Raw genomic sequence first — 57,671 nt, forward strand, 5'->3', positions numbered from 1 at the left:
CCACGGCGCCTACCGAACGACAGGAGGCGCCGCAAGGGGAGCGGGAAACGCTGCTGGCAGAGCTCTGGCAAGCGGTGCTCGGCATTGAGGGCGTCAGCCGGGGCGACAGTTTCTTCGAACTGGGTGGCGATTCCATCCAGTCGCTCGGGCTGATCACCCGGCTGCGCCAGGCTGGTTGGAAGCTGACGCCCAAGACGGTGTTCCTCAAGCCGCAACTGGCGGCGATGGCCGGAGCTCTGGAGGCCGCAGTCAAAGAAGTGGATGCTCCCGAGACGGTGGAAGGCACGCTCCCGTTAACGCCGATCCAGCATCATTTCTTTGAGCAGCCCCTGTGCGATGCGGCGCACTGGAATCAGTCGCTGTTGCTCAAGGTCACACAGCCCCTTGATGCAGGCCACCTAAAGAAGGCGGTGCAGGCGCTGATTAACCATCACGATAGTCTGCGCCTGGGTTTCCGTCGGGAAGCCGGATATTGGCAGGCGTTCTATCGGTCGTCCGAAAGTGCCGAGCGTCTATTAAGCGTTCTGGATCTGCCCGATGCCGAGGCAGTTACGGAGGCCTGTGACGCGGTCCAGCAGAGTTTTAATCTTGAGCAGGGGCCGCTCGCCGGCATCCTGCTGGCCCACTTGCCGGGTGGCGACCAGCGCCTGTTACTCAGCGTGCATCACCTTGTCATGGATGGCGTGTCCTGGCGCATCCTGCTGGAAGACCTGACGCGCGCCTACCAGCAGACAGAAGCCGGCCAGCCTGCGGATCCCGGACCGCACAGCGCCAGCTACCAGCATTGGGCGAACCATCTGGTGGACAATGTTGCCTCGGGCGCTTGGTTGGCGGAAGTCGACTACTGGGCCGCCCTGGGACGTGAAGACGACGCCTGGCCGGTGGATAACCCGGGTGGGAGGCGCGCCCAGACGGATGCCCGTCATGTGGCATGGCAGTTGTCGACGGAGCAGACCCGGCTTTTGCTACGGGAAACCCTGGCCGCCCGGCGCTCGGACATGGACGACCTGTTGCTGGCGGCGCTGGCGGAGGGGCTTCGTGCCTGGGGCGATCTGGACAACCCTCTGGTGGCAGTGGAAGGCCACGGCCGGGAACCGCTGGATGATCGCCTCGATCTCAGTCGCACCTTGGGCTGGTTCACCAGCCTGTATCCGCTGCGACTGCCGGCCACCGGTGACCCCGAAGACACCCTGGCGCGCGTCCGGGAGGCCCGGGCAGCCGTTCCCGGCAAGGGGCTGGGCTTTGGTGCCCTGCGCTACCTGGCGGAGCCGGAAATCCGCTCCCGTCTGGCACAGGTGCCGGAACCCCGACTGGCATTCAACTATCTGGGACAGGTGGACGGCCACCTCACGGATGCCCGCTTCCAGCCTGCCGACGAGTCGCCGGGCGATCTGGTCCACCCCTGGTCGCCCCTTAGCCGAGAACTGGAGATCAGCGGCCAGATCCATCGGGGGCAGTTGGTGCTCAATGCCCGATACAGCGGCCAGCGTTATCGGGCCCGCACGGTGGAACGGCTGCTGGCTGCTGTAGGCAAGGCGCTGGAAACGCTGATCGGTGCCACCTCAGCGACAACGGACGCCGAGGCGAGTGCCGGTAGGAACGGGGCGTCTCTCGATCCCCGGGTGCGTCTGGGGGGATCGGCGGAAACCACCGGCACTCTGTTTTGCCCCCATCCGGTGAGCGGCACGGTGGTTGGCTATTATCCGCTGGCACGATATCTGTCGGACGACTGGACGGTCTGGGGCCTGCAGAACCGGCAGGTCCTGGATGCTGGCTGGCGCGATACCTCGCTGGCTGACATGGCACGGGACTATGTGCGAATCCTGCTGGAACAGCAGCCGGCCGGGCCGTATCACCTGCTTGGCTGGTCCATGGGGGGCGCGTTGGCGCTGGAGATGGCCAGTCTGCTGGAACGCCTTGGTAAGCGTGTGACTTTCGTCGGTTTGATCGACGGCTATGTGCCCGGTGCGGGTGAGGCAAGAGAGGTAGAGGACGCCGCGCCGGTGCCGGACGGTGTCGGCGACGGCCAGTGGCAGCAGTTGCTGTCGGTGGAGCGCCATATGCGCACGCTGACACGGGCCCACGACACAGTGAGAGCGGTTCGGGCGCCGGTCCATGCCTGGTGGGCGTCGCAGTCGCCGGAAAACAACGCCAATGCTGAGAGCCTTCTGCAACATGCTCTTGGTCAGTCGCTGGCAACCTCAGTCTGGTTGGAAACGGACCATCTGGGGATCGTTCGTGAAACGGCCTTTATGCGTTCGTTGGTCGAGCTGTTGGGACGTGTTGGCATGGCAACGCAGACACCTATCTGAGGCGCTGAATCAGGTTGTCTCTATTCAATCGGATCATTAGGGGATGTGGCCCTATTGGAGCGAATAAAAATGCTTATCATTAACTTTATTTTTAATATTCATTAAGATAAATTCGTTCATGAGAGCTAGCGTGTACAAGCGCTTTACGTTAACAGGGCGCCTGACCCGGCCCATCGCACACCGCGTCGGGCAGGGTGATAAAACCAGGCTTCCAGGCGCCTCGGGATCAACACGGGAATCAGTTATGAACAAGATGCATAAACGCCATGGGACGTTCCGCGTAAGTCTGCTGGCAGCCATGGTAGCGGCAACCCCGTCAGTTGGCTGGGCTCAGGATAGCGACGATGCGCAAGAGTTGGACACCATTACGATCACCGGTCAACATGAAGACCCGAAGGGGCCGGCTGTCGGTTACAAGGCAGAACGCAGCCTCACCGCGACCAAGACGGACACGCCACTGTCCGAGACGCCACGCTCGATATCTGTCGTCACCCGGCAACAGATCGAGGATCAGGGCGCGCAGACCCTGAGTGACCTCCTGGAGTACGTCCCGGGGGTTTCCTCTGCCAACTATCCGGCCGGCGATGCCCTTGCGGGAGATATTTTCTACATACGTGGCATGAACCAGCGCGACTACGGTTACGGTACCTATCGCGATGGCCTGCGGCTGCAACCCAACGCCTATGCTACATCGGCGGAGCCTTATGGCCTGGCGCGGGTTGAAGTGCTCAAGGGACCGACATCGATTCTATATGGTGAGAACGTGCCCGGCGGAATGGTCAACTTGGTCAGCAAGCGCCCTACTTATGAACGCCAGGGAGAGATCAATCTTAGCTACGGCACCTACGATCGCAAACAGTTTTCCTTGGATGTATCGGGCGCTCTTAATGAACAAGGCAGTGTTCGGGGGCGTCTGGTGTTCCTGGCGCGTGATGCCGATACCCAGACCGACAGTGTGCCGGACAATCGCATCTATTTTGCGCCGTCACTGTCCATCGATCTGACGGACAAGGACACGCTGACGCTGCTGACCCAATACCAGAAGGACGAGACCGAAATCCAGCTGGGTCTGCCGGCGGCGGGCACCCTGCTGGATCATCCGGGGGGTCAACTGGATACCGATACCAACTTGGGGCATCCGGACTGGGACTCATTTGATCGGGAATTCTGGACGCTGGGCTATGAATACGAGCACCGTTTCAACGACGACTGGACCTTCCGCCAGAACGGCCGATATACCCGCTCCCTGGTGGATCGCCAGGAAACCTGGTGGTCGTTTCCACCGGCATTGCCGGTCTTCCCGCCCCATTTCCCTAACGGTGCCAACGGCGATGGCTTTGATGATGAGGTGCTGGCCTATGGTCGCGACCGAACTAATGAGTCCCGCGTCTATTCCATCGATAACCAATTAGTGGGCCACCTGAATGCCGGGGCCTTCGAAAACACGGTGCTGGCGGGTGTAAGCTATAATCGGACGTCATTCAGCCAGGTCCAGTACGTGGGTGAACGCCCGGATGTCGCATCGGGGCAACTCAACGATTTTCAGGCCATCGATATCTTTGATCCTCAGTACACCCGTGCGCCGGCTACCTCCGTACTGTCCTCCAATGATGAAATCCAGCAGGATCTTGTCGGCGGTTACGCGCAACTGCAGACCAAGGTCGGCGGTCTGATAGCGCTGGTGGGCGGCCGCTATGACTGGGCCGAAAGCCAATACGACGATCGCACGTCGGCCAACAATGACACCACTCGCACGGACAATGAGTTCACCTGGCAGACCGGGTTGATGTACCAGTTCGCGAATGGTCTGTCGCCGTACGTCAATTACGCCACAACGTTTGTCCCGGTGCAGCAGACCTCTACCACGTCGGGTGACACCTTCAAGCCGATCACCGGTGATCAGGTGGAAGTGGGTGTGAAATACGAGCCGAAGGGCTGGAACACTGTGGTGACGGTGGCGGCCTATGACATCACCAAGGAAGACGATGTAACCTACGACAGCAACCTGGGCGACTACCGTCAGATTGGTGAGACCCAGTCAGAGGGTGTGGAAGTCGAAGTCAAGAGCGACATCACGGATAACCTCAGCATGACCGCGGCCTACAGCTACACGGATGCCGAGATCACCGAGGATGCCGGTTCGCGTTATGAAGACAACCAGGTTACCGGTGTGCCGCGCCACCAGGCGTCCGTCTGGGCCAACTATTCGTTCCACGATGGAACATTGGCCGGGCTGGAGACGGGTCTGGGCGTTCGTTACCTGGGAAGTTCCTATGCTTACCCGCCTGAGACGCTGAACTACGGTACGCTGGAGACTGAGGGCGAGACTCTGGTCGATGCGGCACTGGGGTATGACCTGACGGAAAACTGGCGTGCACAAGTCAATGTAAAAAACCTGTTCGACCGCAAGTACGTCGCGCAGTGTAACAACGCTGGCCGTTGTTACTCGGGGGCCGAACGTAGCGTGTTGGGCACCGTGTCCTACAACTGGTAAAGCGCGAACGCCCCCATGCTTCTGAACTGACCCCAATCGTTGGACGGTTAGTGCTCTTAACCGGCGGCCATGGCCTGAGTCCTGTATTGCACGGGGCTCAGGCCTTTTAGTGTCAAGGTATATTCACTGGCCGCCATTGCAAGTCGTAGCGATAATTAATTTTCGCGAAGAGATCGTGAAGCCATCGAGGAATGGGGCGCCTTGATGTTCCCAGTAGCCACGGGCGAATCTGGTGGCAGGCTCGCCCGTGTCGGAAGGGGGGTGATCAATGACTTACCATTTGTAGCTTAACGTGGCCGTCACCTTGCGCTCTGCGCCAAAGTGGCAGATCGTCGTGCTGGAGCAAGAGGAAACATACTCTTTGTCGAGCAGATTGTTGGCGTTGACCCTCAAGTTCATGCCATGGAGATCGCTTGATAGCATGCCAAGATCATATTCCAGCATGGCATCTACCAGGGTATAATTATCTACCTCGAACGTATGGGTATCGTTTCCCCAGGTAGAGTCGTTGTAGCGGACGCCTGCTCCAATTCCCAATCCGTTTAAAGCACCTCCTGCGAATTCATATTTACCCCACGCTGAGGCCATATGGCGGGGGATGCCATAGGGAGTGCTTCCCTCGGTCTCGTCATTGGTCTCGACATATTCCATGTCCGTGTACGTATAACTGGCGATCAAGGACAGTTGTTCGGTGGGGTGTAATTTGGCGGATAGCTCCAGTCCACGTGAACGGACCTTGCCTATGGCCTCGTAGAACGTAGTTCCGGAAATGGCTTCGGAGACATTCTCCTGTTCAAGATTATAAATGGCTGCGGTGTATTGATCGTTGCTGCCTGGCGGCTGATACTTGATTCCCATCTCGTATTGAGACGCTTCACTCGGATCCAATGTATTTCCTGAGGTATCGGTTCGAGTGGCTGATGCTGGTTCAAAGGATTCCGAGTAACTCACGTAAGGGGAAATACCATTATCGAAGGCATATAGTAAGCTGGCACGGCTAGTGAACTTTTTACTGTCGCTCTCGGAAGCCTGTCCAAGATTGGTGTATACGGTACTGGTGTCGGCCCAGTCCTGACGCCCCGACAGGTTGAAACGCCACTGTCCTAGATTGATCTGGTCTTGTAAATAGACCCCGGTTTGTTCCACCTTGTTGATGAAATTGGTGGGTGTCCCGTAGACGACTTGGGTGTTGCCATATTGTGGATTGAAGGCATCCAGCGGCGTCGCCGCACCGAACTGCCATGATCCCGAATTACGCTGGTACTGGTAGTCCAAACCGGCCAGTAATGTATGTTCCAGAGTCCCCGTAGTAAACTCCCCCTGAAGCTGGTTATCCACTTTATAGGAGTGCAGTGACTCATCGGCGCTTGCGACGCGGCGGTTGAGCTGATTGCTGCCTCCCACGTAACCGCTGGAATAGATTTGGTCATAATCGATATCGGAAGAGGTGAAGCGAAAGTTCTGCTGCGCCTGCCACGTATCGTTGATCTGATGCTTCAACTGGTAGCCGATCAAGCGCTGATAACGCTCGAATCCATTGAATCCTGGTTCGCCATCGAAGAAGTCATTATCGATCCTCTGGCCATTATGATCCCGCACCGTGCCCTCGGCCGGTGTCCAGCCATAGTAACCGCTGTTCGGCTCATGTTGCAGATAGGCCATGACGGTCAATGATGTCTTGTCGGTGGGCAGGAACGTCAGTGAAGGTGCGATGGTATAGCGTTCGTTCTCGACATGGTCGAACTGACTGTCCGAACCACTCGCTAACCCGACCAGGCGGTACGCAACTTGTCGGCTTTCCCCTACAGGACCGCTGAAGTCAAAGCGCGCCGTACGTTCACTATGATTGCCCGTCTCCAATTGGATCTCATGCCTGGGGGTGAATAGAGGCCGCTTGCTGGTTAGCCCGACTAGCCCGCCAGGATAACTTTGACCGTAAAGAACGGACGTAGGCCCCTTGAAGACGTCAACCCGTTCAAGAAAGTAGGGGTCAATTTGCAACGAATTATAGCCTCCAACGTCACTGGCCATTTTGAGGCCGTCAAGATAGACATTGTCGAGACTACCGACACCACCGAAGCCACGCATGGAAATAAAATCATAGCGGTTGCCAAAGCCGTTGCGGAGACCGGTATTCACGCCTGGCGTATAACGTAGGGCTTGCTGCACCGACTGGGCGCCCTGATCCTCGATCTGCTCGCGGGTGACGACAGATACGGATTGTGCCGTCTCCATCAGAGGGGTGTCGGTCTTGGTGGCACTGAGGCTGTTACTGGCGGTGTATCCTTCGGTGGGCATCAGTGCATTCGACATTCGCTCGCCCGTCACCTGCAATGTGGGCAGTGCGTTGGGCGATTGGGTATCTGATTGCGTGTTCTGCTCAGTGCTTTGAGCATATGCGGTTGCCGAAGCGTTGCAAGTGGCAACCGCAATGGCAGCCGTTAGCCACCGCTTTCGGAAAGTCGGGTGTTTCATGAATGTTCTCCTTGCATGGGGTTCGTTTTAATTCTTGTCAATAATAATTATTATCAAATTGCCTCATTGTCTCTCCTATCAATCTCGGTCATAAGTCAATTCTCATTGCAATGAGGAGTTATTTAGGCATTCAGCAAGGCTTTCTGCGAAACGTCGGGCGGACGGGAAGCCTCCCCATGACCAATAGTCGAGGGAGAGAATGGCATAGTCGTTCTGCTTGATGCTCGGCCAGTGTTTCCATAACCCCTTCTGGAGTATCTTTTTCTGCCCGCCGGGTGGGTCGTAAGGGCTGTCGAGGAATATTACCTTGGCATCGATGTCCATAACGTCTTTCGCACTGATTGTCGCCATGCCCCACTGGCCAAGTTTGTCCTTCCATGCATTCTTGAGCCCCAGGCGTTTTAGCACCATGCCTTCCACACTGCCATGTCCGTAGACCCGCGCATGGCGCTCGTCCATCAGGCGGATGACCAACAAGGGAGAGTCGACATCCCCGATGAGTTTCTTCAATTCATCGAAGTGCTGGTTGGTTTTTGAAATATATTTCTCTGCTGCTTTCGGATCTCCGGTCAATTTTCCAAGATCTCGAGTCAGTTCTTCTAGGATTTTCCAGTGACTCTTTTTGTCATGCTTGTCGTAATTATTGTAGAGTGGGTATTTCCTGATTTCAGCAATTTTTCTGAGTTTAGGAATAAGATTCACATGTGCGGGAGGAGAAATCAGGATGTACTTGGGCGGCTCGCTTGCCAATAGTTCAAGGTTAGGAAGATGGCGGTAACCGAGGTTGGTAGACAAGGGGATGATGCCAGGCTGACGTGAATACGTCTCGTACCCCTGGAGACCTGAGATAAAGGCAGGAGGGTGACCAAGCGCATTGAGCGTTTCGGCGATGGCAAAATCGAAAGTCGCCAATGAGGCCTCCTCGTCTCCATCGCTTGCCATTGAAACGTTGCCGATGAGTATCCAGGAAAGCAGGATGATCGACAAAAAAGTGCGTTTTTGTGCGATAAAACGATAAATTATACCATGCTGATGTTTCACTATTACGCCTGTCTTCTCGAATGACTTGGAAGCATGTGTCTTGACTAATTTCCCCAACGGATGGGCTGGCCAACCAGTAAGAATTGGGTTCGCTCCTGGAAAACGGGAGGAGCTTCAGTCTCGAATCTCTTGAGGGAAACCGTGTGGCTTCGGAGGATGCGAACAGGACACTGTCGCCAATGGCCGATCATTTGGAACAGCAGGTGACGATAAAGGCACTCATGTTGTTTATACGTCATTATATCATTCCGTAATGATAATCGTTATTATCAATGACGGCATCCCTGGTGTCAATATCGAGTTGGTCAGCGGTGGCATGTGGTAAGAGGGCCCGGGGTGAGGGCCGCTCCGTCAGGAGCGGCCGGGGGGCTGTCAGTTCGTGCTCGCCAGCGAGGGAGCAGGCGTGGCCGCACGTTTCGAGTGCTCTGTCGGTAAGGTCTCGTCGAGTGCCTCGCAGATTTCCTGGGTCCGGGCGGCCAGAATCGATAGCAACGTATCGCTCAGCCCGTGGGTCGGTTCGCAGCAGCCCTGCAGGAAGATCGCCGGCTTGAAGTGGGGCGGCGTGAACACCCGGTAGTGACGATCGACCGCAAAATCGCCTAGATAGGGGGTCAGTGGGTCGAGCAGGGTCTTGTGCATGTCACGCCGGTACCCCGTGGCCAGCACTACGGCGTCGTAGGTCGCGGTATCGATGGCGCCGCTGTCCAGTTCGGTGATTTCCAGCCGAATGCCGTCGTCCGTCGAGATCGCGTGGGTGACTTCATGACGACGGCGGAAGCGATGGCGGTGATCGCCGGTGACCTTCTGCTGGTAGAAAACGTCGTAGATCTGCTGTATCAGGTCGAGATCGGGTGCCGAGTAGTTGGTGCTCTTGTATTCCTCCATCAGCGCTTCGCGCTGGCCGGTGGGGTTGTTGAACACGTAGTCGGTGTATTCGGGGTTGAATATCTCGTTGACGAAGGGGCTGTCATCGGAGGGCTTGAATGCCCAGGCGCGGGTGATGAGATCCGCCTGGATGCCTTCACGGCCATGCAGGTCGAGGAAGATTTCGGCGGCGCTCTGGCCCGCGCCGATGACGGCAATACGCCGTGGGTCGTTCTGGCGCTTCAGATCCCGCAGGTAATGACTTGAGTGGAAGACGCGCGGGTCGGAGGCGAGATCGGCGAAGCAGTCAGGCACATTCGGGGCGCCGCCGACGCTGACGACCAGTGAGCGAGTAAGACGCTCATGACGCTTGCCGTTGGCATCCAGTGAGCAGACACGTAACAGTTCGACGTCGCCATCCTGTAGTTGGGGCTGCACCTCGACGACCTCCTCGCCGTAGGCACAGCGCTCCTCGAAGTGGGAGGCTACCCAGGCCAGGTAGTCGTTGAACTCGTGGCGGCTGGGGAAGAAGGTCTGCAGGTTGATGAAATCCTGCAGGCGCCCCTTGCTGTGAAGGTAGTTCAGGAACGTATAGCGGCTGGCCGGGTTGCGCGGCGTTACCAGATCCTTGAGGAAGGAGATCTGCATATGGGCATTTTCCAGCAGCATATCAGGGTGCCAGGCGAAGCGGGGCTGACGCTCGATGAAGAATGCGCTGAGTTCGTCATTGCGCTGTTCCTCGAGGGCGATGGCCAGGGCGATGTTGGAGGGGCCGAAGCCGATACCGATCAGATCGTGGATAGGCATGAAAATCCTCGTGGCTGACGTGTTTATGGGGTGAAGCGTGGGTCGGGTCGTGGAGCTGACCCCGGGTGCGGGGGCAGCGGAATCCAACTGCGCTCATTAAAGAAGTGCTCGCGTAGCTGCATGCCGAGCATGGCTCGCTTGTGAGGGAAGTCGAACGCCTTGAGTAGCGCATAACCGCACTTGGCGAGATTGCCGATCATCCTGTCGTTATCCACGCGGGGTTCTATCACCAACCGCTGGGTACGGCAGTCGTCGAGAAACAGGTAGTGAGAGATGGAAGGTAGCCAGGCGGCAACATAAGGCCGTCCGCGAAACGCGGCTTCGCCGATCAGTACGTGCCAGCCGCGATCAAAGTCACCGGCATCGTAATAAGCACCTATGCGATCCTCCTTGGCCCAATAGGTCTCGAAATAACCGAAGGGCTCACCGTCGATACAGCCGATCAATGGTACGACGCTGGGGTTCTGTAGCGTGCTTTCGAGTCGCTCGCGATGCTGTTCCAGGTCGCCTTGCTCTTCCCAGAAATGGGCAACGACCGGGTCGTTCATCCAGCGGCTAAAGCGTTCAAGGTCCAGCTCCAGATCAAGGACGCGAAAACTCAGAGTGGCATTGAGCCAGGGGATATAACGTTGATAGACGCAGCCGCTGGGGCGAGGCGGGCGGCGTGGATGTCGCTTGCCGTTCTCCAAGATGGGTTGCTGCGGGTAGACGCGCATGGAGGGAGAGGTGAGCCAAAGGGTTGGTAACTGCCAAAATAGCTCCGCATAGACCCAGAGTTCTCCATGGCTATCTTTAACGGCGATGCCGGCGGCACACAGGTTGGCTTGCAAAACAGTGGATAGCTGAAGACGTAGTGCAACAGTGGCCGGGTAACAGGCAAAAGCCCCTTCGATTGCGGCAAGCAAAGCTGGGAGAGACGGCGCCGAACGCTGCGGCCATCGCAGTGTCAAGCCGTTTCTATCGTCCACCAATGACCACTCAAGGGGCTCTTGATCACCCTTCACGTAAAGTGACTGTGTGGTGATGTCGTGGGTGACTTGATAGGTGTGGCCCTCGGGGCGTGAAAGCAGCGGATCCCCCGTATGGGGTTCTAATGGTACCTGGGCTCGTAGTCGTGTTTGCGCCTGTTCAGAACTGGACACCGCTAAGCTCCTATCAACAAAGCAATCAAAAAGTCATTTCACAGGAAGGCCGGAGAGGAGAGCATTCGTGGGCTTCCTTGTCTTAAGGACGAATGCGAATGAGGCTTGTTTATATGGATGGGTAACTTTTTGCGCGAGTGGATCGTCTGTGTGGATAGGTATCGCTTTCCAACGAGGTGAATGTGCTTCTCCATCTGATGCGTCGAACTCGCTGGCTGATGACGGCCGCTTCCCTGGCGAGTATTCTCTCTGGGCTTTTCAGCGTGCTGCTGATTGCGCAAATCAATGCGGCACTCACCAGCGATGTTGCTAGCCGTGTCAGTGCGGCCTGGGCCTTCGCGGGAATTGCTGTGGCGTTAATGGTCTGTCGTATGATCTCGTCGGTGCTTTTTGAGTGGTTGGGGCAGCGTGCCTTGGCCGAGGTACGTAGCTTCATCGCCCAGTGTGTGGCGGTTACCCCCTTTGCTCAGTTCGAACGCGTTGGCAGTGCGCGGATTCAATCGGCACTCACCGAGCACAGTAACAACGTGGCAATCCTGTTCATCAGCCTGCCGGTTATCTTGACCAATGCGGTCATCGTGGTGGGGTGTTTGGGCTACTTGGCGATGCTCTCATGGCAGGTGTTCTTGTTTGCCTTGGGAGTGATCGGGTTGGGGGCTGTCGGTTACCACCTTGTTCATTTGCGCGCCATTCACTATCTCCATAGCGCCTCATCCGAGCAGGATCGTCTGTTTGGGCATTTCCGCGCGCTGACCGATGGTGCGAAAGAATTGCGGCTGCATCAGCGCAAGAGCCGGGTCTTTATGGATCAGATATTGGGAGAATCGGTTGATGGCGTGCGGAAGTTGCGCACCCATGGCATGTCGCTGTTTGTCATCTCGACGAGCTGGGGGCAATTCCTGATGTTCGCCTTTATCGGCCTAGTGCTGTTCGTGCTAGCAGGCGATGGTCCGGAGCAGACGCGGGTGATGACCGGTTTTGCCTTGGTATTTGTGTTTATGGTGACGCCCCTTGAGGGGCTGCTGATGCATATTCCACGAGTCAACATGGCGCGGGTCGCTGCAGGTCGCATTGATGACATTACCCAAGAGATGCCCCAGGGGCAGGGTCGGCAAGCGTCGACTCAGGAGCCTGTTTTGCAACATCTTGAGTTGCGCGATGTCACGCATCAGTACTACCACGAGCAGAGTGATGACTTCTTTGAACTGGGGCCGATCAATCTGAGCTTTACGCCGGGCGAAGTGGCGTTTCTGGTGGGGGGCAACGGTAGTGGTAAGACCACACTGGCCAAAGTGGTGGTGGGGCTTTATCCACCGGAGGGTGGCGAGGTGTTGCTCAATGGAGAGCGTGTCGAGGCGAATGGCTGGGATGCCTACCGCCAGCTCTTCTCGGTGGTGTTTTCGGACTTCTACCTTTTCGAGCACCTGTTGGAGACCCCGCGGGAAGGGCTCGACGAAGAGGGTAACCGCCTGTTGGCCAAGCTGCATTTACAGCATAAGGTAAAAGTTGAAAATGGCGCTTTTACCACCCGCGCGCTCTCCCAGGGCCAGCGCAAACGTCTGGCGTTGGTAGTGGCCTACCTGGAAGATCGTCCGTTCCTGGTGTTCGACGAGTGGGCAGCGGATCAGGATCCGTTATTCAAAGAAGTGTTCTACTGCGAGGTGTTGCCCGAGCTAAGACGCATGGGCAAGGCGGTGCTGGTGATCACCCACGACGATCGCTACTTCCACCTCGCGGATCGATTGGTACGGTTGGAGAATGGCAAGCTGTTGGCTAATAAATCAGATACTGCCGAAGCATCGCCTGTGGCCGAGCATTAATCCATCTAGCAGCCACGCGAGAGAGTTGACGCGTGGCTAGCTTGTGCAATCACTCCTTAACGCCGTGTCGTTTGCAGCATCGCTAGCCATTGGACTTGCCCAGGCGCCAGTACCCCATGCTGGTAACATACTCTTTGGGCAGCCCGCACTCATTGACCAAATAACGCCGCAGTTGCATGGCGACCTTGGTTTCAGCGGCGATCCAGGCGTAGAAGGGCGCGCTGTCGTCCAGGGTGGCGGGCTCCCATAGCCGGGCCTCTTCATCCTCGCTGCGTTCGTCCTTGCTGTCCTGGTTGGTAGCGGCCCCGGGATTGCCGCCGAGCGCGATAATCTCCTGCTGTAAATCGATATCGCGCAGCGCCCTCTGCAGCAGTTCTCCATGTTGGCAACTGGACTCGACATCACGCGCCAGCCAGTGCTGCTTCGCGGTGGGAGGTAATGCTTGCTTGTCATCGCTGCGCGGAACCTCGAACAATGCCTCGACCTTGGGTTTAAGAGGCAGGGCGTCGAGAGTTTCCAAAATGCCTGCCGCTGCGGGGAGGGCGGTTTCGTCGGCAAGGATGAGTATACGTCGTACACCCTGGGGCGGTTTCCACTCATAACCCACTTGGGGGCCTTCCGTATTGGCGGCCGGGGCCGTCATGGCTAGCCGGTCGCCGGGGCGGGCATGCATTGCCCACCGCGAGGCGGGGCCATTGTCGCCGTGAAGCACAAACTCGATATCCACTTCTGAGTGCTCGGGGCGAAGGGCGCGGATGGTATAGGTGCGCGCATAGGGACGCTGGGCATCCGGTAGGGAAGAATAGGCGCCATACCATTCATGCTCTGCCAATTTGGCTATCTCGAATAGGGGGTCGAGCGTGCCACTGCCCTTAGGGAAGAACAGTTTGATGCGCTGGTCCGGGGCATAGGTTTCCATGTGGCCGACGTCGGGGCCGGTAAAGGTAAATCTAACGAGCGATGCGCTGACTTGGGTACGCCGAGCGAGGGTGATATCAAAAAGTCGGTAGCGCTGCTTAGCCATGGCGATGACCTCCTTGTGGAAGGGCATGAAGTGTAACGTCAATCGTTATCACTCAGGATGTTTTTCAGTATTTCCCTGGCCGCCCAGCGTCCGCTTGCATGACTTGCTCAGGCATGGAGCCGCGCTGGGGTTGCCAAGTGCAATCAGGACTAGTTTGCCACGGCGATGCGATGCTCCCCGTTGGGATGCGGAATCACCTGCATGGGTAGGCCATAGATGGATTCCAGGGTGGCGTCGGTCATCATCTCTTGCGGAGGCCCCTCGGCCATTACCTGGCCGCTGTGAAGCGCCAACAAGTGGTCACAGTAACGCGACGCCATGTTGATATCGTGCAGCACAATGATGACGCCGAGCTGTAGTTCCTGACAGAGCCTGCGCACCAAGGCCAGCACTTCTACTTGATGGGCGATATCCAGCGCGGCCAAAGGCTCGTCGAGTAGCAGGAAGCGGCTCTCCTGTGCCAATAGCATGGCCAGCCACACCCGCTGGCGTTCACCGCCGGAGAGGGTGTCGACCAGCCGGTCCGCGAAGGCTTGAGTATGACTGAGTTGGATGGCCCGCTCGACGGCACTCTTGTCCTTTTGCGTATGACGTCCCAGCAGGCCGTGCCAGGGATAGCGGCCGAAACCGATCAGTTCGCGTCCGGTCAGGTTTTCGGCATTGGGCAGTTGCTGGGGAAGATAGGCGACCTGGCGGGCGAATTCTCGTTGGCCCCAGTCGCGCAAAGGGCGGCTATCGAGCAGGATATCGCCTTGGCTGGCTGGTTGTTGCTGTGCCAGCAGCTTGAGCAAGGTCGACTTGCCTGAGCCATTGTGTCCGATCAAGCCATAAATCCTGCCTTCCTGGAACCGATGATGCACTGGGTGGAGAAGGCGTCGCCCGTCGACCTCGAAGGTGGCGCCCTTAGCCTCGAACATGATGGGTTCCTTGTTAAACGATTCGTGCCTCATAGTGTAAACGAGAATCGTTTTCCTTATCTACCGAAATCCGGCCTCGAATGACCGCTTGCATGCGACATGTCTTGAAGTTGCGGGAGAGCGGCAAGCATAGCATAATTGCAAATGCTAAATTTACTGATAATCGTTATCACTTTTTTTATGGGCCGATATATTCATGTTCCACGGGGCGCATGAGAGGCAACCAGAGAGCCAAGAGGCAGGCGATAGATGAAAGGAGAAGTAGCCACGATACGTCACGTGAAACTTGGTATATCGCCGGCACGTGCATGCCTGGTGTTGAGCTTGCCGCTGGTGGCGCTTTTCTGGCTAGGTCTGGAGTCCCAGGGCGGGGTGGGGTTAGGTATCAAGGCCCTGTTATCACCGTCTTTCGCGGACGTCGACCAACTGCTATTGCATTATACATGGTGGCCGCGGCTCGCCATCGCGCTGTTGGCTGGCGGCGGTCTGGCGCTGGCAGGGGTGCTGATGCAGCAGGTGTTGCGTAATCCCTTGGCGTCACCCACAACCTTGGGAGTGGCCTCGGGCGCTAATCTGGCGTTGATGGTGATGACCCTGCTGGCTCCAGGCGTGTTGGCAATGGCGCGCGAGTGGGTGGCTCTCGTCGGGGGAGGATTGGCGGTAGGCCTGGTATTTGCGCTGACTTGGCGTCGCGGGCTGGCCCCTATCGTGGTAGTCCTGGCGGGACTGGTGGTCAATCTCTACCTGGGAGCCGTGTCTACGGCCCTGTTGCTATTCAATCATGAGGCGCTGTCGTCTCTGTTGATCTGGGGGGCCGGATCGCTGGCCCAGAATGGCTGGGACGGCGTGGCGATTCTCTGGCCACGGTTGGTCATCGCTGGCGTGGCGGCCTGGTTCCTGCTGCGGCCCCTGGCCGTATTGGAGCTGGATGACGCCAGTGCCAGGAGTCTGGGCGTGTCACTCAAGTATCTCCGCTTTGCCGGCCTGGGGCTGGCGGTGTTCATTACCGGCAGTATCGTCAGTGTGGTGGGCATCATCGGTTTCATAGGCCTGGCGGCACCCAATATCGTGCGTTTGGCGGGGGCGCGGCGCCTTGGAGAGCGGCTGCTTTGGGGGACGCTCCTCGGTGCGGTGATGCTGGCTACCACCGACCTGTTGTTACAATACTTCCTGGGGGCATTGCCGATCCTGATTCCCACGGGTGCCGTGACCGGAGCCCTGGGGGCGCCGCTGCTGATGTGGTTGATTCCACGCTTGAAGCTGCAAGACAATCGGGCACCTCAGCCGACCGTCGTGTCGGCTAATCGTCATTCGGCGCCGGGGCGCCTTGCCACTCGATTGGCGATCGCACTGCTGCTGGCGATGGGGCTCGGTCTTCTGCTGGGGCAGGGCGTGAGTGGATGGTTCTGGCTATCGCCGGATAACTGGAACGTGTTGCAGTGGCGGGTGCCTCGGGTGTTGGCTGCCGCCGCCAGCGGTCTGATGCTGGCCGTGGCCGGTACGTTGCTGCAACGCCTTTCCGCCAATCCCATGGCCAGCCCCGAGGTGTTGGGGATCAGCGGCGGCTGTGCCATTGCATTGATCCTGGGAATCTTCCTGCTGCCGTCTCCCTCCAGTGGGATGCTGGTGGGGGTAGGGACTCTTGGGGCACTTGTCACACTGTTGGTGCTGGTAATGCTCAACCGGCGCAGTGGTTTTGCCCCCGAGCATCTGCTGCTGACCGGGGTGGCGGTTGGTGCCCTGTTCGATGCGGTGCGCAGCGTGATCCTGGCGGCTGGTGATCCACGCGGCCAACAGGTGATCGCCTGGCTGGCGGGCTCCACCTACTACGTCGATCTCACCAGTGCCCTGGTGGTGGGCACGCTGGCGGCAGTGCTGACGCTATGCACGCTTCCGCTGACCCGCTGGCTGGACATCCTGCCGCTGGGAGCAGCCACATCGCAGGCGCTGGGTATCACCCTCAACCGGGCGCGTTTGTTGCTACTGCTGCTGGTAGCCCTGCTGACGGCCTGCGCCACCCTGGTGGTAGGGCCGCTCTCCTTCATTGGCTTGTTGGCACCGCACATGGCCAGGCTGCTGGGGCTGTCGCGGGCGCATCATCATCTGTTGGGCGCGGCATTGGTAGGCATGCTGCTGATGGTGCTGGCCGACTGGGTGGGGCGCCAGGTCGTCTTTCCCTATGACATGCCCGCGGGGCTGGTGGCGTCGTTGATCGGTGGAGCCTACTTCATGTGGGGGCTGCGGCGGCTGTAAGTATGCGGTAAAGGGCTGATCGCTAAGCGCCATCTGAAGACTGGCAACCCCTTATGTGGGGGTTGCCAACTGAAAGCCTGATCTCGTTCATTCAAGCGCTTTTGCCAGGTGGCCAACGCAATCGCCGAGCAACGTCTCGCCTCCTCAAGTGATGCGCTGACCGGGTTCGGCGCCGTTATCCGGCGATAGCAGGTAGATACCGCCTTCCTTGTCGCCGGCGGCGAGGACCATGCCTTCCGAGACACCGAAACGCATCTTGCGCGGCGCCAGATTGGCGACCATCACCGTCAGCCGACCTTCCAGCGCCTCGGGAGCGTAGGCGGCGCGTATACCGGAGAAGACCGTGCGTGTTTCGCCGCCCAGATCGAGCGTCAACTTGAGCAGTTTGTCGGCGCCTTCCACGTACTCGGCCTTGGCGATACGCACGATGCGCATATCGAGCTTGGCGAAATCGTCGAAGCCGATTTCAGCGGCGATGGGATCATCGGCCAGCGGCCCCGTGGCGCGTTCCTTGAGCTTTTGCTCCTCGGCAAGGACTTCCTTGGAGGCCTCGGTCATTTGCGCGATCCTGTCGGTGTCGACGCGGGTCATCAGCGGCTTGAACTTGGCGATGGCATGGTCTTCGAGCACGTCGTGGCGGCTTTCCCAGTCGAGGGAGTCGACCTGCAAAAAGACGCGCGCCTGCTCGGCCATGGCCGGCACTACGGGTTGCAGGTAGACCATCAGCACGTGGAACAGGTTGATCCCCACCGAGCAGATATCGAGCACTTCCTGCTCGCGACCTTCTTCCTTGGCCAGCACCCAGGGCGCCTTGTCGGCGATGTAGGCATTGGCCTCGTCAGCGAGCTCCATGATCTTGCGCATGGCGCGGCCGAATTCGCGTGCCTCGTAATCGGCGGCGATGGCCTCGCCGGCGTCCGCGAAGCGGGCCACCAGGGCGGGCTCGGCACAACGCGCGGCGAGCTGATTGCCATTGAGCTTCTTCACGAAGCCCGCGCAGCGGCTGGCGATGTTGACCACCTTGCCGACCAGGTCCGAGTTCACGCGCGAGGCGAAGTCCTCGAGGTTGAGATCGAGATCGTCGACCCCGGCGGTGAGCTTGGCGGCGAAGTAGTAGCGCAGATATTCCGGGTTGAGATACTCGGCGTAGGTCTGCGCCTTGATGAAGGTGCCGCGCGACTTGGACATCTTGGCGCCGTTGACGGTGACGAAGCCGTGGCAATTGACCCCGGTCGGCGTGCGCAGGCCTGCGCCTTCCAGCATTGCCGGCCAGAACAGGGCGTGAAAGTAGACGATGTCCTTGCCGATGAAATGATAGACCTCGGCCTCGGAATCTTTCTTCCAGTAGCTGTCGAAGTCGATGCCTTCGCGCTCGCAGAGATTCTGGAAGCTGGCCAGATACCCGATCGGTGCATCCAGCCAGACATAGAAGTACTTGCCCGGTGCATCCGGAATCTCGAAGCCGAAATAGGGCGCATCGCGGGAAATATCCCACTCGTTGAAGCCTGACTCGAACCATTCCAGCAGCTTGTTGCGGATCTGCGGTTGCACATGACCGCCATCGATCCAGCCCTGCATGAAGTCGGCGAAGTCGGGCAGCTTGAAGAAATAGTGAGTGGACGTGCGAACTTCCGGCGTGGCGCCACTGATCGCGGAGACCGGGTCGATCAGTTCGGCCGGCGTGTAGGTCGCACCGCACGCTTCGCAGTTGTCGCCGTATTGGTCGTCGCTATGGCACTTGGGGCATGTGCCCTTGATGAAACGGTCGGCGAGAAACAAGCCCTTGACCGGATCAAACATCTGCTCGATGTCGCGTGTCGAGATATGCCCGGCATCGCGCAGCGCTGTATAGATACGCTCGCTGTGCTGGCGGTTCTCTTGTGAATGCGTCGAATGATAGTTGTCGAACGCTACCCCGAAGCGGGCGAAATCGGCCTGATGCTCGGCGCTGACGTTGCTGATCAACTGCTCCGAGGTAATGCCTTCCTGCTCTGCACGCAACATGATGGCGGTGCCGTGAGCGTCGTCGGCACACACGTAGTGGCACTCGTGGCCGCGGCTTTTCTGAAAGCGTACCCAGATATCGGTCTGGATGTACTCGAGCAGATGGCCCAGATGAATCGAGCCGTTGGCATAAGGCAGGGCACTGGTGACCAGGATCTTGCGCTGGGCGTTGGCGGTAGTCGGCATGGCGGCTCTAGTGACTGAAATCGGAAACGAAAGAAGGCGTCGCGAATGACATCGACGAAAAGGCGATTGTAGCCCGCTTGGCGCTTGGCTGCATCCGTGATGCGGAAGACGATGTAGACGCGATCGATGCGCTCGCGACACATCGATCAGGGTAACGCTCAGGGCGTACTTGGCCAGCCGCCGGCGCGGATGGCCGGACATCCCGCGATATCGAGATTGTAGAGATAAAGCCAGGCTGGACCAAAGGCGGTGCGATGAATGATGCGGTCGTAAGTGCCGCTGCGCGGTGCGCGCACGCGATAATCCTCGAGCCGGTCGAGATCGCGTAGGCCCCGCGCATCGACCCGGTAGAGCTCGACGTCGATGCCGTGGGAGGGTTCCGCCTTGGCGCCGGGGCAATGCCCCAAGTCGTAGAGGGTGACATCATCGAGCGTATCCGCGCCGATGAATTCAGCACCTGCGAGCCAATGATGGTTGCGCAGGCCCCGCTTGAGCGTTCCGTACACGGCGACCAGCGGCGTGCGACGAATGGCGAGAACGGGTGAATGCATGGGGCGACTCTGCATTGACGACGAATGACGGTTCAGTGCTCGGCGTGGGGGTTGCCGCGATAGACGACGAAGTTCGTTAGTCCCTGGTCGGCAAGCCGCAGCGCCTGCATCTTGCTCATGATGCCCTGATCGCAATATAACGCGTAGCGCCGCTGCGATGACAACTGTGCGGCGCGTTCGCCGAGTTCGAAGAACGGAATCGCCAGGGGTTCGCCCTGCGGCAGTTTCAGCGGTGCTGCTTCGCGTTCATCGGGGTGGCGAATGTCGATCACCGTGACGTCATCGGCCTCGCGCAGCGCCTCGGCACTCTCGATCATGGGCACATCGAGCGTGCGTGGCGCGGGGGTGTCGAGCAGGCGATCCACCCGCGTCTGGCGGGTAGCCTCGAGGGCTGCGTCGAGCACGCCCATGTCGAAGTCGGCCTCGGCGGTGTCGATCTGCTCGGGCCTGGGGCGTGTGTTGGGGCGTTGCGAGATCGTGCCGCAGTACTCCGGCAAGCGCTCGGCATGGGCGGCAGTGCCGATGCGGCGCGCATCCTCGATGATGGTTTGCTTGTCGTCGGCGATGAGCGGGCGCAGGACGGGCCGCTCGCTGACCGCGTCGATCAGCCCCAGGTTGACCAGGCTCTGACTGGACACCTGCGCCAGGGCATCGCCGGTGACCAGTGCCGAAATGCGCGCGCGGGCCGCGACACGATTGGCAGCCCGCAGCATCATGCGCTTGAGCACGACGCCTGCCAGGCCGGGGGGCACACGGCGCTGAATTTCATCGAGGACGCCGTCGAAGGGCACACTGATGAAGTGGGCATGGTGCGAGGCACTGTAGCCTTGCCACACCTGGTGCACGACTTCGCGCACCGCCTGCTCGTGCTGCGGTCCGCCGAGATTGAAGAACAGGTAATGCGTCTTGAGCCCGCGTCGGATCAAGCGCCAGGCTGCTACCGGTGAATCGTAGCCACCCGAAATGAGCGCCAGCGCCTGGCCCTGCGTGCCCAGCGGATAGCCCCCCAGACCGGGCAAGCGTCGCGTTACCAGGCGCAGGTGCTGGTCCTGCAGCTCGAGCGTGACGTTCACCTCGGGGTGGGAGAGGTCCACCTTGGCGTCCGGACTGGCGTCGAGCAGCGCGCCGCCAAGGTAGCGTTCGAGATCCGCCGAGGTGAAGTCGTGCTGTCCGCGGCGCTTGGCACTGACGCGAAACCGGCGGCCGGACAGTGGGGCCCGCCACAGCGCCACCAGGCGTTCGGCAGTATCGGCGAAGGAGACAAAGGTGTGTCCCTCGATCACCAGCACCTCGTGGATGCCGGGCACGCGCGACAATGCCGCCTCCAGACGCTCGCGGATGGTGTCGTCGATGGCGTGGCGGACCCGCACTTCCAGCGCATCCCAGCAGTCGGCGATCCGCACATCGGGGACCAGCGGCGTCAGGATGTTGCGCAGGTTGGTGCGCAGACAACGCACCATTTGCTTGCGCACGGGGCGGGACTTGATGATGATCTCGGGGAAAAGCTTGACGCGATACCGCATATGTCTCGTGTCGAGTGCTGTTGAAGGCGCGCATGTTAGCAACCCGGAACTTGTGCGGCCAGTCATGCCGCCGATTCTCGAGATGCAGGAGTGGCTGGGCAAGTACCTGGGTTATTTCGAGGACGTTCGAGCGCGCAATTCGGCTGGCTGAGTATCGCCGCTTATCTGGAGTCAGCCCGGCGCCAAGCATTCCACGAAGACGGCATTTTTCGCCATTATCTTGAGTTGGATGCCGATTGAGCGCTCGATGTTATCGTCCGGTGGCGCTATGTTGAGAAATGTGTGCGGGGGCCGCGCCCGAGCGCCAATGAATTTGATACCATCTGGGCGTTCGTGATCTGCGCCGTGGTGGGCGCTTCTTGATGGGCAGGGATAAGCGCATGTTTCTCGACGACTTTCACACCGTGACCGATGATCGGCTATGTATTACGGCCGAGCAGGCCAGCCGTTTCGCCAAGTATATCGCTGGCGATTACAATCCCATCCATGATGCGGATGCACGCCGCTTCTGCGTGCCGGGCGATCTGCTGTTCGCTCTGGTGATGGCGCGTTTCGGTCTGGCGCAGCGCATGACCTTCCACTTCAAGGGCATGGTCGGCGACAGTGTGCCGCTGTACTTCGTGCAACACGACGACGACACCGTCCAGGTGGTCGATGCCAACGGCAAGGTGTATCTCGAGGTCGAGCGCGGCGGTGATATCACCCACGACGCCGGGGTTATCGAGGCCTTCACGCGCCGTTATGTAGCCTTTTCAGGTCGCAACTTCCCGCATTATCTCAAGCCGCTGATGGAAGAGCAGGGAGTGATGTTCAACCCCCAGCGGCCGTTGGTGATCTACGACAGCATGGGCTTCTCGTTGTCGCGGCTGGATGTCGCCGAGGCCGGCGTGGCCTTCGCCGGCGCGACGCTGGATGTCTGCGGCAAGCGGGGCGATGCCTTGCTGCAATTCAAGATGACCGACGGCGACACGGCCATCGGCCATGGTTCCAAGAAACTGGTGGTCAGCGGATTGCGAGAGTACGACCCACCGGTGATGGACGCTTTCGTCGAGAAGTTCATGAACCTCAAGGCACATTACGCCACGGCCGATTGAGCGGAGTGGAACTCATACCAGATGCAACCCCAGGGCGCGTGGCTTGTCACACGTTGCGTCACCAATTGTCACAGGAGAGCATCCCTTGAGTATCGAAGGCATTCAGCACTTCTTTCAAAACATGCTGGAATCCCCACAACCGGAGCGCCGGCAGGTAACGCTGGAATTGGCGGTGGCAGCTTTGTTGTGCGAGATCATGCGTGCCGATTACGAACACGATCCACGCGAGCGGGCCATGCTGCGGGAGCTGTTGACCACGCGTCTTACGATCGTCCCGGACGACGTCGATGAACTGATGTCGTTGGCCGAGGCCGAAGTCGAACAGGCCGTCGACCACTATGAATTCGTCAGATTGATTCGCGACCAGTACGGCTACGAGGATCGTGTGGCGCTGGTAGCTCAGATGTGGCAACTGGCCTTTGCCGATGGTGAGCTCGATGCCTTGGAAGAACACCGCGTCCGGCGTCTTGCCGATCTCCTTTATGTCAGTCACAGCGATTTCATTCGCACCAAGCTCGAGGTCATGCCTGAGCATTGAGATATCGCGCTCGGCCTGCGTCTCGAGTGCCCGTGTGCCGAGGCCAGAAAGGCGTCTGATGAAAAGTTGACTGAAACGCTTGGGTAAGTGCCATCGCGGGACGTTATACTGGTCGCATCGAGCTGTCAGCCTCGCTGACGCACCGCAGATGAGCATATCGTGGAAAGGAGAGTTACTGTGATCGAAGGCGTGAAGCATATCGTCGCCGTGGCGTCGGGCAAGGGGGGCGTGGGCAAGTCCACCGTGACCGTCAATATGGCCCTGGCGATGGCCGCCGAGGGGTATCGAGTGGGACTGCTCGATGCCGATATCTATGGTCCCAGTCAGGCGCAGATGCTGGGAATCGCTCCGGGCGTGCGGCCACAGCCGGCGGGCGAAAATGCCTTCAAGCCGCTGGAAGCTCATGGCCTGCAGGCCATGTCCATGGCGTTCATGGTGGATGCCAATGAGCCCATGGTCTGGCGTGGCCCGATGGTGGCCGGAGCTTTCCAGCAACTGCTCAACCAGACCGCGTGGCAGGATCTCGATTACCTGTTCGTCGACATGCCGCCGGGTACCGGCGATGTGCAGCTGACCCTGGCGCAGAAAGTGCCGGTGAGCGGGGCGGTAATCGTGACCACGCCTCAGGACATCGCACTGCTCGATGCCAAGAAGGGCATCGAGATGTTTCGCAAGGTCAATGTGCCGGTGCTGGGGGTCGTCGAAAACATGAGCCAGCATGTCTGCTCGCAGTGTGGCCACCAGGAGCCGATCTTCGGTAGCGGCGGCGGTGAGCGCATCGCTGAGCAGTACCAGACGCGGTTATTGGGCCAGTTGCCTCTCGATGGCACGATCCGCGAGCAGGTCGACGGCGGCAAGCCCAGTGTGATTGCCGACCCGGAAGGAAACGTCGCGCAGACGTTCCGTCAGGTGGCGCGTGCCGTGGCCGAGGGCATCGAGGCGCAGTCCGACGAGTCGCCGACCATCAGCTTCGGCGAGTGACGTTCTGCACGTAACGTTTGCGTGACGCGATGGGGCCGTTATCATAACGGCCCCTTCGTTTTTCACGAACCGAGTTTTCACGGACCGAGTGTTCGCGAATCGAGTGTTCGCGGAGACAGCCCGATTTCATCGCGACAGCGCACACTGAGCAGGAAACTTCAATGAGCATCAAATCCGACAATTGGATTCGGCGCATGGCCGAGGGCCAGGGCATGATCGAGCCGTTCGAGGCGGATCAGGTTCGCTACGTCAACGAGCGGCGGGTGATTTCCTATGGCACCTCCAGCTACGGCTATGACGTGCGCTGTGCCGATGAATTCAAGGTGTTCACCAATATTCATTCGGCGGTAGTCGATCCCAAGGGATTCGACGAGAAGAGCTTCGTCGACGTCAAGAGTGATGTCTGCGTGATTCCGCCCAACTCCTTCGCCTTGGCGCGCACCGTGGAATATTTCCGCATTCCGCGCAGCGTGTTGACCATCTGTCTGGGCAAGTCCACCTATGCGCGTTGCGGCATCATCGTCAATGTCACGCCGCTCGAGCCCGAGTGGGAAGGTCACGTCACGCTCGAATTTTCCAACACCACGACCTTGCCGGCACGTATCTATGCCAATGAAGGCGTAGCGCAGATGTTGTTTCTGGAATCCGATGAGGTCTGCGATTTCTCCTACAAGGACCGTGGCGGCAAGTACATGGGGCAGCGGGGAGTCACCCTACCGAGGACGTAAGCAGCGAGATACGGGCAACGGGCCACGAGCAGCGAGCCAAAATGCTGCCGAAGCCCGAAGCCCGAAGCCCGAAGCCCGAAGCCCGAAGCCACTCTTCATAGCGCTCCGAACCTGGCGCTCGAAGCCCGAAGCTGGGTTCTACCCTTCCTCGTCTAGCTCTTCTGCGGCGTCTTCATGCGACATCCGCAGTCCGGTAGGCGGTAGCGGCATGCCGTCGAACAGAGCGCCTTCCGCATCCAGGCTCAAGCGGCCTTCGAGAAACCAGCGTACGGCGATGGGATAGATCAGGTGCTCGCGGGCATGGACTTTTTCGATCATCTGCTCGATGGCGGCATCGGGGTCTACCCTTAGCGCGGCTTGCAAGGCCACCGGCCCGCCATCGAGTTCTTCGGTGACGAAATGCACGCTGGCGCCATGTTCCGACACGCCATCGGCCAGGGCACGGGCATGCGTGTCCAGTCCCGGGTAGTCCGGCAGCAGAGAGGGGTGGATATTGAGTATGCGCCCCGCATAGTGATGCACGAACGTCGGCGTGAGGATGCGCATGAACCCCGCGAGGACGATCAGATCCGGCGTGTGGCGGTCGATGACCTTGATCAACGCGCGGTCGTAAGCGTCACGATCGTCGTATTCACGATGTGGCAGCACCACGGAATCGACACCGGCTTCCTTGGCGCGGATCAGGCCGTAGGCATCACCCTTGTTGGAGACCACGGCAACGATCTCGCCACCCAATTCGTCGTGTTGCTGCGCGTCGAGTAGCGCCTGCAGGTTACTGCCATTGCCGGAGATAAGCACCACAACGCGACGCTTCTCGGCGGGTTCCGCTTCGAAATCGTTGCTGTCGGGGGTGTCGGCTTGAGTCGTGGCATTCATGTACGGACGTTCTCCAGACGAACTTGTTCTTCCTCATCCTGGCGGGCGACGATGTCGCCGAGTCGATACACCGTTTCGCCAGCGGCTTCGAGCGTGGTCTGGGCCTGTTCGGCCTGAGCCGCGGGCACGACCACGACCATGCCGATGCCGCAATTGAGCACGCGATGCATCTCGTGCTCGTCGACGTTGCCTTCACGTTGCAGCCAGTCGAAGACCGCGGGGCGCCTCCAGCTCGAAGCGTCGATACGCGCGGTGAGGGTCTCGGACAGTACGCGAGGCACGTTCTCGAGCAGGCCGCCGCCGGTGATGTGCGAGAGGGCGTGCACCGCCACGTCGCTGTCCTTGATCAACGACAGCAGCGACTTGACGTAAATGCGCGTCGGCGCCAGTAGAGCGTCACGCAAGGGCACGCCGTCGATCTCGGTGTCGAGCTTGGCTTGATTGACGTCGAGGATCTTGCGGATCAGCGAATAGCCATTGGAGTGCGGGCCTGAGGCGGCCAGACCCAGCAGCACATCGCCCTCGGCGACACGGCTGCCATCGAGGATCTCGGATTTCTCGACCACGCCGACGCAGAAGCCGGCCAGATCATAGTCGTTGCCCGCGTACATGCCGGGCATCTCGGCGGTCTCGCCGCCGATCAATGCGCAGCCCGCCTGGGCGCAGCCTTCACCGATGCCGGTGACGACGTCGGCGGCGATCTCGACATCCAGTTTGCCGGTGGCATAGTAGTCGAGAAAGAACAATGGCTCGGCGCCGGCGACGACCAGGTCGTTGACGCACATGGCGACCAGGTCGATGCCGATGGTGTCATGGCGCTCGAGGTCCATGGCCAGACGAAGCTTGGTGCCGACGCCGTCGGTACCGGAGACCAGTACCGGCTCGCGGTAGCCGCTGGGCAATTGGCACAGCGCGCCGAAGCCGCCCAGGCCGCCCATTACTTCGGGGCGGGAGGTACGCTTGGCGACTCCCTTGATGCGTTCGACGAGCGCGTTGCCGGCGTCGATGTCCACGCCGGCATCCTTGTAACTGAGGGATTCGCGGGTAGAGGTGGGCGTATCCGAACTGCGAGTCATGGGCATTCCTGTCAACAGTGTGCCGATCGCAGGGCGATCGGGCGAAGCCGATGGCGCCGCCTGGCGCCCGAGGCCAGGGCGGTATAAGGGAAGGCCGCATTATAGCATTGCCCCACGGGAGGCGCATTGCCCGCGCAGGCGTGTAGAATCGAAATCAAAAGAGCTGGGAGATATGTATCGCAATGACACGCATACAAGTGTGGGGCCTTCTGAGCGCGGCGGGATTGATCTGGTTGCTCGTCTTGCTGGAGCCCATCTTGATGCCGTTTTTCGTCGGCATGATATTGGCTTATCTAGGCGATCCGGTGACCGACTGGTTGGAAACGCGCGGTTTGTCGCGTCGGCTCTCGGTGAGCGTGGTATTCCTCGTGCTGGCGCTATCGATGGTCTTGGCGTGCCTGATTCTGATTCCCTTGCTGGGGCGCCAGTTGGCGCAGTTGGTCGAATCCTTCCCGGCGATCTTCAACTGGGTGCAGTCAGTAGTCCTACCGGAGGTTCAGGCCGTCACGGGCGTGGATCTCAGCGCCGATTTCGATCAGTTGCGCAGCACTTTGATGGACAACTGGCGCGAGACCGGCACGGTGGCGGCGGCGGTTTTGGCTCAGGCGTCCAAGTCTGGCATGGCATTCGCCGTGTGGATGGGCAACCTGGCGTTGATTCCCGTGACGACCTTTTACTTTCTTCTCGACTGGGATCGGCTCAAGGCACGCCTGCGCGATTTGCTACCGCGTCACGTCGAGCCGACGATCACGCGCCTCAGCCATGAATGCGACGAGGTGCTGTCAGCCTTTCTGCGCGGGCAGTTGTTGGTGATGCTCAGCCTGGCGGTGATCTATGCGACGGGGCTGAGCCTGCTGGGCTTGCGTTTTGGCCTTTTGATCGGCCTGGTGGCAGGGCTGGCGAGTATCGTCCCCTATCTGGGGGTGATCGTCGGCATCAGCGTGGCGGCATTGGTAGCGTTCTTTCAGTTTGGCGAATGGCTGCCGCTACTCGGCGTGGCTGTGGTCTTCGGCATCGGTCAACTGGTCGAAAGCACCGTGTTGCAACCGGTATTGCTCGGCGACAAGATCGGCCTTCATCCCATCGCGGTTATTTTCGCTGTGCTCTCGGGTGGGCAGCTTTTCGGTTTCACCGGTATTCTACTGGCGTTGCCGGTCGCCGCTGTCGTCATGGTAGTATTGCGTTACCTTCATGAGCGCTATAAAAACAGTCGCTTATACGATACTTCCCGCCACGCTGGCGCCTCGCAAGAAGGCGATGAGGAAAGATCATGACCGGGCCCGCGCAGTTACCACTGGGAGTGGGGCTGAGTGACGATGCAACGTTTGCCAACTTCCATGCACCGGGCAATGCTCTGCTGCTCGAGCGCTTGCGCGGTCAGCTCGACGCGAATGGCGAGCCGTTTCTATTCCTTTGGGGGGCGCCAGGCAGTGGGCGCAGCCATCTACTCCAGGCGGCTTGCCACGAAGCCGGTGATCGGGGAGATAGTGCCTTGTATCTTCCGCTGCGAGATCTTGGTCATTTCCCGCCGCATATGCTCGAGGATCTCGAGCGCCTCGATCTGGTGGCGATCGACGATCTTACTACGGTTCTCGGGCGCAAGCGTTGGGAAGAGGGTCTGTTTCATTTCTTCAACCGCATGCGCGATGCCAATAAGCGCCTGGTGATCGCCGCCGAGGCCGCACCGCGCCAGTTGCCCACCGTGCTGCCCGATCTCGCCTCGCGCTTGAGTTGGGGGGTTACCTTTCATGTTCAGTCGCTGGACGATAGCGGACGCTTCGAGGCGTTGCAGTTGCGCGCGCGGGTACGCGGCATGCAGCTCCCCGACGAAGTCGCACGCTATATTCTGCATCGTGGCCCGCGACAACTTTCCGCGCTATTCGATGCGCTTGCTCGTCTCGACCACGCCTCGCTTTCCGCTCAGCGCAAGCTGACCATTCCTTTCGTCAAGCAGGCGCTGGGCTGGTAGCGCTTCTATTGGGGGTCTCGTTGCATGTTATGACGATGCCTTGAAAGGCGCCATTGGCAGCACAATTTGACATTAATAGCCGCCGGGCTCGTGTGCGCCAGAGGGCGACCGTCATGATCGTCGATAGCGACGGGCATCGCCATGATGGGGCCCGCGCACGGTGGTCTCAACCGATCAGGAGAGTGTGATGAGCGAGACACGCATTGAACGCGACAGCATGGGGGAACTCGAGGTCCCCGCAGACGCACTCTATGGTGCCCAGACCCAGCGTGCCATCAACAATTTTCCCGTCAGTGGGCAGCCCATGCCCCCCGCCTTCATTCAGGCCGTGGCACGGGTCAAGCTGGCGGCAGCCAATGTCAATCGCGATCTCGGTCTGCTCGACGCCCAGCGCGCGGAGGCGATCATCAATGCGGCCCAGCGTCTCGTCGATGGCGAGCATGGCGGCCAGTTTCCGATCGACGTCTTCCAGACGGGATCGGGTACCTCGACCAACATGAACGTCAACGAGGTGATTGCGCATCTCGCCAGCGAGAGCGGCACCGAGGTTGGCCCCAACGACCATGTCAATATGGGGCAGTCGAGCAATGACGTGATTCCCACGGCTTTGCATCTGTCGGCGGCGCTGGAGGTCGAGAACGCACTGCTCCCCGGCCTGCGCCACCTGCAGTCGGCCATCGACGCCAAGGCGCACGAGGTGGACGATGTCGTCAAGACGGGGCGTACCCACCTGATGGATGCCATGCCGGTGCGCATGAGTCAGGAACTCGGCGGCTGGTCCAACCAGGTCGCTCAGGCCATCGAACGCCTGGAAGGCACCCAGCAGCGGCTGACGCGTCTGGCGCTCGGCGGCACGGCGGTGGGTACGGGGATCAATGCCCATCCCGAGTTCGCCGAGCGGGTTGCCAAGGCACTCGGTGAGCAGACCGGGCTCCACCTGCGCCCCAACGATAGCTTTTTCGCCAGCCTTGGCTCGCAGGATGCCGCCGTCGAGCTGTCCGGTCAGCTACGTACCTATGCCTGTGCGGTGATGAAAATCAGCAATGATCTGCGCTGGATGAATTCGGGTCCCTTGGCCGGGCTGGGCGAGATCGAGCTCGAAGCCTTGCAGCCAGGCAGCTCGATCATGCCGGGCAAGGTCAATCCGGTGATTCCCGAGGCGGCGGCACAGACCGCAGCGCAGGTCATCGGGCTGGATAGCGCGATCACGGTGGCGGGGCAGAGCGGCAACTTCCAGCTCAATGTCATGTTGCCGCTGATTGCCTCGAACCTGCTGACCTCGATTCGTCTGATGTCCAGCGCCAGTACGCTACTGGCGGATCGTGCCATCGCTACCTTCAATGTGCGTCGCGACAATATCGAGGCGCCGTTGTCGCGCAATCCCATTCTGGTGACTGCGCTCAACTCGGTCATCGGTTACAACGCGGCGGCCCAGGTCGCCAAGAAGGCTTATCAGGCAGGCCGGCCGATTATCGATGTAGCCGAAGAGGAAACCGAGTTGTCCCGCGAGGAACTCGAGCGACTGCTCGATCCCACGCAGCTGACACAAGGCGGTATCCCCGAGTGATGTGAAAAACGGCAGATGTTGTCTTTTTTGGGCGCCTTTACGGGCGCCCAATTCGTTTAACGCATCGCATTTTGCAGTCTCGGCTATTGTCAGCGATGGGCTTACTCGTCGCTCTTGACGGGCTCCTCGCCACGCCGATCCTGAGCTTCCTCGATGGTTTCCTCGGCGTCCTGTCGCTCTTCGCGATCCGCGTCCGGGCTATCGTTTTCATCGGCGCGTGCCGGTCGATAACGGAAGGTCGCGAGAATCGGGAAGTGGTCGGAGCCGAACGCCGAGAGGCGGCGTAGTGCAACCAGGGTGAAGTGCTCGCTGACGAAGACGTGATCCAGCGGCCAGCGTAGCCAGCGATGCTTGGCGTGAAAGGTGCTGTAAAGGCCGCGTCCTCGGCGTGGATCAAGCATGCCGCTGATACGACAGAACAGACGGGTCGTCTTCGACCAGGCCACATCGTTGAGATCGCCGGCGACCAGGGTGGGTTGATCCGAGTCACGAACCGTCTGGCCGATTAGCAGCAGCTCGGCATCGCGCCATAGCGATTCATCGCTTTCGCCGGGTGCCGGTGGTCGTGGGTGTACGGCATGGAAGCGCACACGCTCGCCACCAGGCAGCTCGAACCAGCCATGTATCGAGGGGATATCGTCCTGGATCAGCCACTCGACATGCGGTTCATGTAGCGCGAGACGCGAATACAGGTGCATGCCGTAGAGGTTGTCGAGGGGGATCTTGACGGTATGCGGGTGGCTCTTGCTCAGCGCCTCGTCGAGATGCTCTTCCCACCAAGCGTCCGACTCCAGCGTCAGTACGATGTCGGGGTCGACCTCGTGAATCTGGCGCGTGAGTGACGCTGCCTGGCGATTGGGGGTGAGAACGTTGGTGACGAGCAGCGAAAATTGACGTGAAGTGTCCTCGCCTTCGGCATCGACCACCTGGCGTGCCGCCAGCGGTGTCCAGGGAAAAATGCGCTTACCTTGCACGCCGAGCACGACCAAACTCGCGATAGCGCCGATCCAGCCCAGTGACGACCATGGCAGCACACACAACAAGGCAATGAAAATCACCACGGCGAATGCCGCTAGTTGCATGCGGGGAAAGTCTAAACCTCGAACCCACCAGTGGCGTAAATCCAGCCACGGGATGGCAGTGGCGATAAACGCGACGAGCGCAAGCAGGGCAAGCGCTATCTCGGCGGCATTCTCAATCATCATGGCCTCGTTTCGGCGGCGCCGGCCCTGGCTCCATGCCGGGGCGTTACCGTCCATGGTCAGCGTGAGGATTGAGAGTAGCAGGCTAGACGGCGGTTGCGCCAAGTGACGCTGTCATCGCATGGCCTTGTCAGGCTGCATGGCTGTGGCAATGACGCTCGAGATAGGCGGTCAGGCGCTGGTGCTGTTCGGGCGTAAAACGCAGGCCCAGTTTGGTGCGTCGCCATAGGATGTCGTCCGGCGAGTGGGCCCATTCCTCTCGCACTAGATAGTCGACTTCGGCCTGTGTGAGTCCGGCGCCGAATGCGTCGCCTAGTTGATCTTCGCGACTGACGCCGTGCAGAAAGCGCAGACATAGCGCGCCATAGCTCGATGCGAAGCGCCGCGCACGGGCTTCTCCCAAAAACGGATAATCGCGGACGAGTTGCATGGAGAATGCTTCCCGCGAGTCAATGTCACCGCCTGGAAGCGATGTCTCGGCGGTCCAGGGCGACCCCATCTCGGTGAAGTAGGGCTTCAGTTGCTCGAGGGCAGCTTCGGCCAACTTGCGGTACGTAGTGATCTTGCCTCCGAACACGGATAGCAACGGTGCGCCGCGGGCGTCGAGATCGAGCGTGTAGTCGCGTGTCATTGCCGAAGGGTCGGCGGATTCGTCATCGCACAGCGGCCGCACGCCGGAGAAGGTGGTGACGATGTCGTCGTGGGAGAGCGTCTGAGTAAAATGCTGATTGACCACGTCGAGCAGATAGTCGATTTCCTGGCGGCTGGCGCTGACCTGGGCGGGATCACCTTGGTAGCGGACATCGGTGGTGCCGATCAGGCTGTAGTCTTGCTGATAGGGCAGCACGAAGACGATACGCCGATCCTGATTCTGCAGGATATAAGCGCGTTCGTCGGTATTGAGGCGTGGCACGACGATATGACTGCCTTGAATCATGCGCACGCCGTATCGTGAGTCGCGCTGGGCATTTTCGCGTACCACCTGTTCTACCCAAGGGCCGGCGGCGTTGACCAGGGCGCGTGCGTGGCGTACTCGGCGCTTGCCGGTGGCGACATCTTCCAGCGTGATATGCCAGAGGCCATCTTCCTCCTGGGCCCCGACGCAGCGGCTTCCTACCTGGATATCGGCGCCGTGTTCGCGTGCCTGCATGGCGTTGAGTACGACCAGCCGAGCATCATCGACCCAACAGTCGGAATATTCAAAACCGCGCTTGATATCCGGTTTCAGCGGGTTGTCGACGTCAAGGCGCAACCCCTTCGAGGCGGGAAGGCTGGCACGCTGGCTGAGATGATCGTACAGAAACAAGCCGGTGCGGATCATCCAGGCCGGACGCAAATGCGGCTGGTGCGGCAGGATAAAGCGCAGTGGCCAGACGATATGTGGTGCCTTGTGTAACAGCACTTCACGCTCGTGCAGCGCCTCGCGCACCAGACGAAACTCCCGATGCTCGAGGTAACGTAGGCCGCCATGGATCAACTTGCTGCTCGCCGAAGAGGTCGCGCTGGCGAGGTCTTGCTGTTCGCTCAGGGCGACGCGCAAACCACGGCCTGCAGCATCATTGGCGATGCCGGTGCCATTGATGCCACCGCCGATGACGAAAAGGTCGAGGATGTCCTGTCGAGGGGAGGCGTTCATGGCAAGCTCCGCAAGATTGGTTTCGCAAATTGAATGTTCGAATATGAAAGTAGCGTAATCGAAAGCGAACATCAAGTCGACGAAACGAACATGGCGTCACTGGGCGACGCCGTGAGCGGAGCGAGGCGGTCAGGCGTCGGCGATATGCAGGGTTACATCGTGCTCGCGTAGTAGGCGCAGGATGCCGTCGGGTGGCTGGCGGTCGGTAAACAACGCGTCGATCTGCGCGATGTTGCCCTGTCGTACCACGGCATTGCGATGGAACTTGGAATGGTCGGCGGTCAGAAAGACTTGGCGCGAGTTGCTGATGATGGCCTGGGCGACACGGACTTCCTGATAGTCGAATTCGAGCAATGAGCCATCATCGTCGATGCCGCTGATGCCGATGATGCCGTAGTCGACCTTGAACTGATTGATGAAGTCGATCGTCGCCTCGCCGATGATACCGCCGTCGCGCGAGCGTACCTGGCCACCGGCGATGATGACGTTGAAATCTTCCTTGTGCTGGAGGATCGCAGCCACGTTGAGGTTGTTGGTGATGACCTCGAGGCCCCGATGGTCGCGTAGCGCCTCGGCGACCATTTCATTGCTGGTGCCGATATTGATGAACAGGGAGGCGGAGTCGGGGATCTGCGAGGCAACGCATTCGGCGATATGCTGCTTGGCATCGGCATTGAGTGTCTTGCGTGTATGGTAAGCGGTGTTGACGGTGCTCGACTCGAGGCCGGCGCCGCCGTGCACGCGCTTGATCGCGCCTTCGTCCGCCAATTGGTTGAGGTCGCGGCGAATCGTCTGTGGCGTGACGGAAAAATGCTGCGTGAGCTGTTCGATGGAGGCGTAGCCCTGGCGTTTGACCAAGGTGACGATGGCGTCGTGGCGGTCTTGTTGTGTCATGGAAGGTTCCGTTACCTAGCGAGTAAAACGGCCAGTGAATGAGCCATGTCGTATGGGTAGACGCGAATGTTGCACAGACGCTGCAATATGGGTTCTAAGGCTATGTTAAACCATGATTCAGTGCGGAAAAAAGCACCATGGATTGTTGTAAAGCGAACCTAGACATAGGGTTTGCGATAAAATGAACTTTTATAAACAGGCATAAAAAACGTGCGAGGTAATCGCGTCAAGCGTTTGAACCCTGGCGAATTTTTGGACATGAGGCTTGCAATTTTCCACGACCTGCGTAGAATGCGCATCCGTTGCCAAGGCGAGAGCCGGCAGCGGTAGCCATAGCATCGCTTAAGCTAGCGCAAAATAGGACCGTAGCTCAGTTGGTTAGAGCGCCACGTTGACATCGTGGAGGTCAGCGGTTCAAATCCGCTCGGTCCTACCAGTAGTGCTTAATGCCAGAAGTGCTCAATGTAAGGTCATTAGTGCTTAGCATAGACATGCTGCTAACAATCGATTTGCAGGACCGTAGCTCAGTTGGTTAGAGCGCCACGTTGACATCGTGGAGGTCAGCGGTTCAAATCCGCTCGGTCCTACCAGAATATTGAACGCCCCCGCTGTCTTTCAGCGGGGGCGTTTGCGTTGGGGCTTTGAGCTGCTGAGCTTTATCCAGTCACGTTGGGTGTGGAAAGGTCGCTGGCGGCAATGAAGATTTCCACCAGGCGTTCGATGCCGCGCTGGTCGTCTTCACTGAAGCGCTCGGGGCGCGGGCTGTCGAGGTCCAGGACGCCCCAGAGTTCGCCATCGTGGATGATGGGAACTACCAGCTCCGAACGCGATGCGGCATCACAGGCGATGTGACCGGGAAAGGCATGGACATCCTCGACACGCTGCGTGCGTCGTGTCGTGGCGGCGGCGCCGCAGACGCCTTTGTCGAAGGCGATAGGGTTGCATGCGGGCAGCCCTTGAAACGGCCCTAGGATCAGAGTGCGAGGCTGGCGTTGAAGATAGAAGCCAGCCCAGTTCAGGTCGCTGATCTCGTGCTTCAGGAAGGCGCAGGTCTGCGCCGCGTTGGTCAGCCAGTCGCGGGTGTCCAGCAGGGTTTCCAACTGGCGAGCGAGCAGGGTGTAGTCACTCATGATGTCTCCGGATGAATGGGAGTGATAACGAAACAGGCCGGCCCTGTGGGGCCGGCCTGTCGAACGAAGCGGCGGAGGGCGGTTACTCCCAGCCGGGCACTGCGGCACCCTTGAACAGCTCGTTGGCCTTGTCGATGACGGCCTGCGACTGATACGCCTTGACCAGGTTCTGGATCGCCTTGTCGTCCTGTTCTCCTTCACGTGCGACGATCAGGTTGACGTAGGGCGACTCAGGCCCTTCCTTGACCAAAGCGTCGTCCAGGCTGAGGCCTGCCGGCTGGGCGAAGGTATTGTTGATGAAGGCCAGGTCCACATCGGGAAGCACGCGCGGCAACTGGGCAGCTTCGATCTCGCGGAATTCGTAGTCGTGAGGGTTGTCGCTGATATCCACCGGCGTCGCTTCGAGATTTTCCGGGTCGTCGAGTTCGATGAGCCCTTCGTTGTGCATCAAAATGAGTGAACGTCCCTCGTTGGAAGGGTCGTTGGGAAGAGCGATAGTGGCGCCGTCGGGTACGTCGTCGATGTTGTCATAGCGCTCGGAATACGCGCCGATCGGGTAGACGAAGGTCTTGCCGGCGATGGCGAAGTCGTAACCGCGATCCTCGACCATGCTATTCAGGTACGGCTCATGCTGGAAGGCATTGGCATCCAGGCTGCCGTCAGCGAGGGCCGCATTGGGCGAGACATAGTCGGTGAACTCGACGATTTCGACGTCGAGATCGTAGTCGTCCTTGGCGATTTGCTTGGCGACTTCCATGACGTCCGTTTCCGGGCCTGCCACGGTGCCGACCTTGATCGACTGTGTCTCGGCGTCATCGCTTCCGCAGCCGGCGAGTAAGCCGGCACCGAGTAGTGCCGCCGCGCCGAAGAGGCGAACGGGGTGTAGGGCCTGTGCCAGAGTGTCGTTCATTGTGTGAGCTCCTTGAATGAGGCGTTGTCACCGAATATACGGTAGTTACCGATAAGCACTTATGCTTTTTTGAGTATAAAAGTGCTGCCTATTATAGCTGTACGTTTACCCTCTGACCACGCACTCATTTGTGGTCGGCCTTGCGCACAAGGCGGTCGCCAAGGCTTTGAAAGCCTTGCACCATGACGACCAATATCGCCACCGTGATGAGCATGATCAGCGGTTCGAAGCGGTTGTAGCCGTAACGGATGCCCAAGTCACCCAGACCGCCACCGCCGACGGCGCCGGCCATGGCCGAGTAGCTGACCAGTGTGACCACGGTGATGGTCAGGCCATTGATGATGCCGCCCTTGGCTTCCGGTAGGAGTACCTTGGTGATGATCTGCACCGGGGTGGCGCCCATCGCCTGAGCGGCTTCGATGAGGCCTGGGGGAATCTCGTTGAGCGCGCCTTCGACCAGGCGCGCGACGAAGGGGATCGCGGCGATGATGAGCGGCACTATGGCGGCGTTGGTGCCGATAGAGCTGCCGACGACGAGACGCGTGAAGGGGATGATCGCCACCATGAGAATGATGAAGGGAATCGAACGGCCGATATTGGTGACGATTCCCAGTACGCGCTGGGCGACGGGCTGCGCGAGGATCTGCCCCGGCCGCGTGACATACAGCAGAACGCCGAGGGGAATGCCGATCACGGCCGAAACCGCGCCCGAGAGTGCGACCATATAGAGTGTGTCGAGAGTGGCCTCGAAGATCAGTTCAAGCATCGCGCTGGACATGGCCGAGTACCTCTACATTGATGTCGTGGGATTCGAGTTGCGTGAGTGCTTGTGACGTCGTCTCGGGCGTGCCAATGAGCTCGGCGATCATCAGGCCCAGCGTGCGGCCCTGAATCGACTCCACCTTGGCTTGCAGGATGCTGACATCGACGCCGCTATCGCGTGCCAGGCGCGAGATGAGTGGCGTGGCGACATTGGCACCAGAAAACGCCAGGCGTACCACAGGATGGGTATGCTCGCCGGGTGTTTCTTCGAGACGCTCGACCAGCGCTTGAGGTGGCTCAAGCTCGAGAAAGGCGTTGAGAAACTCGCGGCCCAGGCGTGTCGCCGGCGCAGTGAAGAAATCGCCGACGTCGGCTTCTTCTACCAGCTCGCCATCCGAGATCAGACCGACACGGTGGCAGATGCTCTTGACCACTTCCATCTCATGGGTAATGAGCAAAATGGTCAGCCCCAGCTTGCGGTTGATGTCCTGCAGCAGTTCGAGGATCGACGCCGTCGTCTGTGGATCGAGGGCAGAGGTCGCTTCATCGCAGAGCAGTACCTTGGGGCGGCTGGCGAGTGCCCGCGCGATGGCCACGCGCTGTTTCTGCCCTCCCGAGAGTTGTGCCGGGTATTGCGTGGCCTTGTCGGTCAGGCCGGTGAGCTCGAGCAGTGGTTCGACGCGCTTGCGAATCTCGCCTTTGGATACGCCCATCAGTTCCAGCGGCAGCGCCACGTTGTCGAAAACCGTACGTGAGGCGAGCAGATTGAAATGCTGGAAAATCATGCCGAGCTGATGACGCGACTGGCGCAAGGCTTCGCTGTCCTGCTGGGTCAAGTCCTGGCCGTCGACAATGATATGGCCCGACGTCGGGCGCTCGAGGAGGTTGACGCAGCGAATCAGCGTCGATTTGCCCGCGCCGGACAAACCGATCACGCCGTGAATGGCGCCCTTCGGGACTTCCAGGTCGATATTTTTGAGGGCGTGGACCGCCGTGGGGCCGGCCCCATAGGTTTTGGAAACACCTTCGAGTTTGATCATCGTCTTCGTTTGGGTCGATGCGTTGGGACGTCATGGCCAGTGGCACGCCGGCGACCGTTGGTGACCGAAGCTTGTCATGCCTGGAGTGGCGTCGCATGTGGCAAAACCCAGCATTATAACGAGGCTGGACTGCCTGTTTGGCGGGATTTGTAGGCTGTGGCCATAAAAAAAGGCCACCCAGGCGGGTGGCCATCAACGCTGGACACACCCTTTTAGCGGTATTTTCCCGGGACATGCCCGGGCGCGCCCGCAATCTGGGTACAAATCGGCGCTCAAGAAGTCGCGGATTCTAGGCAGCGCTTCGAGACCTGTCAATGTTTCTAGATAAAGCGTTTGCATTCCAGGACTTGATTCAGAAAGATCGCCTGTTTTGGAGGCTTTTAAAGGTATAGGCACCTGGCGATGGGGTCCGATGGGGCATGGTAGTATGATGCCTGTCGAGCGTGACAGGATTGGTCAAGGAGTCGAGATGTTTACCGGTATCGTGCAAGGCGTGGGGACGGTGGTGGCCGTAGAAGAGGAAACGCAGTTCCGGCGCCACATCGTGGCGTTTCCCGAGGGCTTGGTGGACGGGCTCGAAACCGGTGCTTCGGTGTCGCACAACGGATGCTGCCTGTCGGTGACACGCATCGAGGGTGATCGAGTGTCCTTCGATCTGATGCGTGAAACATTGCGCCTCACCAATCTGGGCGTGTTGGGTGTCGGCGATCACGTCAATTTGGAGCGTGCCGCACGCATCGGTGACGAGATCGGCGGGCACACGATGTCCGGCCACGTCATCTGTCAAGCGGCGCTGGAAGAACTCGAAGAGGCACCGAACAATCGTCGCCTGTGGTTTGCATTGCCCGACGAGTATGCGCGGTTCTTGTTCGAAAAAGGCTATATTGGCGTCGATGGCATCAGTTTGACGATCGGTGCGCTCGAAGGTGCGCGTTTCTGTGTCGATCTGATACCCGAGACATTGGCGCGGACAACGCTGGGTGAGCGCATGCTGGGTGATCGCGTCAATATTGAGATCGACCCGCAGACCCAGGCCATCGTCGAGACGGTCGAGCGGGTCATGGCGGCGCGTGGCAGGGTATAAGATCGCACAGATATCGAGGATCTGACGCGCGCCCTCGATTCCTGGCGTTGCATTGGGTACCATTTGGAGCTTTGTCCGCTGCCCGTCGCGGCTAAGCCGCGTGCATTGCTGATGGAGCCTCAGATGAGCATTTATGGCGATTATATAAAGTCGGTCATTCGCACCGTCCCCGATTGGCCCCAGCCGGGCGTCAATTTCCGCGATATCACACCGGTGCTGCAGAACAGCGCCGCTTTCCGCAAGCTCATCGATAGCTTCGTGCACCGTTATCAGGAGCTCAATCTGGATGCGATCGCCGCGATCGATGCGCGCGGTTTCATCATCGGGGCACCGGTCGCCTATGAGCTCGGCTGCAGCTTCGTGCCGGTGCGCAAGAAGGGAAAGTTACCGTTCAAGACCATCAGCGAAACCTATACGCTGGAATACGGTGAATCGACCGTCGAACTGCATTCCGATGCGTTTCGCGAAGGCGATCGTATCCTGGTGATGGATGATCTTATCGCCACGGGTGGCACCATGCTGGCGGCGGCCTCGCTGATTCAGCGTAGCGGCGGACAGGTGGTCGAGACTGCCGCGATCATCGACCTTCCCGAACTCGGCGGTGCGCAGAAAGTCCGTGATGCCGGCCATGGCGTGTTCGCCGTTTGCACCTTTACCGAACACGAATGACGCGCGTGGGCGCGTGGCTATCGCGCGCCCTGTACCCCCTTATATTCCTCCGGGTGGTCTTCCCATGAGTACCGATCGCTATCATCAGCAGTTCACCGTTTCCTGGGACCAGTTGCATCGCGATGTGCGTGTCCTGTGTCACCAGCTTGTCGAGCGAGACTTTAAAGGCATCGTCGCGATTACCCGCGGCGGCTTGATTCCCGCTGCGTTGATTGCGCGTGAACTCAATGTGCGCCTGATCGACACCGTGTGCATCAAGAGTTACGAGCACAAGGAGCAGGGCGGCCTGAACGTCATGAAAGGCGTCGATCATGATGGCGATGGCTGGTTGTTGGTCGACGACCTGGTCGATACCGGAAAGACCGCGCGGGCGGTACGCGAGATGCTACCCAAGGCGCATTTCGTGACTATCTATGCCAAGCCGGAAGGTCGTCCGTTGGTCGATCAGTACTTGACCGAAGTCGCGCAGGATTGCTGGATTCAGTTCCCCTGGGACATGGGCATTGCCTATGTCGAGCCACTGGTCGACCAAGTGCGTTCGCGCGATTCATGAGCCCCATCGCCAAACGCAAGCATAAGGAAGATGCGTGATGTCTCAAGTGTTGCCGGATAGCTGGCAGCGTCATCTGGGCCCGGAATTCGAGGCGCCTTATATGCAGGCACTTCGCGCGTTCCTGGCGCGCGAAAAAGCCGCGCGCAAGGTGATCTATCCGCATTCGGATCATTGGTTTCGTGCCTTCGAGTTGACGCCGCTGGATCAGGTTCGCGTCGTGATCCTGGGACAGGACCCGTATCACGGGCCACATCAGGCGCATGGGTTGTGCTTTTCGGTGCGCCCCGGCATCCCGGCGCCGCCTTCGTTGCAGAACATCTACAAGGAACTGGCGCAGGATGTGGGCACGACGCCGGTGTCGCACGGTTTTCTCGAGTCCTGGGCGCGTCAGGGTGTGTTGTTGCTCAATAGTGTATTGACCGTCGAGCAGGGCAATGCCGGCGCGCATCGGGGGCAGGGCTGGGAAGCCTTCACCGACCGTGCCATTCAGGTGGTCAACGAGCAGTGCGATGGGGTGGTCTTCTTGCTGTGGGGCAGTTATGCCCAGAAGAAGGCATCGTTCGTCGACCGTCAGAAACACTTAGTGCTGCATGCGCCGCATCCCTCGCCCTTGTCGGCGCACCGTGGCTTCTTCGGTCAGCGTCACTTCTCTCAAGCCAATGCTTTTCTGGCTTCTCGGGGCCGAGAGGGCATCGACTGGCAATTGCCGGCACAGCCTGAGTTCATCTAGTCCCCTTAACCCGCGTCCCCTGGCACGCTAGAATACGTGCAAATCCGAACCGCTTCCCGGCCGCGTCCGTGACATACCCGCATGGCCGGCGTGGAGTGCGGTTCGGCTCGTCATCGCCGAAAGGATATCCCCCGCCATGAGCGTTCATTCCATCCAACATCCTCTGGTCAAGCACAAGCTGGGCCTGATGCGCGAAGCCGGTATCAGTACCAAGAGCTTCCGTGAGCTGGCCAGCGAAGTCGCCAAGTTATTGACCTATGAAGCGACGCAGGATCTCGAGACTCAGAAGACCGAGATTCCGGGGTGGAATGGCGGCTTGCTCGAAGTCGAACTGCTCAAGGGCAAGAAGGTCACTGTGGTTCCGATTCTGCGTGCCGGTCTGGGCATGCTCGATGCCGTTACCGATCTCATCCCCAGCGCCCGCGTCAGTGTGGTGGGGCTTTATCGCAACGAAGAGACGCTGGAGCCGGTGCCGTATTTCGAGAAGTTCGTCGGCGATCTCGATGAACGTATGGCGATCGTCATCGATCCCATGTTGGCCACGGGGGGGTCCATGGTAGCGACGTTGGACATGCTCAAAGCGCGTGGCTGCCCGCTGGTGAAAGTCATCGTCCTGGTCGCGGCGCCGGAGGGTATCGCCCGGGTGCAGGAGGCTTATCCCGAGGTGGAGATTTATACCGCGTCTGTCGATGAGCGCCTCGACGAAAACGGGTACATCGTCCCTGGCCTTGGCGATGCCGGTGACAAGATATTTGGCACGCGTTAAACGTTGCATACCCCGAAGCCCCTGACGTTTTGCACTCAGGGGCTTTTTTTGACCCCCGTCCTGGCATGCGGCATGTCGTGGGCGGTGCTTGAACGTACTGCTTTCATTGCTTTGGAGTTTTCTCGCCATGTCGGATACCGAGCCTTCGTTTGCTCCCAACCCGCCAAGGTCGTCCTGGCCGCGCACGCTGATCACTGGCGCACAGATGTTGTTCGTGGCGTTCGGAGCCCTGGTGCTGGTGCCGCTTTTGACGGGGCTGGACCCGAGCGTGGCGTTATTCACGGCGGGTATCGGTACGTTGATCTTTCAGTTCGTCACGCAACGCAGCATCCCGGTGTTCCTGGCATCATCGTTTGCTTTCATCGCCCCCATCCAAGGCTCGGTGGCCAGCTATGGCATCCCTGCCACGTTGGGCGGACTGTTCGTCGCGGGGCTCGTTTATGTGGTGATCTCGCAGATCGTGCGCATGAAAGGCACCGCCTGGTTGCATCGCTTGCTGCCGTCGGTGGTGGTGGGGCCCGTGATCATGGTTATCGGTCTCGCATTAGCGCCCGTCGCGGTGGACATGGCGACGGGCGAGAATAGCGACATGGGATACGCTCAGGCCATCACGCTGTCGATGGTGAGCCTGCTGGTGACGCTGATATTGGCGGTCTTCGGGCGTGGCCTGATTCGCCTGATCCCGATCATGGGCGGTGTGGTCGTGGGCTATGCGCTGGGACTCGCGATGGGCGTGATCGACCTGACGCCGGTACACGACGCCGCCTGGCTGGCGTGGCCTGAATTCGTGGCGCCGACGTTCAGCATGGCGGCGATCCTGTTCATGATCCCGGTGGCCATCGCGCCGGTAATCGAACACATCGGCGATATGGTAGCAATCGGCTCGGTGACAGGGCGCAATTATCTTGAAAAGCCGGGATTGAAACGCACCTTGCTCGGAGACGGCTTGGCGACCTCCGTGGCGGCGCTTTTCGGGGGGCCACCCAACACGACGTATTCGGAGGTCACCGGGGCGGTGACGCTGACCCGCAATTTCAATCCGGCGATCATGATCGTCGCGGCTTGTACCGCCATCCTGCTGGCGTTCGTCTCAAAGCTCGGTATGTTACTGCAGACCATTCCCACACCGGTGATGGGTGGCATCATGACGCTGTTGTTCGGTTCCATCGCGGTGGTAGGGATGAACTCCCTGGTACGTGGCGGCCAGTCATTGACCGCGTCGCGTAACCTCGTGGTGGTGTCGTTGATCCTGGTCTTCGGGATTGGCGGCATGCAGCTCGGCAGCGGTGAATACGCCTTGCAGGGCGTAAGCCTTGCGGCCCTGGTAGGCATCGTCCTCAACTGGGTCTTGCCGCCGGCCGCCGAGCATGAATGACGCCTAGCGGCGATGGTGCGTGCTGGCGCCGCCCTCGGAGAAGCCTGGCGGCGTGTTGGCGCTGACGATGACGCAGTCCGTGTCGCTGGGGTTGCGAAAGCGGTGCGGCAGGTGTGAGTCGAAATAGTAGGCGTCGCCCGCGTGAAGGTATTGGGTCTCGCCGTTGATGGTGAGCTCGATGGTGCCGGTAACGACGACACCGCCTTCCTCACCCTCGTGTTCGAGCATTTCTCCGCCGGTATCGGCGCCGGGTGGGTAATGCTCGTGGATGATCGACATGCTGCGGCTGGGGTGGCGTGCGGCGACCAGGCGCCAGGAAAGGTTGCCATCGCCGATTTCCGTCAATTCCTCGGCTCGGTAGAAGACCTTTTCCAGGGGGCTTGTTTCCTCGCCGGCGAAGAATTCGCTGATCGAGACCGGCATGGCGTCGAGGATCTTCTTCAGCGAACTTACCGAAGGACTCACGCTATTCTGCTCGATGAGCGAAATGGTGCTGTTGGTCACGCCGGCACGCTTCGCCAGCTCGCGTTGCGATAAGTCGCGCAGCGTGCGCAATTGCTTGAGACGTGCGCCGACGTCGAATCCGCTCATGGATGATCCTTTGTGATGAGACGTTATCGCGCCATGATAGCGTCTCGGCGCGGCAATCTTAACCGCCGCGTGAGGAAGGTGCGGTCATGTCGCTGAGCGACGCGATCAGTTTGCGCGTGGTAGCTTCCTCGGCGCCGCTGGGAAATGCCCGGGAGGGCAGCCAGACGTGGAAGATCGTGCCGCGACCGCGTGCCGAGACGACCCACATCTCACCGCCGCTGCGGCGTACGATGCCAGCGCTGATGGCTAACCCGAGCCCGGAGCCCGCTTCGCGCGTGGTGAAGAACGGATCGAAAATCCGATCACGTAGTTCGGGCGGAATGCCTGGCCCTTGGTCGGCGACGCGAATTTCAACGCCATCGAGGCAGCCTTGCTCTGGGACCTCGCGCACGGCGTCGCGTGTCGCCAGATGAATGCTCATCGGTGAGGTGCTGGCCTGAGTGGCATTGAGCAGCACGTTGATCAGCACCTGCTGCAACTGACCGCGGTGGCACTCGGCGCGCCGGGTGGCGTGCAGCGAACTGACCAGGCGGTGGCCATGCTTGTCGAGCGCGTGTCGGATCAAGAGTTCGGTGCCGGCGGCGATGGTGTTGATGTCTTCGGAGACGAAGGCGGGCTCATGACCACCCGCTCGGGAATACTGCAGCAGGTTGTCGATCAGCGCACGGATACGCTCGACCTGGGCGATGATGGTGTCGATTTCGTCGCGTACGGGGTCTGCATCGGAGCCGAGGCTATCGGCCAGCACCTCCACATGGCCGAGGATCACGGCGGCGGGATTGTTGATTTCATGCGCGATCCCGGCGGTCATCTCTCCCAGGGCGGCGAGCTTTTCCTGGGTCATCAGGCTGGCGCGAGCCTGCTTGAGCAAGGCCACGTGTTCCTCGAGCGCACGCGTTTTCTCGGTCAGTGACTGGGTGCGTGTTTCGACGCGTCGTTCGAGGGTCTGGGCGGCACGTTGCAGTTCGTTCTGATGGGCATCCAGACGATCGAGCATGGCATCGAATTCATGCGCCAGCTCGGCCAGTTCGTCCTGGCTATCCAGATGGCCGATGCGCAGGTGTCGGCCCTCGCGAATGCCATGTATGACGCGATGCATGCGTCGCACCGGGCTGGCGAGTGCGTCGACGCCGCGAATCACCATCAAGCCCGAGATCAGTATGATGACGAGTAACACGGCGCCGATCTGCAGTAGTGTGTCTCGGTAGAGGGCCTCATAGGGTGCCAGGGGGAAACCGGCGTAGATCATGCCGATACGCTGGCCGGTCAGTGACTCGAGCGGGGCATAGGCGGCGACGTACCAACTACTGACCACGAAGGCGTTGTCGATGAAACGCTCGCCGCTTCCCAGAACCTGACGACTCACGGGCTCGGAGACACGTGTACCGAGGGCGCGCTCGCCGTTGGCCAGGCGCACATTGGTGGCGATGCGTACGTCATCGAGAAACAAGGTGACGCTGCCGGTGCTGCCTTGGGGAAGCGTGCCGGGCCCATAAACCAGATCACGAATATCATCCACAGTGTCGGCAGCGCCGTTGAGTAAACGTCCGCCATCCAGGAGCAGGCGCAGGTTGCCTTGTTCATCATGGATGGGGTAAAGAGTGCGTATTACCATGCCGCGTGTCTCGCGTTGGCGATCGCTGGGGGCTGCCTGCGGTGTGTCACGCAGTGGCAGGCGTGCACGTTGGGCAAGTTCGGGGGTCAGCGTTTCGAGACGCGATGCATCGAGCACATCCAGCCCGGACACGCCTTGTTCGTCGCTTGGCGATTGCAATCGTCGTTGTAGCTCGGGAGGGTCGTCGAGCGAAGCGAGCGGTACCACGCGCAACCAATCCAGTTGTATTGCGTGTTGGGTTTCGTCGAGCAGTGCGTCGAGGGATTGCGAGCCTTTGCCATGCAGTGCCGAGGTCAGCGCCTGGCTGTTGGCCAATTCCTCGAGTCGCGCTTGTTGTTGCTGGCTCACGCCCTCCAGCACGCGTGAAGCGACGGCCAGGTCAGCGCGCACCTTCATGTACAGCTGGCGGTCGTTGTACGTCGAAGTCCAATACGCAGTCAGCCCTGTCAAGGCGAGGATCAGCAAGGCCAACGGCGCGAAGGCAAGCCACAACAGTCGGCGTCGGATCGAGGCGCGCAACCAGCGGCGTAAGCCTTTCATGTTTTCAGGTCTTGCCAGGCGTTGAGCTTACGATCGAGTGTCTTGCGCGACACGCCCAGCACGCGGGCGGCGCTGGATTTGTTATGACCGTGGGCTTCGAGCACACCCAATATATGCGTGCGCTCGACGGTTTCCAGTGGCCAGTCGCTGGGGTAGCCATTTGCGGCAGCGGTAGCGGGCGCAGCAGTCGCTTCGTCGAGCATGTCGCTGGGAAGCTGGCCGAGCAGAATGCAGCGCTCGATGAAGTTCTTGAGCTCGCGGATGTTGCCTGGCCAAGCGTAATGCATCAGGCGCTCGAGATCGGCATGTTGCCATGGTAGGGCGGCGAGCCCCAGATCGCGAGATAGCTGGCGAGAAAAATGGTGGGCCAGGGCAGGAATGTCTTCAGGGTGTTCGCGTAATGCGGGGAGCGTCAAGGTGAGGACATTGAGGCGAAAATAGAGATCTTCGCGGAAACGTCCCTCGCTGACTTCGTGCTGTAGGTTGCGGTGGGTGGCGGCCAGGATACGTACATCCACGGGCTGCTCTTGCTCGCTACCCACCGGGCGAATGCGTTTGCTTTCGAGCACGCGCAGCAGTTTGGCCTGCATTGCCAGCGGCATCTCGGCGATTTCATCGAGGAACAGCGTCCCTCCATCGGCGTAGGTGAACAGCCCTTCGCGAGTCTTGACCGCGCCGGTGAAGGCGCCCTTGACGTGACCGAAGAGTTCCGATTCCAGCAGATCGCCGGCGATGGCGCCACAGTTGAGAGGAACGAAGGCGCCGAAGCGTCCTGATAGGCGATGTAGATCGCGCGCCACGAGTTCTTTGCCGGTGCCTGATTCGCCATGGATCAAGACTGCTGAAGGGGTCGGTGCGACGCGTTCGATGATCGTTCTGACCTGGGCCATGGCGTGGCTGTCTCCGATCATGCTCTCGTCGGGGTGATGCAGGCGCTGGGTCTCGCGCTTGAGCACGAAGTTCTCGCGCGCCAGGCGACGTTGGGCGAGACAACGGTCGACGGCGCTTTGCAACTGCTCGAGACGAAATGGCTTGATGATGAAGTCGCTGGCCCCGGCACGTAGTGCCTGGACCGCCATGTCGAGATCGGCGTAGGCGGTCATGAAGATGATATCACTGCGCCGTTCGGGGCCGAGCGCTTCGTGCCATTCGATACCCGAGCGGTCGGGAAGCCGGATGTCGACCAGTAGCAGATCGAAGTGCAACCGCTGACGCAAGGCTTCCGCAGCATTAAGTGAGTCGGCGACCTCGACCAGCGCGAAGCGCGATGCCAGGGCCTTGGCAAGATAGCTGCGCATGCCGGGTTCGTCATCGACGATCAGCACGGAGGCGGTCGGCAGTTCGGTGGATGCGGTCATGAGTGACGTTCCCTGCGTAGCGGGACATAGTGTCCCGCCATTGGGTCAATTTGTTACATTCGTTGCGCACCTAGATTATTTTCATGGTAAAAGGCGCGATGCAATCCGGCAATTGTCACCGTTTTTGGCCGCGCGGTCACGTCAGGCATGCCAATTGCAAGAAGAGCCGGGTACGTCCATGACTCGACAATAATGAGGGGTTCCCATGTTGACACGCCGTCTCTCGTTGTTCGCCACCCTGGCGCTATCGTTGCTGTTGGTATCCGGGGCGCAGGCGGCCGATATCGTCCGTTTGGCGACCACCACCAGTACTTATAATTCTGGGTTGCTCGACTACCTGTTGCCCAAGTTCGAAGAAGATCATCCCTACCAGATTCAAGTTATCCCCGTGGGCACCGGCAAAGCACTACGCCTGGGGCGCGACGGTGATGTCGACCTGGTGTTGACGCATGCGCCCGCTGCGGAGAAAGCCTTCGTGGACGCTGATTACGGCGTCGAACCGCATGGCGTGATGTACAACGATTTCGTGATCGTGGGGCCGTCCGGCGATCCTGCCGCGATCGATGGCGGTGAGGATGCCACCAATGCGTTTGCCACGCTGGCCGATGAAGGTGCGACGTTCATTTCACGCGGTGATGACTCCGGCACCGACAAGAAAGAGAAACATCTCTGGGAAGAGGCGGATGTAACGCCTGATTTCAAGGGCTTTCGCGCTGCGGGGCAAGGAATGGGGGAAGTGCTGAAAATGGCCAGCGAACTGCAAGGCTATACACTGACAGATCGCGGTACCTGGCTGGCAATGAAAGATAAGCTCGATCTCGAGATCATGGTCGAAGGCGATACGGCGTTGTTCAATCCGTATCAGGTCATCCTGGTTAATCCTCAACGCTATGACGGCCTCAATACCCAGGGCGCGCAGGCCTTGGCCGAGTGGCTGATTTCCGATGAAGGGCAAGACCTGATCGACGCTTTCCGGCTCAAAGGCAAGGCGTTGTTCCATGCCAGCGCCGGCGAGAAGATCGATCCTACGAGCGCCGTCCATGAAAGCGACTGACGTGCGGAGGCTTCGATGCACGAGCTTATGAACACGGCGAGAGAGGCGCTGCACTTGCTGCTCTCCTTCGATCCGGCCTTGTGGGAAATCATTGGCGTCTCGTTTCGTGTCTCGCTGACGGCGATACTCGTGGCCTTGCCGCCTGCGTTGTTGATTGCCTTGCTGCTGGCGCGTGTTGCCTTTCCGGGGCGTTGGTTCGCGATATCGCTGGTCAATACGTTCATGGCCGTGCCCACCGTCGTGGTGGGGCTGGTGCTGTTCATGCTGCTATCGCGCAGTGGCCCGCTGGGGGAACTGCGCCTGCTGTTCACCCAGCGGGCCATGATCATCGGCCAGATCCTGCTGGCGATGCCGGTATTGACCGCGATGTTGCACAGCACGTTGCAAAGCATCGATCAGCGTGCCTGGGAAACGGCGCGACAACTGGGTGCCGGATGGTGGCAGTCGCTGTGGGTGTTGATCCGCGAAGCGCGCTTCGGGGTCATCGCCGCCGTACTGGCTGCGTTCGGGCGCATCATTGCCGAGGTGGGCAGCGCGGTGATGATCGGCGGCAATATCGAGCATTTCACGCGCACCATCACCACGGCGATCGCCCTGGAAACGCTCAAGGGTGAATTCGCTCAGGGACTGGCTCTGGGGCTCGTCCTGTTGCTGCTGGCGCTGGTGCTCAATGTACTACTGGGCGTAATGCGCGGACGCGGTCATCAAACCGTGAGTATCTGATTGCATATCGTCCACCGAGGGGAATGTTAATGCTCGAGGTGAGCCAGCTTGCCCATGGTTTCGGCCGCCAGCCGGCGTTATGGGAGATACCTTACTTGCAATGGCAGGGACACACGCTGGTACACCTGCGCGGCGATAATGGCAGCGGCAAGACCACATTGCTGCGCTTGCTAGCGGGCTTGGAGACGCCTCGCCAAGGCACCATACGCTGGACGTGGGCGGAAGCGATGCCTGCCTCGCCGCCTTGTCCGGGGCGTGTACTCTATCTGCATCAACAACCCTATCTCTTCGATACCAGCGTCGCTGGCAATCTGCGCTATGTCGCTCGGTGGAACGGCTGGCGTGGGACCACGGCACGCGACCGCGTGGCGGCGATGCTGGAACGCTGCGGTCTGGCGGCCCATGCCCAGCAGCGGGCCCGCTCGCTGTCCGGTGGTGAGCGTATGCGACTGGCACTGGCACGGGCCTGGCTATTGTCGCCACGCGTGTTGCTGCTCGACGAACCCACCGCCAGCCTTGATCGTCAGGCGATTGCCGATGTCAGTACATTGATTTCGTCGCTGCATGAGGCGGGTTGTGCCATCGTGCTCAGTGCCCATCAATCTAGCGTGTTGACCGAGCGCTGCGACGAGTACTGGTGCCTCGAACAACGATGCCTGCAGGTGAATGCCTTCAAGCAGGAAGTAGCGGTGTGACGCGGTCATGGTCGTACGCACTTGGTAAGTAGCTCGGCGTGTGGGTCGAAGCCGAGTATGATGGTAAAAGTAACAGCCAGTGCGGGAGCGATAGGCATGCACGAGGATGAAGTAACCGCCGTGGTATTGGCGGGAGGAGAAGGGCGCCGCATGGGCGGCCGTGATAAAGGCTGGGAATCGTTTGCGGGTGAGCCCTTGATTGCGCACGTGGTGAAGCGTTTGGCGCCTCAGGTCGGGCGCATCGCGATCAATGCCAATCGCAGTCTGGAACGCTACCGGGCGTTGGGCTACCCGCTGATCAGTGACCGCGAGGCAGGCTATCACGGGCCGCTCATGGGTATGTGGAGCGCGCTATGTGCCGTGGAGACGCCTTGGGCATTGTTCGTGCCTTGCGATTCTCCGGCGCTGCCAACCGATCTGGTGAAGCGTCTGCAGGATGGGCACGGTGAGCAGCGTATCGCGGTGGCACACGATGGTCAGCGGGCGCATCCGGTGGTGGCCTTGATCGATACCGCGCTACGCGACGATCTCGGCGCGGCACTGCGCGATGGCGAGCGCAAGATAGATCGCTGGTATGCGCGCCATCCGTGGTGTCATGTCGATTTTTCCGATCAGCCCGAGGCGTTCGCCAATCTCAACTCTCCCGACGACCGTGACGTTATGGAGCGGCGCTGGCGCTCTAATGGGTCATTGTGACTTGGCGATTGCCTTTCCGTGCGATTTTCGGAGAGCCAAGGTGATCCATCCTCGTTTCAACGGCGATTCCTCGGCATGTTTGTTGCCTCCTGTTACTCACGAATGATTCTCCCTCGACGATTTGGCATGAGGACGACGAGACGCGATGACGTTATCGCTTGAGGCGCTAGACACGCCACTGCTGGGTATCGCCGCTTGGAGTGGGACCGGAAAGACGACGTTGCTCGAGGCACTGTTGCCCAGGCTGGCCGAGGCAGGCATGCAAGTAGCGGTGATCAAGCATGCCCATCACGCCTTCGATATCGACCGCCCCGGCAAGGATAGCTACCGTCTGCGTCAGGCCGGTGCGACGCCGATGCTGGTGGCATCGGGCAAGCGTTTTGCCTTGATGATGGAAACGCCCGAACGCGAGGAAGCCGATCTCGCGGCGCTGATTCCCCATGTCCTGCCCCTGGCGCCGGATCTGATTCTGGTCGAAGGCTTCAAGGCGTGGCCTCTGCCCAAGCTGGAGCTGCATCGTCAGGCAGTGGAAAAGCCGCTGATGGCGACCGATGACCCTTGGATACGTGCGGTGGCGACGCCCGATGATATCGCGCTGCCGAACGGTGTCGAGCGCTTGCCGATGGACGATCATGACGCTCTGATCGACTGGCTACAGGCCTGGCCGCAACGCTGGCCCGAGATGCGTCGTGGTCCCCGGGGGACATCATGACCTTATCCTGTTTTGAGCTAGGCGAGCGCATGCTCGGCGTCGATGAAACGCTCGAGGCCCTGGCGGCGATGACGCCACTGCCGGTTGCCACGCATCGGGTCAGACTGGCGGCGGCTTGCGATCGAGTACTAGCGGAGGATGCTATCTCGCCGATCGACGTGCCGCAGAATACCAATGCCGCCATGGACGGCATCGCACTGGCTTGGCCCGACGACGTGCCGGCAGGCGATATGCGCGTGGATGTGGTCGGCGATGTTCTGGCGGGTACGCGGCTGACGACAGCGTTGGCGCCGGGCCAGGCGGTACGCATCACCACCGGGGCACCGCTACCCGCTGGCGCGGATACTGTCATCATGAGCGAGCAGCTCGTCGATGCCGGTAGCCCAGAGCGTGTGCGTATCGAACGGTCCGAGCGGGTGCGGCGTGGGCAGAATGTGCGCCAGGCCGGCGAAGATATCGCGCGCGGCCAACGTGCCTTGAGTGCTGGGACACGCTTGCGGCCGCAGCACTTGGGACTGCTGGCCTCGCTGGGGTACGCGGAGATCGAGGTGTTTCGTCCGCTGCGCGTGGCGGTTTTTTCCACCGGCGATGAAGTCACGGCGCCGGGCGAGGCGCTGCCGCCCGCCGGCATCTACGATACCAACCGTTTTTCGTTGCAGGGCCTGCTGAACCGCTTGGGCTGCGACGTCATCGACCTGGGCATTCTCCAGGACGATCTCGCCAGCATGCGTGCCTCTCTTGCGGCAGCGGCCCGTGAGGTGGATATGGTAGTGACTAGCGGGGGCGTCTCGGTCGGTCAGGCCGACTGGGTCAAGCCCGCGCTGACGGCCATCGGCGAGCTGGGGCTATGGCGAATCGCCATGCGCCCCGGAAGACCCTTGGCGTTCGGACGTATCCATCAAACGGACGGTGTGGCGGTGCCTTTCTTCGGACTTCCCGGCAACCCCGTGGCGGTCATGGTGACCTTCCTGCAATTCGTGCAGCCGATGTTGCGGCGCATGCAGGGTGAACATGACTGGCAACCGTCACGTCTCACGGCGCTGGCCACCGAGCCATTGAAAAGCCGCGAGGGACGCGTCGATTATCATCGCGGTGTCTATACCTGCGATGAGGCCGGCCAACTGTGGGTGCATACCACGGGCCGTCAAGGATCGGGCATTCTCAGCTCGATGGTGACGGCCAATTGCCTTATCGAAATCGGTGACGGATGTGCCGCCGTCGAGGCGGGTGCGCCGGTGACGATACAACCGTTCGGTGACCTGACATGAGTTTGACCCATCTCAATGCACGTGGCGAAGCCCACATGGTGGATGTCGGCGATAAGGCCGAAACGCAGCGCGAGGCCGTGGCCAGCGGACGCATCATCATGCGCCCGGAAACACTGGCATTGCTGGACGAGGGCGGCTTGCCCAAGGGCGATGTGCTGGCCACGGCACGCATCGCCGGTATTCAGGCCGCCAAGCGCACGCATGAATTGATTCCCCTGTGCCATGCGTTGCTGTTGTCCAAGGTGAGTGTCGATTTTCGCCTCGATGAAGCGGCATCCTGCGTGCATGTCGAATCGCGTTGCCGTCTGGCGGGCCGCACCGGTGTGGAAATGGAAGCGCTGACCGCCGTCTCGGTCGCGTGCCTGACCCTCTACGATATGTGCAAGGCGGTCGACAAGGACATGACGATCGAAGGCGTGCGTCTGGAACACAAGACGGGCGGCAAGTCCGGTGAGTGGCATCGCGCCTCCGAGGACGTGACCATGAGCCGCGAGGCACCCGAATCACCTTCCGCCGCCGTCGCCGCCATACACGTCAAGTTTCTCGCCGAATTGCGCGAGCGATTGGATATTGAAGAAGTGGAAGTGCCGGTCGCTGCGCTGGAAAGCCTCGATGTCGCCAGTCTCAAGACTGCGCTGCAGGCGCAGGATTCTCGCTTCGCGGCCTTGTCGGCCGCGCGCATTCTGTGTGCCGTCAACCACGCCATGGCGCATGAGGAAACGTCGCTCTCCGATGGGGATGAAGTGGCGTTTTTTCCGCCGGTCACCGGTGGATGAGGAGGCAATCATGATCGATGTGCGTGTGCAGTCCCCGGTCTTCGATGTGGGCGAAGAGCAACGCCAATTGTTGGCGGGGCGTCATGATATCGGCGCCGTGGTGACCTTCACCGGCCTGGTGCGCGATTTCAATGAACGCCCGGACGTGCAGGCCCTGTCGCTGGAGCACTACCCCGGCATGACCGAGGCGGCGCTGCGTGACATTGCCGAGCAGGCGACGACGCGCTGGCCGCTCGATGGGATACGCATCGTGCATCGTGTCGGCCGCTTGTCGCCGAGCGACCCTATCGTCATGGTCATGGTCGCGAGTGCCCATCGCCGTGCGGCATTCGATGCGTGCGATTTTCTTATGGACTACCTCAAGACACGTGCGCCATTCTGGAAGAAAGAACACACTGCAAGCGGGACGTATTGGGTCTCGGCGCGTGATAGTGACGCGCGGGACGCGGCCCGTTGGGAGGAAGCATGACCGAGCTGATCGACAACTTTCAGCGCCGGATTCGCTATGTGCGTATTTCGGTGACGGACCGCTGCGACTTTCGCTGCGTCTACTGTATGAGCGAGGACATGACGTTTTTGCCGCGCGCACAGATATTGACGCTCGAGGAGATCGAGCAGGTAGCACGTGCGTTCGTCGAACTGGGCGTAGAAAAGATCCGTTTGACCGGCGGAGAGCCTCTGGTGCGGCGTGGCATCGATGACCTGGTGTCGCGTGTCGGCGCGTTACCTGGCCTCAAGGACTTTGCCATGACCACCAACGGCGCGGGATTGGTCAAGCATGCCAAGGCACTGCGCGAAGGCGGTATGCAGCGTCTCAATATCAGCATTGATTCACTCGATCCCGAGCGCTTTCGCAGTTTGACTCGCACCGGCGATCTCGAGAATGTCATCGCCGGTATTCGTGCCGCACGGGATGCCGGATTCGAGCGTATCAAGCTCAATGCCGTGGTGCTCAAGGGGCGTAACGACGATGAAGTGCTCGATTTGGTCGACTTCGCGCGTCGCGAAGGCGTGGATATCAGCTTTATCGAGGAAATGCCGCTGGGCGATGTATCCGATCATTCGCGCGAAGAAACCTTTTATTCCAGCGATGATGTCCACGCGGCTATTGCTTCGCGTTATGCGTTGTTGCCGACCACTGAAAATACCCTGGGGCCGTCGCGTTATTTCCGGATGCCGGATAGCGATTCGCGCGTCGGTTTCATTTCACCGCATAGCCATAATTTCTGCGATACCTGTAACCGCGTCAGGGTCACGGTAGAAGGGCGTTTGCTACTCTGCCTCGGCAATGAGCATTCGGTCGATCTACGTGAGGTACTGAGGCGTTATCCCGGTGATATGGAGCGTCTCAAGCAGCGCATCGTCGAGGCTATGCCATTGAAACCCGAGCGCCATCATTTCCGTACGGATGGTGATGTCGATATCGTGCGCTTCATGAATATGACGGGCGGATAATGTTTTGCGCATGTGCTTCCTTCGCGGTAGCGTAATGCGTCTCCCAACCATAAAGGCGTGAAGTTTTGACTTGGCTTGAGTACATTATTTTCTTGCTAAACCAAGTTCGAGTCATATACTTTTCAGAAACGCCAAGGCGTTATGCTGCAGGTTGGTTATTTTAAATGGAGGAGGCGAATGTCCACTGATACTCTGGAGCGCATTGCGCGAAATAAAAACGTGGCTCGCGCTGCCGCGCGACAGCTCAGCATGGAGCAGCTCCACAAGCTGTCGGAAGTCATCGGTGAAGTGATCGAACAGAAGCAGCAGGAAGATCATAAGCGCCAAGCCGAAGAAGCTGCCAAAGAGCGGAAGTTGGCAGAAATTCGTGAAGCGATGAGCGATGCCGGTCTTTCTTTGGACGACTTGATGTCCGAGCAGCCCCGCAAGCGTCGCGGGCGGCCACCGAAGAAAGACAAGGAACGCAAGCAGTAAGTGTCACGCGTACGCGTAAACGATAAAACGGACCTCAGGGTCCGTTTTTTAATACTGGATCATGATTCGAGAGGCGATGTCTCTTCTGCGGCCATGATATGCAGGTGGACGTCGGGTAGATGACGCAGGTGCGTGTCGAGCCAATGCATCAAAGGGGCGTGTAATTGTTGGCGTAACGTGGCGATGGTGTCCGCCTCATGCATGGCCAACTGGTCGTCGAGCCAATCGGCGAGGGCAGTGTCGTCCAGTGCCAGGTCGTGACTCGTATCCCACAATAAGCGCCCCACGCGTGCCCATCCCGATGCCTGACGAATGACCGGAAGCGTCAAACTCAAGATGCCGCTGCGGCGATGCATGCCCGACATGGCGGGAGCGTGCAACCCTTCCAGGGGATGAATGCGGTTCTGGGTGACGATATGCGGTGCCAGTGAGTGGCGCGCAAGGCAGCTCAGCCCCTCGTTATCGACGTGGAGCATATCGCCGTTGCGCGGGATCCAGGACACCTCGATGCCCAGCGATTCCGCCAGAAGACGATGCGCTTGTTGGTGCTGGAATTCGCCATGCACGGGTAGCAAGCGTTTGGGGGCTAGCCACCCATAAAGACGCTGCAATTCTTCCTGTGCGGGATGCCCCGAGGCATGTAGCTCGGGATGATTGCGTTCATCGTAAAGGGTGACGTGGGCGCGCTTGAGTCCAGCCTGTAATCGCTCGATCAGCAATTCGTTCCCCGGGATCGCCTTGGCCGAGAAAATCACACTGTCGCCGGGCTGGAGTTCGAAATCGGGGTGCTGCCCCTGGGCCAGGCGCGAGAGTGCCGAACGTGGTTCTCCCTGGCTGCCGGTAGCAATGACCAGTACCTCTTCGGGCGGTAAATAGCCAAGGTCGCGAACGGGGACCAGCGAGGGGAAGTCCTCGAGATAGCCAAGCCCTCGGGCGACATTCACCATGCGCTCCATCGAACGCCCCATGAGGCTGACGCGGCGTCCGCAGGCCTTGGCGGCACGGCCCAGTGCCAGGATACGCGCCAGATTGCTGGCAAAGCAGCTGACGATCACGCGGCCGGGGCAGGCGCCGATCGTCGTCTCGAGGGCACGCGCGACGTCGCCTTCGCTGCGTGAATGACCGGCGACGGGGGCATTGGTGGAATCGCCGACGACCAGATCGATAGGCGCCAGTGCCTGGAAACGCTGTGGGGATACGGGATCACCGATCAAGGGCTCGGGATCGAGCTTCCAGTCGCCGGTGTGCAGGATCCGGTGTGTCGGGGTCGCCAATAGCAGTGCACAGCTTTCAGGAATCGAGTGCGGTAGCGGCAAAAAGCGTATATCGAAAGGGCCGCTTTGCGTGGCCTCGCCGGGCGTGATGACGTGAATCGCATCGGTGGGCAGGTGCTGCTCGGCGAAGCGTAGGCGCAACAAACCGGCGGCCAGTGGCGTCGCATGAATTGGGCACTGCCAGCGTGGCCACAGCCAGGCAATCGCGCCGATGTGATCTTCATGCCCGTGCGTCACGAGGATCGCCTGAGGGACGATATCCAGAGAAGGCAAGAGGTCGACATTGGGGACTTGTAAAGGCGCCTGCGGAAGATCCTGGCGAATCATCATGCCGCAGTCGACCACGATCCAGTGATCAAGGTGCCCATAAAGGGTGAAATTCATGCCGATCTCACCACAGCCGCCGAGGGGCAGTATCTGAAGAGGAGGCTTGCGGCGGGGGCGTATCTGGATGCGTGGTTGGGACATCGTTATCCCTTAACGTGAAGATACCCATTACTATACGGGATGCCCCGGCGCGGCCACAATCGAGGCTTCTTGTAGTGATCGAATTCGCTACAATAGGCGCCCTCTGGTGAGACGCGCCCTCTCAAAAGGGTGCCAATCGCCGCTTCATTTCAGGATTGATGGTAGCGCGCATGTCCCATTCATATCGTCTTATCGTCTCGTGCCCCGACCGCGTGGGCATCGTTTCCCGTGTATCCAGTTATATTGCCGGTCACGGAGGCTGGATCACCGAGGCCAATCAGCACTCGGACTTGGCCACCGGGCGCTTTTTCATGCGCTACGAGATCAAGGCCGAGTCGTTGCCGCTGAGTATCGATGCGATGCGCGACGACTTTTCCACCATTGCCAGTGAGTTCTCGATGGACTGGGCACTGAGCGATACCGCTAAGCCCAAGCGCGTTGTCCTGATGGCCTCGCGTGCGTCGCATTGCCTGGTCGATCTGCTGTATCGCTGGACCGCGGGTGAACTCGATTGCGAGATTCCCTGTGTGATCTCCAATCATGAAGCGCTGCGAGCGTTGGTCGAATGGCATGGCATTCCGTTTCATCATGTGCCGGTCGATGCGAACGACAAGGCGGCGGCATTCGCCCAGGTCGAGGCGCTGGTCGAAGAGGCGCGGGCGGATACGGTGGTGCTGGCGCGCTACATGCAGATTCTGCCGCCCAATCTGTGCCAGCGATACGCGGGGCGTATCATCAATATCCACCACAGTTTCCTGCCCTCGTTCGCCGGTGCCAAGCCCTATCATCAGGCCTACGCGCGCGGGGTCAAGCTGATTGGCGCGACGTGTCACTATGTCACCGAAGAGCTCGACGCGGGTCCCATCATCGAGCAGGACATTCAGCGCGTGACGCACTGCCATACCGCCGATGATCTGGTGCGTCTGGGGCGTGACGTCGAAAAAGCCGTGCTAGCGCGCGGGTTGCGTTGGCATCTGCA

50 protein-coding genes and 2 tRNA genes (1 of these 52 running past the window's edge) are annotated in these 57,671 nt (G+C 59.9%); 30 read left to right on the forward strand and 22 right to left on the reverse strand.

Annotated elements, in window-relative coordinates; translation table 11 throughout:
• On the forward strand, positions 1 to 2,312 hold a 2,312-nt coding region (locus L1073_RS15080; protein WP_246900580.1), incomplete at its 5' end, for an alpha/beta fold hydrolase.
• Between the two features lie 244 nt (positions 2,313 to 2,556).
• Positions 2,557 to 4,806, forward strand: a complete 2,250-nt coding sequence (locus L1073_RS15085) for a TonB-dependent siderophore receptor (protein ID WP_246900581.1) — start codon at positions 2,557 to 2,559, stop codon at positions 4,804 to 4,806.
• A gap of 273 nt (positions 4,807 to 5,079) precedes the next feature.
• Here the strand turns inward: L1073_RS15085 and L1073_RS15090 are convergent, their stop codons facing one another.
• The 4 genes from L1073_RS15090 to L1073_RS15105 all read right to left on the reverse strand — a co-directional run bounded on the left by L1073_RS15090 (position 5,080) and on the right by L1073_RS15105 (position 10,709).
• Positions 5,080 to 7,281 carry a TonB-dependent siderophore receptor gene (locus L1073_RS15090; protein WP_246900583.1) on the reverse strand — a complete coding sequence of 734 codons (2,202 nt, stop codon included), beginning with the start codon at positions 7,279 to 7,281 and terminating at the stop codon, positions 5,080 to 5,082.
• Between the two features lie 102 nt (positions 7,282 to 7,383).
• Positions 7,384 to 8,322, reverse strand: a complete 939-nt coding sequence (locus L1073_RS15095) for an ABC transporter substrate-binding protein (RefSeq protein ID WP_246900585.1) — start codon at positions 8,320 to 8,322, stop codon at positions 7,384 to 7,386.
• 372 nt (positions 8,323 to 8,694) lie between these two features.
• Positions 8,695 to 9,993: a lysine N(6)-hydroxylase/L-ornithine N(5)-oxygenase family protein gene (locus L1073_RS15100; protein WP_246900586.1), complete on the reverse strand. Its 1,299-nt coding sequence runs from the start codon at positions 9,991 to 9,993 to the stop codon at positions 8,695 to 8,697.
• A gap of 23 nt (positions 9,994 to 10,016) precedes the next feature.
• Positions 10,017 to 10,709: a GNAT family N-acetyltransferase gene (locus tag L1073_RS15105; protein ID WP_246900588.1), complete on the reverse strand. Its 693-nt coding sequence runs from the start codon at positions 10,707 to 10,709 to the stop codon at positions 10,017 to 10,019.
• Between the two features lie 608 nt (positions 10,710 to 11,317).
• On the opposite strand from L1073_RS15105, the gene L1073_RS15110 reads away from it, so the two are divergent.
• Positions 11,318 to 12,955 carry a cyclic peptide export ABC transporter gene (locus L1073_RS15110; RefSeq protein WP_246900590.1) on the forward strand — a complete coding sequence of 546 codons (1,638 nt, stop codon included), beginning with the start codon at positions 11,318 to 11,320 and terminating at the stop codon, positions 12,953 to 12,955.
• Between the two features lie 82 nt (positions 12,956 to 13,037).
• Here L1073_RS15110 and L1073_RS15115 read toward each other — a convergent pair whose 3' ends face one another.
• Both L1073_RS15115 and L1073_RS15120 read right to left on the reverse strand, forming a co-directional pair.
• Entirely contained in the window at positions 13,038 to 13,979 is a 942-nt protein-coding gene (locus tag L1073_RS15115; protein WP_246900592.1) for a siderophore-interacting protein, read from the reverse strand.
• Positions 13,980 to 14,128: 149 nt separating this feature from the next.
• Positions 14,129 to 14,896 carry an ATP-binding cassette domain-containing protein gene (locus tag L1073_RS15120; protein ID WP_246900594.1) on the reverse strand — a complete coding sequence of 256 codons (768 nt, stop codon included), beginning with the start codon at positions 14,894 to 14,896 and terminating at the stop codon, positions 14,129 to 14,131.
• Positions 14,897 to 15,175: 279 nt separating this feature from the next.
• Between L1073_RS15120 and fhuB the strand changes: the two genes are divergently transcribed.
• Positions 15,176 to 17,149: a Fe(3+)-hydroxamate ABC transporter permease FhuB gene (fhuB, locus tag L1073_RS15125; protein WP_246900596.1), complete on the forward strand. Its 1,974-nt coding sequence runs from the start codon at positions 15,176 to 15,178 to the stop codon at positions 17,147 to 17,149.
• A gap of 144 nt (positions 17,150 to 17,293) precedes the next feature.
• On the opposite strand, the gene metG is transcribed toward fhuB, so the two are convergent.
• The 3 genes from metG to thiI form a co-directional block, all read right to left on the reverse strand.
• Entirely contained in the window at positions 17,294 to 19,339 is a 2,046-nt protein-coding gene (metG, locus tag L1073_RS15130) for a methionine--tRNA ligase (protein ID WP_246900602.1), read from the reverse strand.
• Positions 19,340 to 19,497: 158 nt separating this feature from the next.
• Positions 19,498 to 19,890: a gamma-glutamylcyclotransferase family protein gene (locus tag L1073_RS15135; RefSeq protein ID WP_246900603.1), complete on the reverse strand. Its 393-nt coding sequence runs from the start codon at positions 19,888 to 19,890 to the stop codon at positions 19,498 to 19,500.
• Positions 19,891 to 19,922: 32 nt separating this feature from the next.
• On the reverse strand, positions 19,923 to 21,413 hold the full coding sequence (gene thiI, locus L1073_RS15140) for a tRNA uracil 4-sulfurtransferase ThiI (protein WP_246900605.1): 1,491 nt from the start codon (positions 21,411 to 21,413) through the stop codon (positions 19,923 to 19,925).
• Between the two features lie 380 nt (positions 21,414 to 21,793).
• Between thiI and L1073_RS15145 the strand changes: the two genes are divergently transcribed.
• The 4 genes from L1073_RS15145 to dcd all read left to right on the forward strand — a co-directional run bounded on the left by L1073_RS15145 (position 21,794) and on the right by dcd (position 24,754).
• Positions 21,794 to 22,507, forward strand: coding sequence for a DUF3581 family protein (locus L1073_RS15145; protein ID WP_246900607.1), 714 nt, complete (start codon positions 21,794 to 21,796; stop codon positions 22,505 to 22,507).
• An 85-nt stretch (positions 22,508 to 22,592) separates the two neighbouring features.
• Entirely contained in the window at positions 22,593 to 23,045 is a 453-nt protein-coding gene (locus L1073_RS15150) for a tellurite resistance TerB family protein (RefSeq protein ID WP_425531593.1), read from the forward strand.
• A gap of 180 nt (positions 23,046 to 23,225) precedes the next feature.
• Positions 23,226 to 24,026, forward strand: a complete 801-nt coding sequence (gene apbC, locus L1073_RS15155; RefSeq protein ID WP_246900693.1) for an iron-sulfur cluster carrier protein ApbC — start codon at positions 23,226 to 23,228, stop codon at positions 24,024 to 24,026.
• Between the two features lie 161 nt (positions 24,027 to 24,187).
• A complete protein-coding gene (dcd, locus tag L1073_RS15160; RefSeq protein ID WP_246900609.1) occupies positions 24,188 to 24,754 on the forward strand; it encodes a dCTP deaminase in 567 nt (188 codons plus the stop codon).
• A gap of 138 nt (positions 24,755 to 24,892) precedes the next feature.
• Here the strand turns inward: dcd and purN are convergent, their stop codons facing one another.
• Complete coding sequence (gene purN / locus L1073_RS15165; RefSeq protein ID WP_246900611.1) at positions 24,893 to 25,630, reverse strand: phosphoribosylglycinamide formyltransferase; 738 nt, start codon at positions 25,628 to 25,630, stop codon at positions 24,893 to 24,895.
• Positions 25,627 to 26,706: a phosphoribosylformylglycinamidine cyclo-ligase gene (gene purM / locus L1073_RS15170; protein ID WP_246900612.1), complete on the reverse strand. Its 1,080-nt coding sequence runs from the start codon at positions 26,704 to 26,706 to the stop codon at positions 25,627 to 25,629. The genes purN and purM overlap by 4 nt, the downstream gene beginning before the upstream one ends.
• 182 nt (positions 26,707 to 26,888) lie before the next feature.
• Between purM and L1073_RS15175 the strand changes: the two genes are divergently transcribed.
• From L1073_RS15175 to L1073_RS15185, 3 genes are all read left to right on the forward strand, one after another.
• On the forward strand, positions 26,889 to 27,980 hold the full coding sequence (locus tag L1073_RS15175; RefSeq protein WP_246900614.1) for an AI-2E family transporter: 1,092 nt from the start codon (positions 26,889 to 26,891) through the stop codon (positions 27,978 to 27,980).
• Entirely contained in the window at positions 27,977 to 28,675 is a 699-nt protein-coding gene (gene hda, locus L1073_RS15180) for a DnaA regulatory inactivator Hda (protein ID WP_281506117.1), read from the forward strand. The genes L1073_RS15175 and hda overlap by 4 nt, the downstream gene beginning before the upstream one ends.
• A 187-nt stretch (positions 28,676 to 28,862) precedes the next feature.
• Complete coding sequence (locus L1073_RS15185) at positions 28,863 to 30,242, forward strand: class II fumarate hydratase (protein WP_246900616.1); 1,380 nt, start codon at positions 28,863 to 28,865, stop codon at positions 30,240 to 30,242.
• Positions 30,243 to 30,343: 101 nt separating this feature from the next.
• Here L1073_RS15185 and L1073_RS15190 read toward each other — a convergent pair whose 3' ends face one another.
• The 3 genes from L1073_RS15190 to L1073_RS15200 all read right to left on the reverse strand — a co-directional run bounded on the left by L1073_RS15190 (position 30,344) and on the right by L1073_RS15200 (position 33,974).
• A complete protein-coding gene (locus L1073_RS15190; protein ID WP_246900617.1) occupies positions 30,344 to 31,444 on the reverse strand; it encodes an endonuclease/exonuclease/phosphatase family protein in 1,101 nt (366 codons plus the stop codon).
• 130 nt (positions 31,445 to 31,574) lie between these two features.
• Positions 31,575 to 33,080 (reverse strand): glycerol-3-phosphate dehydrogenase, encoded by a 1,506-nt coding sequence (gene glpD, locus L1073_RS15195; RefSeq protein WP_246900619.1) that lies wholly within the window; start codon positions 33,078 to 33,080, stop codon positions 31,575 to 31,577.
• A 129-nt stretch (positions 33,081 to 33,209) separates the two neighbouring features.
• A complete protein-coding gene (locus L1073_RS15200; RefSeq protein ID WP_246900621.1) occupies positions 33,210 to 33,974 on the reverse strand; it encodes a DeoR/GlpR family transcriptional regulator in 765 nt (254 codons plus the stop codon).
• Between the two features lie 359 nt (positions 33,975 to 34,333).
• Between L1073_RS15200 and L1073_RS15205 the strand changes: the two genes are divergently transcribed.
• Together L1073_RS15205 and L1073_RS15210 are read left to right on the forward strand one after the other, a co-directional pair.
• A tRNA-Val gene (locus L1073_RS15205) sits at positions 34,334 to 34,410 on the forward strand.
• 77 nt (positions 34,411 to 34,487) lie between these two features.
• A tRNA-Val gene (locus L1073_RS15210) sits at positions 34,488 to 34,564 on the forward strand.
• 66 nt (positions 34,565 to 34,630) lie between these two features.
• Here L1073_RS15210 and L1073_RS15215 read toward each other — a convergent pair.
• The 4 genes from L1073_RS15215 to L1073_RS15230 all read right to left on the reverse strand — a co-directional run bounded on the left by L1073_RS15215 (position 34,631) and on the right by L1073_RS15230 (position 37,816).
• Entirely contained in the window at positions 34,631 to 35,104 is a 474-nt protein-coding gene (locus L1073_RS15215; RefSeq protein WP_246900623.1) for a GAF domain-containing protein, read from the reverse strand.
• An 82-nt stretch (positions 35,105 to 35,186) separates the two neighbouring features.
• The gene (locus L1073_RS15220; protein ID WP_246900625.1) at positions 35,187 to 36,014 is read right to left on the reverse strand and encodes a MetQ/NlpA family ABC transporter substrate-binding protein; all 828 of its coding nucleotides are present in this window, start codon (positions 36,012 to 36,014) and stop codon (positions 35,187 to 35,189) included.
• A gap of 124 nt (positions 36,015 to 36,138) precedes the next feature.
• On the reverse strand, positions 36,139 to 36,792 hold the full coding sequence (locus L1073_RS15225; protein ID WP_246900627.1) for a methionine ABC transporter permease: 654 nt from the start codon (positions 36,790 to 36,792) through the stop codon (positions 36,139 to 36,141).
• Entirely contained in the window at positions 36,773 to 37,816 is a 1,044-nt protein-coding gene (locus tag L1073_RS15230) for a methionine ABC transporter ATP-binding protein (RefSeq protein ID WP_246900628.1), read from the reverse strand. Before L1073_RS15230 ends, L1073_RS15225 begins: the two co-directional genes overlap by 20 nt.
• Positions 37,817 to 38,285: 469 nt before the next feature.
• On the opposite strand from L1073_RS15230, the gene L1073_RS15235 reads away from it, so the two are divergent.
• The 6 genes from L1073_RS15235 (at position 38,286) to L1073_RS15260 (ending at position 42,993) form a co-directional block, all read left to right on the forward strand.
• A complete protein-coding gene (locus L1073_RS15235; protein ID WP_246900630.1) occupies positions 38,286 to 38,900 on the forward strand; it encodes a riboflavin synthase subunit alpha in 615 nt (204 codons plus the stop codon).
• Positions 38,901 to 39,023: 123 nt separating this feature from the next.
• Complete coding sequence (locus L1073_RS15240; protein ID WP_246900632.1) at positions 39,024 to 39,569, forward strand: adenine phosphoribosyltransferase; 546 nt, start codon at positions 39,024 to 39,026, stop codon at positions 39,567 to 39,569.
• Positions 39,570 to 39,633: 64 nt separating this feature from the next.
• A complete protein-coding gene (gene gpt / locus L1073_RS15245) occupies positions 39,634 to 40,122 on the forward strand; it encodes a xanthine phosphoribosyltransferase (protein ID WP_246900634.1) in 489 nt (162 codons plus the stop codon).
• 37 nt (positions 40,123 to 40,159) lie between these two features.
• Entirely contained in the window at positions 40,160 to 40,852 is a 693-nt protein-coding gene (ung, locus tag L1073_RS15250) for a uracil-DNA glycosylase (RefSeq protein WP_246900636.1), read from the forward strand.
• A gap of 136 nt (positions 40,853 to 40,988) precedes the next feature.
• Positions 40,989 to 41,618: a uracil phosphoribosyltransferase gene (gene upp, locus L1073_RS15255; RefSeq protein ID WP_246900638.1), complete on the forward strand. Its 630-nt coding sequence runs from the start codon at positions 40,989 to 40,991 to the stop codon at positions 41,616 to 41,618.
• Positions 41,619 to 41,745: 127 nt separating this feature from the next.
• Positions 41,746 to 42,993, forward strand: coding sequence for a uracil-xanthine permease family protein (locus L1073_RS15260; protein WP_246900640.1), 1,248 nt, complete (start codon positions 41,746 to 41,748; stop codon positions 42,991 to 42,993).
• Positions 42,994 to 42,996: 3 nt separating this feature from the next.
• Here L1073_RS15260 and L1073_RS15265 read toward each other — a convergent pair whose 3' ends face one another.
• Genes L1073_RS15265 through L1073_RS15275 form a run of 3 tightly spaced genes read right to left on the reverse strand, consistent with a single transcriptional unit; the run spans position 42,997 to position 47,097 of the window.
• Positions 42,997 to 43,584, reverse strand: coding sequence for a cupin domain-containing protein (locus L1073_RS15265; RefSeq protein WP_246900642.1), 588 nt, complete (start codon positions 43,582 to 43,584; stop codon positions 42,997 to 42,999).
• A 58-nt stretch (positions 43,585 to 43,642) separates the two neighbouring features.
• Positions 43,643 to 45,739: a sensor histidine kinase gene (locus L1073_RS15270; protein ID WP_246900644.1), complete on the reverse strand. Its 2,097-nt coding sequence runs from the start codon at positions 45,737 to 45,739 to the stop codon at positions 43,643 to 43,645.
• The gene (locus tag L1073_RS15275; RefSeq protein ID WP_246900646.1) at positions 45,736 to 47,097 is read right to left on the reverse strand and encodes a sigma-54-dependent transcriptional regulator; all 1,362 of its coding nucleotides are present in this window, start codon (positions 47,095 to 47,097) and stop codon (positions 45,736 to 45,738) included. Before L1073_RS15275 ends, L1073_RS15270 begins: the two co-directional genes overlap by 4 nt.
• A gap of 205 nt (positions 47,098 to 47,302) precedes the next feature.
• On the opposite strand from L1073_RS15275, the gene L1073_RS15280 reads away from it, so the two are divergent.
• The 10 genes from L1073_RS15280 to L1073_RS15325 all read left to right on the forward strand — a co-directional run bounded on the left by L1073_RS15280 (position 47,303) and on the right by L1073_RS15325 (position 54,950).
• Positions 47,303 to 48,151: an ABC transporter substrate-binding protein gene (locus L1073_RS15280; protein ID WP_246900648.1), complete on the forward strand. Its 849-nt coding sequence runs from the start codon at positions 47,303 to 47,305 to the stop codon at positions 48,149 to 48,151.
• Positions 48,152 to 48,166: 15 nt separating this feature from the next.
• Entirely contained in the window at positions 48,167 to 48,874 is a 708-nt protein-coding gene (locus tag L1073_RS15285; RefSeq protein WP_246900650.1) for an ABC transporter permease, read from the forward strand.
• Positions 48,875 to 48,903: 29 nt separating this feature from the next.
• Positions 48,904 to 49,569, forward strand: coding sequence for an ABC transporter ATP-binding protein (locus L1073_RS15290; RefSeq protein ID WP_246900652.1), 666 nt, complete (start codon positions 48,904 to 48,906; stop codon positions 49,567 to 49,569).
• A 96-nt stretch (positions 49,570 to 49,665) separates the two neighbouring features.
• Positions 49,666 to 50,265 carry a molybdenum cofactor guanylyltransferase MobA gene (gene mobA, locus L1073_RS15295; RefSeq protein WP_246900654.1) on the forward strand — a complete coding sequence of 200 codons (600 nt, stop codon included), beginning with the start codon at positions 49,666 to 49,668 and terminating at the stop codon, positions 50,263 to 50,265.
• 145 nt (positions 50,266 to 50,410) lie between these two features.
• The gene (mobB, locus tag L1073_RS15300) at positions 50,411 to 50,977 is read left to right on the forward strand and encodes a molybdopterin-guanine dinucleotide biosynthesis protein B (RefSeq protein WP_246900656.1); all 567 of its coding nucleotides are present in this window, start codon (positions 50,411 to 50,413) and stop codon (positions 50,975 to 50,977) included.
• On the forward strand, positions 50,974 to 52,245 hold the full coding sequence (locus L1073_RS15305) for a bifunctional molybdopterin-guanine dinucleotide biosynthesis adaptor protein MobB/molybdopterin molybdotransferase MoeA (protein ID WP_246900658.1): 1,272 nt from the start codon (positions 50,974 to 50,976) through the stop codon (positions 52,243 to 52,245). The genes mobB and L1073_RS15305 overlap by 4 nt, the downstream gene beginning before the upstream one ends.
• Complete coding sequence (gene moaC / locus L1073_RS15310; protein ID WP_246900660.1) at positions 52,242 to 53,021, forward strand: cyclic pyranopterin monophosphate synthase MoaC; 780 nt, start codon at positions 52,242 to 52,244, stop codon at positions 53,019 to 53,021. The genes L1073_RS15305 and moaC overlap by 4 nt, the downstream gene beginning before the upstream one ends.
• Positions 53,022 to 53,031: 10 nt before the next feature.
• A complete protein-coding gene (moaE, locus tag L1073_RS15315; protein ID WP_246900662.1) occupies positions 53,032 to 53,490 on the forward strand; it encodes a molybdopterin synthase catalytic subunit MoaE in 459 nt (152 codons plus the stop codon).
• Positions 53,487 to 54,476 carry a GTP 3',8-cyclase MoaA gene (gene moaA, locus L1073_RS15320; RefSeq protein ID WP_246900664.1) on the forward strand — a complete coding sequence of 330 codons (990 nt, stop codon included), beginning with the start codon at positions 53,487 to 53,489 and terminating at the stop codon, positions 54,474 to 54,476. Before moaE ends, moaA begins: the two co-directional genes overlap by 4 nt.
• A 177-nt stretch (positions 54,477 to 54,653) precedes the next feature.
• Positions 54,654 to 54,950 (forward strand): H-NS family histone-like protein, encoded by a 297-nt coding sequence (locus tag L1073_RS15325; RefSeq protein WP_097022882.1) that lies wholly within the window; start codon positions 54,654 to 54,656, stop codon positions 54,948 to 54,950.
• A 59-nt stretch (positions 54,951 to 55,009) separates the two neighbouring features.
• Here L1073_RS15325 and L1073_RS15330 read toward each other — a convergent pair whose 3' ends face one another.
• On the reverse strand, positions 55,010 to 56,692 hold the full coding sequence (locus tag L1073_RS15330; RefSeq protein WP_246900666.1) for a ribonuclease J: 1,683 nt from the start codon (positions 56,690 to 56,692) through the stop codon (positions 55,010 to 55,012).
• Between the two features lie 170 nt (positions 56,693 to 56,862).
• On the opposite strand from L1073_RS15330, the gene purU reads away from it, so the two are divergent.
• Positions 56,863 to 57,671: the 5' portion of a formyltetrahydrofolate deformylase gene (gene purU, locus L1073_RS15335; protein ID WP_246900668.1), read on the forward strand. 46 nt of this gene lie beyond the right edge of the window; the window shows 809 of its 855 coding nt (coding positions 1-809); its start codon is at positions 56,863 to 56,865; the stop codon falls past the right edge of the window.

Origin of the sequence: Chromohalobacter nigrandesensis, from assembly GCF_023061285.1 — a bacterium.
Taxonomy (GTDB): Bacteria; Pseudomonadota; Gammaproteobacteria; order Pseudomonadales; family Halomonadaceae; genus Chromohalobacter; species Chromohalobacter nigrandesensis.

Coding starts and splice junctions, on each gene's coding strand:
- L1073_RS15175 (WP_246900614.1), top strand. CDS start 26,889: ATGACACGCATACAAGTGTGGGGCCTTCTGAGCGCGGCGGGATTGATC.
- L1073_RS15190 (WP_246900617.1), bottom strand. CDS start 31,444: ATGATTGAGAATGCCGCCGAGATAGCGCTTGCCCTGCTTGCGCTCGTC.
- L1073_RS15225 (WP_246900627.1), bottom strand. CDS start 36,792: ATGTCCAGCGCGATGCTTGAACTGATCTTCGAGGCCACTCTCGACACA.
- mobB (WP_246900656.1), top strand. CDS start 50,411: ATGACGTTATCGCTTGAGGCGCTAGACACGCCACTGCTGGGTATCGCC.
- L1073_RS15220 (WP_246900625.1), bottom strand. CDS start 36,014: ATGAACGACACTCTGGCACAGGCCCTACACCCCGTTCGCCTCTTCGGC.
- gpt (WP_246900634.1), top strand. CDS start 39,634: ATGAGTACCGATCGCTATCATCAGCAGTTCACCGTTTCCTGGGACCAG.
- L1073_RS15105 (WP_246900588.1), bottom strand. CDS start 10,709: ATGCGCGTCTACCCGCAGCAACCCATCTTGGAGAACGGCAAGCGACAT.
- L1073_RS15290 (WP_246900652.1), top strand. CDS start 48,904: ATGCTCGAGGTGAGCCAGCTTGCCCATGGTTTCGGCCGCCAGCCGGCG.
- L1073_RS15230 (WP_246900628.1), bottom strand. CDS start 37,816: ATGATCAAACTCGAAGGTGTTTCCAAAACCTATGGGGCCGGCCCCACG.
- dcd (WP_246900609.1), top strand. CDS start 24,188: ATGAGCATCAAATCCGACAATTGGATTCGGCGCATGGCCGAGGGCCAG.
- L1073_RS15235 (WP_246900630.1), top strand. CDS start 38,286: ATGTTTACCGGTATCGTGCAAGGCGTGGGGACGGTGGTGGCCGTAGAA.
- L1073_RS15200 (WP_246900621.1), bottom strand. CDS start 33,974: ATGACACAACAAGACCGCCACGACGCCATCGTCACCTTGGTCAAACGC.
- L1073_RS15185 (WP_246900616.1), top strand. CDS start 28,863: ATGAGCGAGACACGCATTGAACGCGACAGCATGGGGGAACTCGAGGTC.
- moaC (WP_246900660.1), top strand. CDS start 52,242: ATGAGTTTGACCCATCTCAATGCACGTGGCGAAGCCCACATGGTGGAT.
- L1073_RS15115 (WP_246900592.1), bottom strand. CDS start 13,979: ATGGCTAAGCAGCGCTACCGACTTTTTGATATCACCCTCGCTCGGCGT.
- L1073_RS15100 (WP_246900586.1), bottom strand. CDS start 9,993: ATGCCTATCCACGATCTGATCGGTATCGGCTTCGGCCCCTCCAACATC.
- hda (WP_281506117.1), top strand. CDS start 27,977: ATGACCGGGCCCGCGCAGTTACCACTGGGAGTGGGGCTGAGTGACGAT.
- L1073_RS15265 (WP_246900642.1), bottom strand. CDS start 43,584: ATGAGCGGATTCGACGTCGGCGCACGTCTCAAGCAATTGCGCACGCTG.
- L1073_RS15325 (WP_097022882.1), top strand. CDS start 54,654: ATGTCCACTGATACTCTGGAGCGCATTGCGCGAAATAAAAACGTGGCT.
- L1073_RS15285 (WP_246900650.1), top strand. CDS start 48,167: ATGCACGAGCTTATGAACACGGCGAGAGAGGCGCTGCACTTGCTGCTC.
- ung (WP_246900636.1), top strand. CDS start 40,160: ATGTCTCAAGTGTTGCCGGATAGCTGGCAGCGTCATCTGGGCCCGGAA.
- L1073_RS15120 (WP_246900594.1), bottom strand. CDS start 14,896: ATGTTCGAGGCTAAGGGCGCCACCTTCGAGGTCGACGGGCGACGCCTT.
- purM (WP_246900612.1), bottom strand. CDS start 26,706: ATGACTCGCAGTTCGGATACGCCCACCTCTACCCGCGAATCCCTCAGT.
- purN (WP_246900611.1), bottom strand. CDS start 25,630: ATGAATGCCACGACTCAAGCCGACACCCCCGACAGCAACGATTTCGAA.
- metG (WP_246900602.1), bottom strand. CDS start 19,339: ATGCCGACTACCGCCAACGCCCAGCGCAAGATCCTGGTCACCAGTGCC.
- L1073_RS15090 (WP_246900583.1), bottom strand. CDS start 7,281: ATGAAACACCCGACTTTCCGAAAGCGGTGGCTAACGGCTGCCATTGCG.
- L1073_RS15270 (WP_246900644.1), bottom strand. CDS start 45,739: ATGAAAGGCTTACGCCGCTGGTTGCGCGCCTCGATCCGACGCCGACTG.
- L1073_RS15330 (WP_246900666.1), bottom strand. CDS start 56,692: ATGTCCCAACCACGCATCCAGATACGCCCCCGCCGCAAGCCTCCTCTT.
- moaE (WP_246900662.1), top strand. CDS start 53,032: ATGATCGATGTGCGTGTGCAGTCCCCGGTCTTCGATGTGGGCGAAGAG.
- L1073_RS15085 (WP_246900581.1), top strand. CDS start 2,557: ATGAACAAGATGCATAAACGCCATGGGACGTTCCGCGTAAGTCTGCTG.
- moaA (WP_246900664.1), top strand. CDS start 53,487: ATGACCGAGCTGATCGACAACTTTCAGCGCCGGATTCGCTATGTGCGT.
- L1073_RS15305 (WP_246900658.1), top strand. CDS start 50,974: ATGACCTTATCCTGTTTTGAGCTAGGCGAGCGCATGCTCGGCGTCGAT.
- L1073_RS15215 (WP_246900623.1), bottom strand. CDS start 35,104: ATGAGTGACTACACCCTGCTCGCTCGCCAGTTGGAAACCCTGCTGGAC.
- upp (WP_246900638.1), top strand. CDS start 40,989: ATGAGCGTTCATTCCATCCAACATCCTCTGGTCAAGCACAAGCTGGGC.
- mobA (WP_246900654.1), top strand. CDS start 49,666: ATGCACGAGGATGAAGTAACCGCCGTGGTATTGGCGGGAGGAGAAGGG.
- L1073_RS15260 (WP_246900640.1), top strand. CDS start 41,746: ATGTCGGATACCGAGCCTTCGTTTGCTCCCAACCCGCCAAGGTCGTCC.
- L1073_RS15135 (WP_246900603.1), bottom strand. CDS start 19,890: ATGCATTCACCCGTTCTCGCCATTCGTCGCACGCCGCTGGTCGCCGTG.
- L1073_RS15280 (WP_246900648.1), top strand. CDS start 47,303: ATGTTGACACGCCGTCTCTCGTTGTTCGCCACCCTGGCGCTATCGTTG.
- thiI (WP_246900605.1), bottom strand. CDS start 21,413: ATGCGGTATCGCGTCAAGCTTTTCCCCGAGATCATCATCAAGTCCCGC.
- L1073_RS15145 (WP_246900607.1), top strand. CDS start 21,794: ATGTTTCTCGACGACTTTCACACCGTGACCGATGATCGGCTATGTATT.
- L1073_RS15275 (WP_246900646.1), bottom strand. CDS start 47,097: ATGACCGCATCCACCGAACTGCCGACCGCCTCCGTGCTGATCGTCGAT.
- L1073_RS15240 (WP_246900632.1), top strand. CDS start 39,024: ATGAGCATTTATGGCGATTATATAAAGTCGGTCATTCGCACCGTCCCC.
- glpD (WP_246900619.1), bottom strand. CDS start 33,080: ATGAACGCCTCCCCTCGACAGGACATCCTCGACCTTTTCGTCATCGGC.